The sequence below is a fragment of the Paraburkholderia sp. A3BS-1L genome (assembly GCF_051125215.1).
Classification (GTDB): domain Bacteria; phylum Pseudomonadota; class Gammaproteobacteria; order Burkholderiales; family Burkholderiaceae; genus Paraburkholderia.
This window is the reverse complement of sequence record NZ_CP120444.1, coordinates 631,290-688,693: the sequence shown is the minus strand read 5'-3', so window position 1 is coordinate 688,693 and position 57,404 is coordinate 631,290. Positions and strand designations below refer to the sequence as shown.

At 61.6% G+C, this 57,404-nt stretch carries 52 protein-coding genes (1 of these 52 only partly in view); 30 read left to right on the top strand and 22 right to left on the bottom strand.

The genetic code is table 11. The annotated features are described in order from the left end of the window. Window positions 1-270, top strand: partial view of an amino acid ABC transporter ATP-binding protein gene (locus tag P5W99_RS28255; RefSeq protein ID WP_421027161.1) — the 3' portion only. It extends 459 nt beyond the left edge of the window; the window shows 270 of its 729 coding nt (coding positions 460-729); its start codon lies off the left edge, out of view; its stop codon occupies window positions 268-270. A 101-nt stretch (window positions 271-371) separates the two neighbouring features. Continuing rightward, window positions 372-746 (top strand): PLP-dependent transferase, encoded by a 375-nt coding sequence (locus P5W99_RS28250; RefSeq protein WP_434665461.1) that lies wholly within the window; start codon window positions 372-374, stop codon window positions 744-746. A 26-nt stretch (window positions 747-772) separates the two neighbouring features. Here the strand turns inward: P5W99_RS28250 and P5W99_RS28245 are convergent, their stop codons facing one another. Continuing rightward, window positions 773-1,798: a GlxA family transcriptional regulator gene (locus P5W99_RS28245; protein ID WP_421027160.1), complete on the bottom strand. Its 1,026-nt coding sequence runs from the start codon at window positions 1,796-1,798 to the stop codon at window positions 773-775. Between the two features lie 446 nt (window positions 1,799-2,244). Between P5W99_RS28245 and P5W99_RS28240 the strand changes: the two genes are divergently transcribed. The 13 genes from P5W99_RS28240 to P5W99_RS28180 all read left to right on the top strand — a co-directional run bounded on the left by P5W99_RS28240 (window position 2,245) and on the right by P5W99_RS28180 (window position 18,460). Beyond that, window positions 2,245-3,519 carry a serine hydroxymethyltransferase gene (locus P5W99_RS28240; RefSeq protein WP_421027159.1) on the top strand — a complete coding sequence of 425 codons (1,275 nt, stop codon included), beginning with the start codon at window positions 2,245-2,247 and terminating at the stop codon, window positions 3,517-3,519. A gap of 83 nt (window positions 3,520-3,602) precedes the next feature. Beyond that, complete coding sequence (locus P5W99_RS28235) at window positions 3,603-4,574, top strand: dipeptidase (protein ID WP_035534843.1); 972 nt, start codon at window positions 3,603-3,605, stop codon at window positions 4,572-4,574. Between the two features lie 134 nt (window positions 4,575-4,708). Further along, on the top strand, window positions 4,709-5,242 hold the full coding sequence (locus tag P5W99_RS28230; protein ID WP_421027158.1) for a DUF5943 domain-containing protein: 534 nt from the start codon (window positions 4,709-4,711) through the stop codon (window positions 5,240-5,242). A gap of 52 nt (window positions 5,243-5,294) precedes the next feature. Then, window positions 5,295-7,358, top strand: a complete 2,064-nt coding sequence (locus P5W99_RS28225) for an FAD-dependent oxidoreductase (RefSeq protein WP_421027157.1) — start codon at window positions 5,295-5,297, stop codon at window positions 7,356-7,358. A 3-nt stretch (window positions 7,359-7,361) separates the two neighbouring features. After that, window positions 7,362-9,296 carry a (Fe-S)-binding protein gene (locus P5W99_RS28220; RefSeq protein ID WP_421027156.1) on the top strand — a complete coding sequence of 645 codons (1,935 nt, stop codon included), beginning with the start codon at window positions 7,362-7,364 and terminating at the stop codon, window positions 9,294-9,296. Between the two features lie 4 nt (window positions 9,297-9,300). Further along, entirely contained in the window at window positions 9,301-10,482 is a 1,182-nt protein-coding gene (locus P5W99_RS28215) for an electron transfer flavoprotein subunit alpha/FixB family protein (protein ID WP_421027155.1), read from the top strand. After that, on the top strand, window positions 10,479-11,264 hold the full coding sequence (locus tag P5W99_RS28210; protein ID WP_421027154.1) for an electron transfer flavoprotein subunit beta/FixA family protein: 786 nt from the start codon (window positions 10,479-10,481) through the stop codon (window positions 11,262-11,264). The genes P5W99_RS28215 and P5W99_RS28210 overlap by 4 nt, the downstream gene beginning before the upstream one ends. A 62-nt stretch (window positions 11,265-11,326) precedes the next feature. Continuing rightward, window positions 11,327-12,565: an aromatic ring-hydroxylating oxygenase subunit alpha gene (locus P5W99_RS28205; RefSeq protein WP_421027153.1), complete on the top strand. Its 1,239-nt coding sequence runs from the start codon at window positions 11,327-11,329 to the stop codon at window positions 12,563-12,565. 29 nt (window positions 12,566-12,594) lie between these two features. Next, the gene (locus P5W99_RS28200) at window positions 12,595-13,731 is read left to right on the top strand and encodes a 2Fe-2S iron-sulfur cluster-binding protein (protein ID WP_421027152.1); all 1,137 of its coding nucleotides are present in this window, start codon (window positions 12,595-12,597) and stop codon (window positions 13,729-13,731) included. 142 nt (window positions 13,732-13,873) lie between these two features. Further along, window positions 13,874-14,737, top strand: coding sequence for a glycine betaine ABC transporter substrate-binding protein (locus P5W99_RS28195; RefSeq protein ID WP_421027151.1), 864 nt, complete (start codon window positions 13,874-13,876; stop codon window positions 14,735-14,737). A gap of 550 nt (window positions 14,738-15,287) precedes the next feature. Then, window positions 15,288-16,457: a quaternary amine ABC transporter ATP-binding protein gene (locus P5W99_RS28190; protein WP_421027150.1), complete on the top strand. Its 1,170-nt coding sequence runs from the start codon at window positions 15,288-15,290 to the stop codon at window positions 16,455-16,457. Then, complete coding sequence (gene choW, locus P5W99_RS28185; protein ID WP_421027149.1) at window positions 16,450-17,346, top strand: choline ABC transporter permease subunit; 897 nt, start codon at window positions 16,450-16,452, stop codon at window positions 17,344-17,346. The genes P5W99_RS28190 and choW overlap by 8 nt, the downstream gene beginning before the upstream one ends. A 112-nt stretch (window positions 17,347-17,458) precedes the next feature. Beyond that, entirely contained in the window at window positions 17,459-18,460 is a 1,002-nt protein-coding gene (locus P5W99_RS28180; protein ID WP_421027148.1) for a GlxA family transcriptional regulator, read from the top strand. Window positions 18,461-18,515: 55 nt separating this feature from the next. Here the strand turns inward: P5W99_RS28180 and P5W99_RS28175 are convergent, their stop codons facing one another. Together P5W99_RS28175 and P5W99_RS28170 are read right to left on the bottom strand one after the other, a co-directional pair. Continuing rightward, window positions 18,516-18,698 (bottom strand): hypothetical protein, encoded by a 183-nt coding sequence (locus P5W99_RS28175; RefSeq protein WP_421027147.1) that lies wholly within the window; start codon window positions 18,696-18,698, stop codon window positions 18,516-18,518. 118 nt (window positions 18,699-18,816) lie between these two features. Next, a complete protein-coding gene (locus P5W99_RS28170) occupies window positions 18,817-19,932 on the bottom strand; it encodes a GlxA family transcriptional regulator (protein WP_421027146.1) in 1,116 nt (371 codons plus the stop codon). A gap of 320 nt (window positions 19,933-20,252) precedes the next feature. On the opposite strand from P5W99_RS28170, the gene P5W99_RS28165 reads away from it, so the two are divergent. Then, window positions 20,253-20,516 carry a hypothetical protein gene (locus P5W99_RS28165; RefSeq protein ID WP_421027145.1) on the top strand — a complete coding sequence of 88 codons (264 nt, stop codon included), beginning with the start codon at window positions 20,253-20,255 and terminating at the stop codon, window positions 20,514-20,516. Between the two features lie 356 nt (window positions 20,517-20,872). Next, on the top strand, window positions 20,873-21,643 hold the full coding sequence (locus P5W99_RS28160; RefSeq protein WP_421027144.1) for a DUF3047 domain-containing protein: 771 nt from the start codon (window positions 20,873-20,875) through the stop codon (window positions 21,641-21,643). Between the two features lie 54 nt (window positions 21,644-21,697). Here the strand turns inward: P5W99_RS28160 and P5W99_RS28155 are convergent, their stop codons facing one another. The 6 genes from P5W99_RS28155 to fusA all read right to left on the bottom strand — a co-directional run bounded on the left by P5W99_RS28155 (window position 21,698) and on the right by fusA (window position 29,676). After that, window positions 21,698-21,877, bottom strand: a complete 180-nt coding sequence (locus tag P5W99_RS28155) for a hypothetical protein (protein WP_434664526.1) — start codon at window positions 21,875-21,877, stop codon at window positions 21,698-21,700. A 29-nt stretch (window positions 21,878-21,906) separates the two neighbouring features. After that, window positions 21,907-23,604, bottom strand: coding sequence for an FAD-dependent oxidoreductase (locus P5W99_RS28150; RefSeq protein WP_421027142.1), 1,698 nt, complete (start codon window positions 23,602-23,604; stop codon window positions 21,907-21,909). Window positions 23,605-23,709: 105 nt separating this feature from the next. Then, complete coding sequence (locus P5W99_RS28145) at window positions 23,710-25,101, bottom strand: MFS transporter (protein WP_421027141.1); 1,392 nt, start codon at window positions 25,099-25,101, stop codon at window positions 23,710-23,712. Window positions 25,102-25,326: 225 nt separating this feature from the next. After that, entirely contained in the window at window positions 25,327-26,145 is an 819-nt protein-coding gene (locus tag P5W99_RS28140) for a LuxR C-terminal-related transcriptional regulator (RefSeq protein WP_421027140.1), read from the bottom strand. A gap of 383 nt (window positions 26,146-26,528) precedes the next feature. Then, the gene (gene purU, locus P5W99_RS28135; protein ID WP_421027139.1) at window positions 26,529-27,407 is read right to left on the bottom strand and encodes a formyltetrahydrofolate deformylase; all 879 of its coding nucleotides are present in this window, start codon (window positions 27,405-27,407) and stop codon (window positions 26,529-26,531) included. 220 nt (window positions 27,408-27,627) lie between these two features. Continuing rightward, window positions 27,628-29,676 carry an elongation factor G gene (fusA, locus tag P5W99_RS28130; protein ID WP_421027138.1) on the bottom strand — a complete coding sequence of 683 codons (2,049 nt, stop codon included), beginning with the start codon at window positions 29,674-29,676 and terminating at the stop codon, window positions 27,628-27,630. Between the two features lie 409 nt (window positions 29,677-30,085). Between fusA and P5W99_RS28125 the strand changes: the two genes are divergently transcribed. From P5W99_RS28125 to P5W99_RS28115, 3 genes are all read left to right on the top strand, one after another. Continuing rightward, window positions 30,086-30,295, top strand: a complete 210-nt coding sequence (locus P5W99_RS28125; RefSeq protein ID WP_421027137.1) for a DUF3562 domain-containing protein — start codon at window positions 30,086-30,088, stop codon at window positions 30,293-30,295. 412 nt (window positions 30,296-30,707) lie between these two features. After that, window positions 30,708-31,172 (top strand): hypothetical protein, encoded by a 465-nt coding sequence (locus P5W99_RS28120; RefSeq protein ID WP_421027136.1) that lies wholly within the window; start codon window positions 30,708-30,710, stop codon window positions 31,170-31,172. Window positions 31,173-31,521: 349 nt separating this feature from the next. Beyond that, window positions 31,522-31,812 (top strand): hypothetical protein, encoded by a 291-nt coding sequence (locus P5W99_RS28115; RefSeq protein WP_421027135.1) that lies wholly within the window; start codon window positions 31,522-31,524, stop codon window positions 31,810-31,812. Between the two features lie 188 nt (window positions 31,813-32,000). Here P5W99_RS28115 and P5W99_RS28110 read toward each other — a convergent pair whose 3' ends face one another. The 3 genes from P5W99_RS28110 to P5W99_RS28100 form a co-directional block, all read right to left on the bottom strand. After that, window positions 32,001-32,192, bottom strand: a complete 192-nt coding sequence (locus tag P5W99_RS28110) for a hypothetical protein (RefSeq protein ID WP_421027134.1) — start codon at window positions 32,190-32,192, stop codon at window positions 32,001-32,003. A gap of 126 nt (window positions 32,193-32,318) precedes the next feature. Next, window positions 32,319-34,157, bottom strand: a complete 1,839-nt coding sequence (locus P5W99_RS28105; protein WP_434664523.1) for an EAL domain-containing protein — start codon at window positions 34,155-34,157, stop codon at window positions 32,319-32,321. Window positions 34,158-34,426: 269 nt separating this feature from the next. Next, a complete protein-coding gene (locus P5W99_RS28100; protein WP_421027132.1) occupies window positions 34,427-35,332 on the bottom strand; it encodes a LysR family transcriptional regulator in 906 nt (301 codons plus the stop codon). 106 nt (window positions 35,333-35,438) lie between these two features. Between P5W99_RS28100 and P5W99_RS28095 the strand changes: the two genes are divergently transcribed. Genes P5W99_RS28095 through aroE form a run of 5 tightly spaced genes read left to right on the top strand, consistent with a single transcriptional unit; the run spans window position 35,439 to window position 39,293 of the window. Then, window positions 35,439-36,389 carry a ketopantoate reductase family protein gene (locus P5W99_RS28095; protein ID WP_421027131.1) on the top strand — a complete coding sequence of 317 codons (951 nt, stop codon included), beginning with the start codon at window positions 35,439-35,441 and terminating at the stop codon, window positions 36,387-36,389. Next, complete coding sequence (locus P5W99_RS28090) at window positions 36,386-36,778, top strand: VOC family protein (RefSeq protein ID WP_421027130.1); 393 nt, start codon at window positions 36,386-36,388, stop codon at window positions 36,776-36,778. Before P5W99_RS28095 ends, P5W99_RS28090 begins: the two co-directional genes overlap by 4 nt. Window positions 36,779-36,780: 2 nt before the next feature. After that, window positions 36,781-37,239 carry a MaoC family dehydratase gene (locus P5W99_RS28085; protein ID WP_434664522.1) on the top strand — a complete coding sequence of 153 codons (459 nt, stop codon included), beginning with the start codon at window positions 36,781-36,783 and terminating at the stop codon, window positions 37,237-37,239. After that, window positions 37,239-38,450, top strand: coding sequence for a CaiB/BaiF CoA transferase family protein (locus P5W99_RS28080; protein WP_434664520.1), 1,212 nt, complete (start codon window positions 37,239-37,241; stop codon window positions 38,448-38,450). Before P5W99_RS28085 ends, P5W99_RS28080 begins: the two co-directional genes overlap by 1 nt. Before the next feature lie 6 nt (window positions 38,451-38,456). Then, window positions 38,457-39,293 (top strand): shikimate dehydrogenase, encoded by an 837-nt coding sequence (gene aroE / locus P5W99_RS28075; protein ID WP_421027127.1) that lies wholly within the window; start codon window positions 38,457-38,459, stop codon window positions 39,291-39,293. Window positions 39,294-39,730: 437 nt separating this feature from the next. On the opposite strand, the gene P5W99_RS28070 is transcribed toward aroE, so the two are convergent. Next, window positions 39,731-40,060 carry a hypothetical protein gene (locus tag P5W99_RS28070; RefSeq protein WP_421027126.1) on the bottom strand — a complete coding sequence of 110 codons (330 nt, stop codon included), beginning with the start codon at window positions 40,058-40,060 and terminating at the stop codon, window positions 39,731-39,733. Window positions 40,061-40,811: 751 nt separating this feature from the next. On the opposite strand from P5W99_RS28070, the gene P5W99_RS28065 reads away from it, so the two are divergent. Then, window positions 40,812-41,126: a helicase gene (locus P5W99_RS28065; protein ID WP_421027125.1), complete on the top strand. Its 315-nt coding sequence runs from the start codon at window positions 40,812-40,814 to the stop codon at window positions 41,124-41,126. 128 nt (window positions 41,127-41,254) lie between these two features. On the opposite strand, the gene P5W99_RS28060 is transcribed toward P5W99_RS28065, so the two are convergent. The 6 genes from P5W99_RS28060 to rpsU form a co-directional block, all read right to left on the bottom strand. Continuing rightward, on the bottom strand, window positions 41,255-41,899 hold the full coding sequence (locus P5W99_RS28060) for a hypothetical protein (protein ID WP_421027124.1): 645 nt from the start codon (window positions 41,897-41,899) through the stop codon (window positions 41,255-41,257). A 307-nt stretch (window positions 41,900-42,206) separates the two neighbouring features. Further along, window positions 42,207-42,569 (bottom strand): translation initiation factor Sui1, encoded by a 363-nt coding sequence (locus tag P5W99_RS28055; protein WP_421027997.1) that lies wholly within the window; start codon window positions 42,567-42,569, stop codon window positions 42,207-42,209. A gap of 239 nt (window positions 42,570-42,808) precedes the next feature. Beyond that, window positions 42,809-44,488, bottom strand: coding sequence for an ABC-F family ATP-binding cassette domain-containing protein (locus tag P5W99_RS28050; RefSeq protein WP_434664516.1), 1,680 nt, complete (start codon window positions 44,486-44,488; stop codon window positions 42,809-42,811). Window positions 44,489-44,765: 277 nt separating this feature from the next. Next, window positions 44,766-44,990, bottom strand: a complete 225-nt coding sequence (locus P5W99_RS28045) for a hypothetical protein (protein WP_421027122.1) — start codon at window positions 44,988-44,990, stop codon at window positions 44,766-44,768. 274 nt (window positions 44,991-45,264) lie between these two features. After that, on the bottom strand, window positions 45,265-45,468 hold the full coding sequence (locus P5W99_RS28040) for a cold-shock protein (protein WP_421027121.1): 204 nt from the start codon (window positions 45,466-45,468) through the stop codon (window positions 45,265-45,267). Between the two features lie 384 nt (window positions 45,469-45,852). Continuing rightward, entirely contained in the window at window positions 45,853-46,065 is a 213-nt protein-coding gene (gene rpsU / locus P5W99_RS28035; protein WP_322061210.1) for a 30S ribosomal protein S21, read from the bottom strand. 728 nt (window positions 46,066-46,793) lie between these two features. On the opposite strand from rpsU, the gene P5W99_RS28030 reads away from it, so the two are divergent. After that, the gene (locus P5W99_RS28030; RefSeq protein WP_421027120.1) at window positions 46,794-48,140 is read left to right on the top strand and encodes a nucleobase:cation symporter-2 family protein; all 1,347 of its coding nucleotides are present in this window, start codon (window positions 46,794-46,796) and stop codon (window positions 48,138-48,140) included. Window positions 48,141-48,469: 329 nt separating this feature from the next. Here P5W99_RS28030 and P5W99_RS28025 read toward each other — a convergent pair whose 3' ends face one another. Continuing rightward, window positions 48,470-49,267: an alpha/beta fold hydrolase gene (locus P5W99_RS28025; RefSeq protein ID WP_421027119.1), complete on the bottom strand. Its 798-nt coding sequence runs from the start codon at window positions 49,265-49,267 to the stop codon at window positions 48,470-48,472. Between the two features lie 15 nt (window positions 49,268-49,282). Further along, window positions 49,283-50,491: an MFS transporter gene (locus P5W99_RS28020; protein ID WP_421027118.1), complete on the bottom strand. Its 1,209-nt coding sequence runs from the start codon at window positions 50,489-50,491 to the stop codon at window positions 49,283-49,285. Between the two features lie 104 nt (window positions 50,492-50,595). Between P5W99_RS28020 and P5W99_RS28015 the strand changes: the two genes are divergently transcribed. Further along, window positions 50,596-51,084 (top strand): MarR family winged helix-turn-helix transcriptional regulator, encoded by a 489-nt coding sequence (locus tag P5W99_RS28015; protein WP_421027117.1) that lies wholly within the window; start codon window positions 50,596-50,598, stop codon window positions 51,082-51,084. Between the two features lie 1,094 nt (window positions 51,085-52,178). On the opposite strand, the gene P5W99_RS28010 is transcribed toward P5W99_RS28015, so the two are convergent. Then, window positions 52,179-52,763: an HNH endonuclease gene (locus tag P5W99_RS28010; protein ID WP_421027116.1), complete on the bottom strand. Its 585-nt coding sequence runs from the start codon at window positions 52,761-52,763 to the stop codon at window positions 52,179-52,181. 291 nt (window positions 52,764-53,054) lie between these two features. Here P5W99_RS28010 and P5W99_RS28005 point away from each other — a divergent pair, with 291 nt between their 5' ends. Both P5W99_RS28005 and P5W99_RS28000 read left to right on the top strand, forming a co-directional pair. Continuing rightward, on the top strand, window positions 53,055-54,971 hold the full coding sequence (locus P5W99_RS28005; protein ID WP_434664511.1) for a serine hydrolase domain-containing protein: 1,917 nt from the start codon (window positions 53,055-53,057) through the stop codon (window positions 54,969-54,971). A gap of 175 nt (window positions 54,972-55,146) precedes the next feature. Further along, on the top strand, window positions 55,147-57,111 hold the full coding sequence (locus P5W99_RS28000) for a serine hydrolase domain-containing protein (RefSeq protein ID WP_434664509.1): 1,965 nt from the start codon (window positions 55,147-55,149) through the stop codon (window positions 57,109-57,111). Window positions 57,112-57,404: the final 293 nt, after the last annotated feature.

The following is a 57,404-nucleotide window of genomic DNA, read 5'->3' as shown; positions in this document are numbered from 1 at the left end:
GATCCGATCGCGATGCTGTTTGACGAACCCACGTCCGCCCTGGACCCCGAGATGATCAACGAGGTGCTCGACGTGATGATCGAACTCGCCCAGGAAGGCATGACGATGATGTGTGTCACGCACGAAATGGGTTTCGCGAGGAAAGTGGCGCACCGGGTCCTGTTCATGGACAAGGGCATCATTGTCGAGGACGCCCGCAACGAAGTCTTCTTCGACAATCCGCAATCCGATCGCGCAAAGGAGTTCCTGCTGCGCGTGCTGCCCCACTGAGCGTATTCGCGTAGTCGCCCGTTACTGAAAAACAGTCGGTTGCCGAAGGGCATCCGATAGGGACTAGTCATGCATTCTGAAACCTTTTTGCTTCACGGAATCTGGATGTCGCCACCTGGCTCACCTCGCGTCGCGAGGTCGAACGCGTACTCCACCCAGCACTGCCGGGTACCCCGGGCCACGCGTTCTGGACACGTGATTTCAAGGGAGCCTCCGGCCTTTTCAGCGTTGCGCTGAAACCCGGGTTTACCCGCGAAGGATTCCGCTCGTTCGTCGAACACCTCGAACTCTTCGGACTGGGCTTTTCGTGGGGCGGATTCGAGAGCCTCGTGATGCCGTTCGATCCCCGTCAGGAGCGACCGGGTAGCAACTGGCCATACGACGGATTTGCGTTCCGTCTCCATATCGGCCTTGAAGCAAAAGAGGACTTGATCGCGGACCTTGATAAGGCATTCCGCTTTCTGAGCGTGCCGTGACGCCAATCACACGAAAAACAAGGCAATCAGTGAGCCGATAGCGACGGGGCAGCAGCAATAACAGCCGGCGTATCTACCCCCGAAAGCGGCGCAATGCGTTTGCGTCGCTCACCGGTAGGCGCATTCCCAAACGCATCCCGGTAGCTCTTGCTGAAATGGCAAGCCGACTGAAACCCGCAAGCCATCGTGATCTGCATGATCGACATGTCGGTCTGCAGCAAAAGCTCACGCGCACGCCGCAACCGCAGGGTCAGATAGTAATGCGTCGGTGTCATCCCCAGATGCTCATGGAATAACCGCTGCAACTGCCGTTGCGACATATTCGCGAGCCTTGCGAGTTCTTCGCGCGACAGCGGTTCCTCGATATTGTTTTCCATCAGCGCGATGACCTCGAACAGCGACTTGTTCGCCGACCCAAGCCGCGCCACCAGCGGCATGCGCTGCTGCGCACTGGTATCGCGCACATGCTCGACCACGAACTGTTCGGCTATCTGCGTGACGCGCGCAGTACCCACCCGCTCCGTGATCAGGTTCAGCATCATGTCGAGCGGAGCCACGCCACCCGTGCAGGTCACCCGGTCGCGGTCGATCACGAATAGCTCTTTGAGAAAGCGCGTGGACGGAAACTCCTCCTTGAGCGCCGACATGTTCTCCCAGTGGATCGCGCATGCATACCCGGCCAGCAGCCCTGCCTTGGCGAGTGCATAGGTGCCCGTGCACAGGCTGCCGAGCGCCACGCCCATGCGCGCGAAGCGGCGCAGCGTGGAGAGATGATCGGCGGTGGTGACGCGCTGCACGTCCACGCCGCCGCAAACGAACACGATGTCGGGCTGGCCCACGCATTCGGCGGGGCCGCTGTCGATGGAGAGTCCGTTGCTTGCCGTGACCTGGCCGCCCTGCGGGCTGATGATCGACCACCGGTAGAGCGGCTGGCCGCTCAGGTAGTTCGCCATGCGAAGAACTTCGATGGCGTTCGTGAACGCAATCATCGTGAAATTGGGCAGCGGCATGAACGCAAAGTGCGCCAACGTCGCCGAACGGGCGGGGACCATGAGAGGACGATTCCTTTAATTCTGAAGCCTGGGCCGGAAGCCCGCGCCAGGCTAGCTCATTTTCGAATCTGGCGTGCCAAGTGTGCCATGCGGCTAAACCCTAATTCAAACCCGACAAAAATACGCGCGGTCAGATTTAAAGGGTGTTCCGGAGGAATTTGGCGTGCGGCGGCCCGGTGCATTCAATTCACCGCGAATAACGTCTGATGATTGTTGGAATCGGAAACCTTCCACCCGTGGTTAGCGAATGTTCCCGGTACTTGTGAAAAACGGACGCCGATGGCGGAAAAGGAAAAGAACGCGTCTGAATTCATACATCGGCCGCAAATACGAACGACAAGAATAGAGCCGTCAACCGCCACCGTCCCGACGGGCACGAAACCCAGGCGGGGCGGGGCCTTCCGGTACGGGCCGGGCCATTCATCTCACATCGTCACGGATGCTCTATGTCGAACACTCAAGCTTTCTTTTCGCAGCCGCTCGCCGAGCGCGACTCCGCGGTGCGTAAAAGCATTTTGAAAGAAATCGAGCGGCAGCAGTCGCAGGTCGAAATGATTGCGTCGGAAAACATCGTGTCGCGCGCGGTGCTGGAAGCGCAGGGCTCGGTGCTCACCAACAAGTACGCGGAAGGTTATCCCGGCAAGCGCTATTACGGCGGTTGCGAATTCATGGACGAGATCGAGTCGCTGGCGATCGAGCGCATCAAGCAGCTCTTTAATGCCGGTTTCGCCAATGTCCAGCCGCACTCGGGCGCGCAGGCCAATGGCGCGGTCATGCTCGCGCTGGCCAAGCCGGGCGAGACGGTGCTCGGCATGTCGCTCGACGCGGGCGGCCACCTCACGCACGGCGCCAAGCCCGCGCTGTCGGGCAAGTGGTTCAACGCGGTGCAGTACGGCGTGAACCGCGAAACCATGCGTATCGACTACGACCAGGTCGAAGAGCTCGCGCATCAGCATAAGCCGGGTCTGATCATCGCGGGCTTTTCCGCCTACCCGCGCCAGCTGGACTTCGCGCGCTTCCGCGCGATCGCCGATAGCGTGGGCGCGAAGCTGATGGTCGACATGGCGCATATTGCGGGCGTGATCGCCGCCGGCCGCCATGCGAACCCGGTCGAGCATGCGCATGTGGTCACGTCGACCACGCACAAGACCCTGCGCGGTCCGCGCGGCGGCTTCGTGCTCACCAACGACGAGGAAATCGCCAAGAAGATCAACTCGGCCGTGTTCCCCGGCCTGCAGGGCGGCCCGCTCATGCACGTGATCGCCGGCAAGGCGGTGGCGTTCGGCGAGGCGCTCGATCCGAGCTTCAAGACCTACATCGACAGCGTGCTCGCGAATGCGCAGGCGCTCGGCGAAGTGCTGAAGGCGGGCGGCGTCGATCTGGTCACGGGCGGGACCGACAACCACCTGCTGCTGGTGGACCTGCGTCCCAAGGGCCTCAAGGGCAACCAGGTGGAGCAGGCGCTCGAGCGCGCCGGCATCACCTGCAACAAGAACGGCATTCCGTTCGACTCGGAAAAGCCCACGGTCACCTCGGGCATTCGCTTGGGCACGCCGGCCGGTACGACGCGCGGCTTCGGCGTGGCGGAGTTCCGCGAGATCGGCCGCCTGATTCTCGAAGTGTTCGATTCGTTGCGCGCGCATCCGGAAGGCGACGCCGCCACCGAGCAGCGCGTGCGCCGCGAGATTTTCGCGCTGTGCGAACGCTTCCCGATCTATTGATTGCATAGGGGCCCGGCGCGCCGGGCCCGTTCCCCGAACACGGTCGACCCCACCGACGTCAGACAATACTGGAGTAGAGACACATGAGCACGCTGCATCAGGACAGCATCATCATCGACGGCCTGAACATTTCGAAGTTCGCGCGGCCGGTGTTCGAAGACATGCACAAGGGCGGCATCACGGCTGCGAACTGCACCGTGTCGGTGTGGGAGAACTTCACCAAGACGGTCGACAACATCGGCGTGATGAAAAAGCAGATTCGCGACAACAGCGAACTGCTCACGCTGGTGCGCACGACCGAAGACATTTTCCGCGCGAAGAAGGAAGGCAAGACCGGGGTCATCCTCGGCTTCCAGAATGCGCACGCGTTCGAAGACAACCTCGGCTACATCGAAGCCTTCGCCGATATGGGCGTGCGCGTCGTGCAGCTTTGCTACAACACGCAGAACCTCGTGGGCACCGGCTGCTACGAGCGTGACGGCGGCCTCTCCGATTTCGGCCGCGAAGTCATCACCGAGATGAACCGCGTCGGCATCATGGTCGACCTCTCGCATGTCGGCGGCAACACGTCGTCGGAAGCGATCGCGTTTTCGAAGAAGCCGGTGTGCTACTCGCACATCCTGCCGCTGGGCCTGAAGGACCATCCGCGCAACAAGAGCGATGCGCAGATCAAGGAGATCGCCGATGCGGGCGGTTTCGTCGGCGTGACGATGTTCGCGCCGTTCCTGAAGCGCGGCATCGAATCGACGATCGAAGACTATATCGAAGCGATCGATTATGTCGTGAACATCGCGGGCGAAGATACGGTCGGCATCGGCACGGATTTCACGCAGGATTACGCGAAAGAGTTCTTCGACATGCTCACGCACGACAAGGGTCGTTATCGCCAGCTCACCAACTTCGGCAAGATCGTCAATCCGGAAGGCATCCGCACGATCGGCGAATTCCCGAACCTGACCGCCGCGATGGAACGCGCCGGCTGGAAGGAATCGCGCATCCGCAAGATCATGGGCGAGAACTGGGTGCGCGTGTACAAGGACGTGTGGGGCGCGTAAGCCGCACGACGGTCTAGCCAGCACACCAAACACGAAACAACGGGACGTGCCCGGCGCATGACGCGCGGGGCACGCGGGCGATGCCGCGCCTGCGCAACGACGCAATCGGCTTTTTTCCTCACGGAGTCACTACGATGCAACCGCAACTGCCGATCAACGTCGATCCCGATACGGGCGTCTGGACCACCGACGCGCTGCCGATGCTGTACGTTCCGCGTCATTTCTTCACGAACAATCACGTCGCCGTCGAGGAAGCGCTCGGCGTCGAGGCCTATGCGGAAATTCTCTACAAGGCCGGCTACAAGTCCGCTTATCACTGGTGCGACAAGGAAGCGAAGCTGCACGGCCTGACCGGCATGGCGGTATTCGAGCATTACCTGAAGCGCCTCTCGCAGCGCGGCTGGGGTCTGTTCTCGATCATCGAGGCCGATCCGTCGAGCGCGCGCGCCAGGATCGAGCTGCGCCATTCGTCGTTCGTGCTCCAGCAGCCGGGCAAGGAAGGCAAGCTTTGCTACATGTTCGCGGGCTGGTTCGCCGGCGCGATGGACTGGGTCAACGACACGACGCCGGAAGGCAAGGGCGCACCGCGCTCGCAATCGAAGGAAGTGCAGTGCGCGGCCGAAAACCACGATCACTGCGTCTTTGAAGTGTCGCCGATCGCCCACTAAAAAGAACTACACCAAGTAACACGAGACATACGAACGCCAGAGGTCGCCTGCGATGCGCTATCCCAACCTGTTCAAACCCCTCCAGCTTAATCAGCTGACGCTGCGTAACCGCATTGTCAGCACGGCACACGCCGAGGTCTATGCCGAGCCGGGCGGCCTGCCGGGCGAGCGCTACATCCGCTATTACGAGGAGAAGGCCAAGGGCGGCGTCGGCCTCGCGATCTGCGGCGGGTCGAGCCCGGTGTCGATGGATAGCCCGCAAGGCTGGTGGAAGTCGGTCAATCTCACGACCGACAAGGTCATCGATCCGCTGGCGCGCCTTGCCGAAGCAATGCATCGCCATGGCGCGAAGATCATGATCCAGGCGACGCACATGGGCCGCCGCAATGCCTACCACGGCGAGCACTGGCCCCACCTCGTGACGCCGTCGGGCGTGCGCGAGCCGGTGCACCGCGGCAACGCCAAGATCATCGAAGTCGAGGACATCAAGCGCATCATCAAGGACTTCGCGGCCGCCGCGGTCCGCGTGAAGAGCGCGGGCATGGACGGCATCGAAATTTCGGCCGCGCACCAGCAACTGGTCGACCAGTTCTGGAGCCCGCGCACGAACTTCCGCACCGACGAATGGGGCGGCAGCTTCGAGAACCGCCTGCGCTTCGGCGTCGAAGTGCTGAAGGCGGTGCGCGAAGCCGTGGGCCGCGACTTCTGCGTCGGCCTGCGCATGTGCGGCGATGAGTTCCACGAGAACGGCATCGACCACGAGCACGCGAAGGAAATCGCCCAGGCGATGGAAGCGACCGGCCTGATCGACTACATCAGCGTGGTGGGTTCGGGCGCGGACACGCACAACACCCTCGTGAACTGCATGCCGCCGATGGCGTTGCCGCCGGAGCCGTTCGTGCATCTGGCCGGCGGCATCAAGTCGGTGGTGAAACTGCCGGTGATGCACGCGCAGAGCATCCGCGACGCGGGCCAGGCCGAGCGCCTGCTCGCGAACGGCATGATCGACCTGGTCGGCATGACGCGTGCACAGATTGCCGATCCGCACATGGTGATCAAGATCCGCGACGGTCGCGAGGACGAAATCAAGCAGTGCGTCGGCGCGAACTACTGCATCGACCGCCAGTACAACGGCCTCGACGTGCTGTGCGTGCAGAACGCCGCGACCTCGCGCGAAGAGACGATGCCGCACGTGATCGAAAAGTCGCGTGGCCCGAAGCGCAAGGTAGTGGTGGTGGGCGCGGGCCCCGCAGGCCTGGAAGCAGCGCGCGTTGCGCGCTCGCGCGGCCATGACGTCGTGCTGTTCGAGAAGAACACCGAAGTCGGCGGCCAGATCATGATCGCGGCAAAGGCGCCGCAGCGCGAGCAGATGTCCGGCATCGTGCGCTGGTTCGACATGGAAACCAAGCGCCTCGGCGTGGATCGCCGGCTGGGCGTCGCGGCCGACGAAAAGATGATCATGGCCGAGAAGCCGGACATCGTTGTGCTCGCAACTGGCGGTCACAGCTACACCGAAGAGGTGCCGGGCTGGGGCGTGGCGGAAGGCCTCGCGGTCAGCTCGTGGGACATCCTCACGGGCAAGGTCGAGCCCAAGCAGAACGTGCTGATCTATGACGGCATCAGTACGCACGCGGGCTCGGGCGTGGCCGATTTCGTCGCGAGCCGCGGCTCGAAGGTCGAGATCGTGACGCCGGACGTCAAGGTGGCCGACGACGTGGGCGGCACGACGTTCCCGATCTTCTATCGCCGGTTGTACGCGCAGGGCGCGGTGCTGACGCCGAATTACTGGCTCGACCGCGTCTACGAAGAGGACGGCAAGAAGATTGCGGTGCTGCGCAACGAGTACACGGAAGAGCTCGAGGAGCGCGCAGTCGATCAGGTGGTGATCGAGAACGGCACGCGGCCGAACGACGAACTCTACTGGAAGCTCAAGAACGAATCGGTGAACCGCGGCCAGGTCGATGTGAACAAGCTGTTCGCGTCGGAAGCGCAGCCGTGCCTTACCGAAGAACTCGGCAACGGCCGCTTCCTGCTGTTCCGCGTTGGCGACTGCATCTCGATGCACAACATCCACGGCGCAATTTATGACGCGCTGCGGCTCGTGAAGGACTTCTGACCCATGAACCCGACCTGGCTCATTACCGCGCTGCTGTGGCTGTCGATGGCGGGGCTCGCGTTCGCCGTCGCGAAGCGGGCCGCTTACTGGCGCGTCGGGCGTGCAGCGGCGCCCGGTTCGTTCGGCGCCTTCGGTTTCACCAAGCTGTTCAGCATTCCGAAGCGCTATTTCGTTGATCTGCACCACGTGGTCGCGCGCGACCCGTACATTGCGAAGACGCACGTGGCGACCGCCGGCGGCGCGATTGGCGCGCTCGCGCTCGTGTTCATCAACTACGGTCTGGCGATCTACTCGCCGTGGCTCGACAAGCTGATCTTCCTCGCGGCGCTCGCGATGCTGGTTGGCGTGGTGTTCGTGTGGCGTCGCCGTCACGCGAAGAACGTGCCCGCGCGTCTGTCGAAGGGCCCGTGGAATACGCTGCCCTGGGTGCTTGGTTCGTTCGCGCTCGGCCTCGTGCTGTTCATGGTCGTGCCGACCGGCGCGATGTCGGGTGGTTTCGCGGTGCTGTGCGCGCTGCTGATCGGCGTGGGCGCATTCGCGATGACCTTCGGTGCAGCCAGGGGCGGCCCGATGAAGCATGCCATCGCAGGCCTGCTGCATCTCGCGTTTCACCCGCGCCAGGAGCGCTTTGCCGCCACGCGTGAAGGCTGGACCGGCAACGGTACCGACACGCCGCCCACGGCGCTCAAGCTGCCCGATATCGAGCAGCAGGAATATGGCGTCGCCAAGCCGGTGGAATTCCGCTGGAACCAGCTGCTGAGCTTCGACGCCTGCGTGCAGTGCGGCAAGTGCGAAGCTGCGTGCCCCGCGTTCGCCTCGGGTCAGCCGCTCAATCCGAAGAAGCTGATTCAGGATCTCGTGGTGGGCATGGCAGGCGGCACTGACGCGGCCTATGCGGGCAGCCCCACGCCTGGCATTGCGGTGGGCCAGCATGGCGGCGCGCCCAACGGTCCGATCGTCTCGGGCCTGATCGAAGCGCAAACGCTGTGGTCGTGCACCACCTGCCGCGCCTGCGTGCAGGAGTGCCCGATGCTGATCGAGCACGTGGATGCCATCGTCGACATGCGCCGCAACCAGACGCTCGTGCACGGCACGGTGCCGGGCAAGGGCCCCGAGGTGCTCGCGAACCTGCGCGAGACCGGCACGATGGGCGGCTACGACAAGGCTGCGCGCTACGACTGGTCGGTCGATCTGAATGCGCCCATCGCACAGCCGGGCAAGCCCGTGGATGTGCTGCTGGTGGCGGGTGAAGGCGCGTTCGACATGCGCTATCAACGCACGCTGCGTGCGCTCGTGAAGGTGCTCAACAAGGCGGGCGTGAGCTACGCGGTGCTGGGCGGCCAGGAAACGGACACGGGCGACGTGGCGCGCCGTCTCGGCGACGAGGCAACCTTCCAGCGCATGGCGAAGCAAATGATGGGCACGCTCGCGACGCTGAACTTCAAGCGCATCGTGAGCGCGGATCCGCACGTGATGCATAGCCTGCGCAACGAATACCGCGCGCTCGGCACGCGTTACGAGGTGCTGCATCACACGACCTTCCTCGCCGAACTTGCCGCGAGCGGCAAGATTGCGCCGAAGGCCGTCGAGGCGTTGCGCGAGAAGCGCACCACGTATCACGATCCCTGCTATCTGGGCCGCTATAACGGCGAGACCGAAGCGCCGCGCAAGCTGCTCAAGAAAATCGGCATCCAGGTGGTGGAGATGGAGCGCAACGGCATGCGCGGACGCTGCTGCGGCGGTGGCGGCGGTGCGCCGCTGACCGATATCCCCGGCAAGCAGCGCATCCCCGATATCCGCATCGCCGACGCGAAGGCCGTGGGCGCGGAGGTTGTCGCGGTGGCGTGCCCGAACTGCACGGCGATGCTCGAAGGCGTCGTGGGTCCGCGCCCCGAGGTGCTCGACGTGGCCGAACTCGTTGCTGCTTCGCTGGAGTGAACCGATGAACGCGATCAAACGAATCGATCCGCGCCGCCCCTTCATCATTACGGCGGCAGGACTCAGGCGCATCACGCTCGGCGAGAGCGGCAGCGCGGATGCCAGCGCGGAGCACTGGAGCAGCCACGCGCATGGCGCAGCGGCAGCCAAGCCTCGCCGTCAAGTTAGCGATCCGAATCAAGTCATGCTGGTGGTGGCTCACGCCGAGCGCGGCGCGCTCGACGACCATACGTGCCAGACCATCGCGGCGGCGGCGTTGCTGGCCGATGCGAAAACCGAAGTGGCGCTGCTCGTGTTCGGCGAATTGAAGGATGATGCGGCGGCGCTCGGCGTGGACAAGCTGATCGAATTGCCGGGCTTCGAGCGCCGCGTGTTCGCACCCGAAAGCGAATTGCGCGCGTTGCAGGCCTGCGCCGCGGCGCTCGCGCCCAAGCACGTATTCGTGCCCGACAACGCGACCGGCGACGGCGATCTGGGCCGCCGCTATGCGGCCTGCGCCAGCGCGAGCGTGGCGGCGCACGTGGTCGAGATCGACGCGAAACATGTGGGCGCCTACGAACAGGCGAAACGCGCGTTCGCAACGCGCGCACTGCCCGATGTGATTCTGCTCGAGCCCAACGCGGTGGATGCGAAGCTGCCCTTCGTGGGGGCGGGCGAGCGTCTCGCAGGCGACTTCATCCGTCCCGCTGGCGATATCGAGCAGCCTTATCGCGATCTGGGTCTGGAGGAAATCGACGCGGCCCAGGTGGCGCTCGAAGAGGCCGACTTCATCGTCTCGGCGGGCAATGGCGTGACCGACATTGCGTCGTTCGAGCGACTCGCGGGCGTGTTCGGCGCGGCCATCGGCGCGAGCCGCGTGGCCGTGGACAACGGCCATTTCACGCGCGACAAGCAGGTGGGCGCGACCGGCAAGACGGTCGAGGCGAGCGTGTATATCGCGTTCGGTATTTCCGGGGCCGTGCAGCATTTGCAGGGCATCAAGGATTGCCGTCACGTGATTGCCGTGAACATGGACGGCAGCGCGCCGATAGCGAAGCGCGCGAACCTGACCGTGGTGGGCGATGCGCAGCAGACCATCGCGGCACTGATCCAGCAGGTGCAGAGCGCGCGTGCAACGCGCGGGCAAGCGCCGGCTGCCGGTGAACCACGTCAACCGAAAGCTCAAACCGCGGGAGTAGCGGCATGAACGCTCAACAACAGATTGCACGCATCGCGGTGCTGGTCTCGGCGGGCCGCCATCCCGTGAGCGGCGCGCCGCGCTACAGCCGCAACGACGCGCAGGCGCTGGAAATCGGCCGCAAGCTCGCCGATCAGCACCGTGCGCAACTCGACGTGATTCACGCGGGTGACGCCAATGAGCCTGCGCTGGTCGAGTATCTCGCGCTGGGCGCGCGCGAAGTCGAGGTGCTGGCATGCGCGCCCGGCGACGACGCGGCGCGCTCGCTCGCCGAACGCGTGCGCGGCTACGACCTCGTGCTGACCGGCACGCGCGCCGAGGGCGCGCACGACAGTGGCATGCTGCCGTACAGCGTGGCGGCGGCGCTGCGCTGCCCGCTCGTGGGCAGCGCTGTGGACGTCGACGTAAAAGGGGGCCGGGCGACGGTGCGCCAGTTCTTGCCCAAGGGCCTGCGCCGCCGCGTGGAAACGGCGCTGCCGGCGGTGATCGCCGTGCATCCGCTGGCGAGCGGCCAGCCTCAGTACGCCTATGCGCGGCTGCGTTCGGGCACGATCCGTCCCCAGCGCGCGGCGCGTTTTGCGAGCGATGATTCGGCCGCCTGGAAGGTCGGTCCCATCGAGCGCAAGCCGGTCAAGTTCGCCGCCCCCGAGAAGCGCTCAGGGCATTCCCGGATGCTCGCGGCGGTCACGACCGAGAGCCGTGGCGGGAGCGTCGTAATTGAGGGGAGTTCGGTCGAAAAAGCACAAGTGATACTCGCGTATTTGCGCGAGCATCAACTCATCGATTACTGATATTTGCTGAGCTGTCGGCAAGAAACAGGCAAGAACCAGGGATGAAAAATCCGGAGCAAACGATGAACGTATCGGCAGACATTCGCGCACTGGTGGAACGCCGCCAGGCAGGCTACAGCCTTGAAGCACCCTTCTATCGCAGCGAGGACATTTTCGCGCTCGACATGGAGGCGATTTTCCGTCAACACTGGATTCAGGTAGCCACGGAGCCGGAGCTTCCGGAACCGGGCGACTACGTCACGGTCGAGCTGGCCGGCGAGTCGATCCTGATCGTACGCGACGACGACATGCAAGTGCGCGCGTTCCACAACGTGTGCCGCCATCGCGGCGCGCGCCTGTGCAACGAGCATAAGGGGACGGTGGGCAACATCGTCTGCCCGTATCACAGCTGGACCTACAACCTGACCGGCGAGCTGATGTTCGCCGAGCACATGGGCGAGCAGTTCGACCGTTGCAAGCACAGCCTCAAGACGGTCCACGTGGAAAACCTGGCAGGCCTGATCTTCATCTGCCTGGCCGAGAACCCGCCCGACTTCTCGATGATCCGCGCCGCCATGGAGCCGTATCTGCTGCCGCACGATCTGCCCAACTGCAAGGTTGCCGCGCAAGTCGACATCGTCGAAAAGGGTAACTGGAAGCTCGTGATGGAGAACAATCGCGAGTGCTATCACTGCGTCGCGAACCATCCTGAACTCACGATTTCGCTCTACGAATACGGCTTCGGCTATCAGCGCTCGGAAGCCAACGCTGAAGGCATGGACGCCTTCGCGCGCACCTGCGAGGAGCGCGCGAAGCAGTGGGAAGAGATGAACCTGCCTTCCGTCGAGATCGAAAAGCTCTCGGACGTCACGGGCTTTCGCACGCAGCGCCTGCCGCTCGACCGCAGCGGCGAATCGCAGACGCTCGACGCCAAGGTGGCTTCGAAGAAGCTGCTGGGTGAGTTCCGCACGGCCGATCTCGGCGGCCTCTCGTTCTGGACCCAGCCGAACTCGTGGCATCACTTCATGAGCGACCACATCGTGTCGTTCTCGGTGATTCCGCTGTCGGCCGGGGAAACGCTCGTGCGCACGCGCTGGCTCGTGCATCAGGATGCCGTGGAAGGCGTCGATTACGACGTGGCGAATCTCACGGCAGTGTGGAACGCGACCAATGACCAGGACCGCACGCTGGTGGAGTATTCGCAGCGCGGCGCGGGAAGCAGCGCCTATGAGCCGGGCCCGTACTCGCCGTACACCGAGGGCCTTGTCGAAAAATTCACGGCCTGGTATGTGGGCCGTCTTGCCGAAAAAATCGGCGCTTAAGCCGGTGCGCGAGTAGAGCGGAGTTTGACATGATGCGAGATGCGGCCCAATTCGATCCCACCGACAGCCGGGTGACGCGCCCTGCCTTCTGGGGCGCGCTGCCGGAGCGCTGGACGAGCGATGCGGAGGAAACGCTGGTGTGCTGCCATGTGCGGCAGGAAACACACGACGTAAAGAGCTTTTTCTTTCGATCGCCGCAAGGGCGCACGTTTTCGTTCGAGCCGGGACAGTTCGTGACGCTCGAACTGGACATCGACGGCGAAGCGGTGAATCGCTGTTACACGATTTCGTCGTCGCCGGCGCGGCCGCACACAATCTCCATCACCGTCAAGCGCGTGCCGGGCGGCAAGGTGTCGAACTGGCTGCACGACAACCTGCTGCCGGGCGCGTCGATTCGCGTGCTCGGGCCGGGCGGCGAATTCACCTGCGCGCGCCATCCGGCCAACAAGTATCTGTTTCTTTCAGCCGGCTCGGGCATCACGCCGCTGATGTCGATGAGCCGCGCGCACCACGATCTCGCCGAGGATCGCGACATCGTGTTCGTGCATAGCGCCCGTACGCCCGACGACATCATCTTCGCGCGCGAGCTCGAACTGATTGCCGCGAGCCATGCGAACTTCCGCACCTCGTTCGTTTGCGAGCGGCTGGGCGCGCGCACTTCATGGCCCGGCGTGACGGGTTTTCTCACGCTGCCGCTGCTGAAGCTGATTGCGCCGGACTTCATGGAGCGCGAAATCTTCACGTGCGGTCCTGCGCCGTATATGAAGGCCGTGCGCGATCTGCTCGACGAAGCAGGGTTCCCGCACAAGCAGTATCACGAAGAGAGCTTCTCGTTCGAGACACTGAATGCGGACGAGCCCGAGGCCCTTGCGCAATCGCCCGCACAAGCGGGTACGGAAGCGGCCACCTTCAAGGTCACGTTCGCGAAGAGCAATCGCGAGATCCAGTGCGGCACGGACCAGCACGTGCTGGAAGCCGCGCGCCAGGCCGGCGTGCGCCTGCCGTCATCGTGCGCGCAGGGCATGTGCGGCACCTGCAAGGTCAAGCTCGTCTCGGGCCAGGTGCAGATGAATCATAAGGGCGGCATTCGCCAGCGCGAAATCGATCAGGGCATGGCGTTGATGTGCTGCTCGAAGCCGCTGTCCGATCTCGTCATCGATAAATAACGCAAGGCAAAAATCGCGCGCATGCTGCCCGCGCATGTCGCGCCAAAATAAGATCGTGTCGTAAAACGACGATAACAACATATTGTGGCGGGGGAATCTGGAAGCGCACAGGGCAAGCCTGCCCAAACTTGAGGAGAAGACCGTGAAGCTGCTGCAAAAACTGTTGTGGACCGGCATGGTGTCGGCGATGGTGGTGTTGAGCGGTTCGGCCTTGGCCGACGAAAAGCCGACCTTGAAGATCGGCTATGTGGAAGGTTGGGACGACAGCGTGGCCACGTCGAACGTGGCGGCACGCATCATCGAAAAGCGCTTCGGCTACCAGGTGCAGCTCGTGCCGGTGGCGGCGGGCATCATGTGGCAGGGCGTGGCGCGCGGCGATCTCGATGCGACGCTTTCCGCGTGGCTGCCGGTCACGCAGGGTGCTTACTGGGCGCAGTTCAAGGACAAGGTGGTCGATCTCGGGACGAACTTCACGGGTGCGAAGATCGGTCTTGTGGTGCCTGATTACGTGAGTGCGAAGAGCATCGTTGATCTCAATGCGCAGAAGAGCGCGTTCGGCGGGCGCATTGTCGGGATCGACGCGGGCGCGGGCGTGATGAGAAAGACCGACACCGCCGTGAAGGAGTATGGGCTCGATTACACGCTCATGCCGAGTTCCGGCAGTGCCATGACGGCCGAGCTTGCGCGCGACGTCAATGCGAAGAAGCCGGTGATCGTGACCGGCTGGACGCCGCACTGGATGTTCGCCAAGTACAAGCTGCGCTTCCTCGAGGATCCCAAGAATGTCTTCGGCGCGGCCGAGCACGTGGATAGCGTAGCCAACCCGGAACTCGAGAAGAAGGCGCCGCCCGTGGTGTCGTTTCTCAAGAAGTTTCAGTGGAAGCCGGGTGAGATCGATAGCGTGATGCTCGCCATTCAGAACGGAGCCAAGCCCGAGGCTGCCGCTGATACCTGGATTGCCGCGCACGGCGAGCGCGTCAATGACTGGGTGCAATCTGCCCAGTAAGCGCTTCGCTTATTGCGGGTTTATCGTCGCGTTTCCTTGTATTCGCGGCGGTCTGCCAGCGGTGCTTATGCGTGGGGCGGCACCTGCTTTTCTTTGCAGCGGCAAAGAAAAGCAGGCAATAGAAAGCCCCTCCAACCGCTCATGCCAGCCACCATTCACCCCGCGCCACACCAGGTAGTGGCTCCGGGCGCCTGTTATCACCCGGCTTCAGCCGGAGTGAAAAAGGGCTCATTCCTCCAGCGGCGCTGCGCGTGCCGTGGGGCATAACTCCAAACCGACGGGGCGCTCGCTCGCGCCTTCGTTTTTTCATGGCACTCGTCAGCTTTTCCGCGCGGATTCGCGCGCGGTGTTCGTCGCCTTTTTTGAGCCAACTTTTCTTTGAATGCCAACACGCGTTTACCCGCGAAAAAGCACCAAAAAAGTCTCAATTCGTGGCGTGTCGCTTTTACATAAGCTCCTGTCGCAAATAGCCATCCCGGCGGGGTTTTTTCTGGCAAACATGTAGTTACACGAAGCGGGCCGGCGCCTGCATGACTAGGAGATGGAGTCGATGGAATCCCCAAAGATCGTAGTCGATGGACTATGCAAGGTTTTCGGGCCTAATCCGAAAGTGGCGCGCGAGCTGCTTTCGAGCGGCGCCACCAAGGACGAGATGTTCGCGAAAACCGGCTATGTGCTGGGCGTGAACAATGCCTCGTTCTCGGTGAACGAAGGCGAGATTTTCGTGCTAATGGGCCTTTCGGGCTCCGGAAAATCCACGCTGATTCGTCTCATCAATCGTCTGGTCGAGCCCACCGCGGGCAGGGTCGTGATCGATGGCCGCGATATCGCCGCGGTGAAGAAAAGCGAGCTGATCGCGCTGCGCCGCACCGACATGAGCATGGTGTTCCAGTCGTTCGCGCTCATGCCGCAGCGCACGGTGCTCGCGAACGCCTCCTTCGGCCTCGAAGTCGCGGGCGTCGGGCGCAAGGAGCGCGAGCAACGCGCGCTCACGGTGCTCGAACAGGTGGGCCTCGCGCAGTTCGCCCACAAGCTGCCCGCCGAGCTTTCCGGCGGCATGCAGCAGCGCGTGGGTCTCGCGCGCGCACTGGCCGTCAACCCCTCGCTCATGATCATGGACGAAGCGTTTTCGGCGCTCGACCCGCTCAAGCGCAAGGAAATGCAGAACGTGCTGCTGCAACTGCAAAAGGAGCAGCGCCGCACGATCATGTTCGTCTCGCACGATCTGGAAGAGGCGCTGCGCATCGGCAGCCGCATTGCCATCATGGAAGGCGGCCGCATCGTGCAGATCGGCACGCCGCAGGAGATCATCAGCAATCCTGCCGATGACTATGTGCGCGCGTTCTTCGACGGCGTGGACACGAGCCGCTACCTCACCGCCGGCGATCTGATGCAGCGCGAAGCCGTGCCGCTCATCCGCACGCTCGACAAGAAGAGCGTGGCCGCGTCGCTCAACGGCAGCAATGAATATGCGTTCGTGCTCGACGCGCAGCGCCGCATCAGCGGCTTCGTCACGCGCGATGCGATCGGCGTGGACAAGCCGTCGGTGCGCAAGGTCGAGAGCATCGCGCTCGGCGCGCCGCTCGATCAGGTGGTTTCGCGCGTGTGCGCAACGAATACAGCATTGCCGGTGGTCGACGATGAAGGCCGCTATTGCGGTTCCATCGATCAGGCCGCTGTCCTCAAGGTCATTACGCGCAACAGGGGTGCCCATGTCTGAGCTCATTCCTCTCGGCCAATGGGTCGATCAGTCGGTTCATTATCTGCTCGACCACGATGCCAACACCTTCGACGCCATCGGTAAGGCGATCGAAAGCTTCGCGAAGCTCATCGAGCATGGCCTTCAGGTCGTGCCCATGTGGGCGATGATGGCGTTCTTCATCGCGCTCGGGTTGTGGCGCGTGGGCTGGCGCTTCGCGATCTTTGCGGCGGCTTCGCTGCTGCTCATCTACGCGACCGGCTTCTGGGATCAGATGATCGTCACCCTGGGGCTCACGCTTTCGTCCACGCTCATTAGCCTCGTGCTGGGCATTCCGCTCGGCATCTGGACCGCGAAGAACAAGCTCGTGCAGACCATCGTGCGGCCGATTCTCGACCTGATGCAGACCATGCCGGCCTTCGTCTACCTGATTCCGGCGGCGATGCTGTTCGGTCTTGGTCGCGTGCCAGGCATTCTCTCGACCGTGATCTTCGCGATGCCGCCCGCCGTGCGTCTCACGAGCCTCGGTATCAAGCACGTGAACCGCGAGATCGTGGAAGCGGGCCACGCCTTCGGCTGCACGCCGTGGCAGCTGCTCTACAAGGTGCAGTTTCCCAATGCGCTGCCCTCGATCATGCAAGGCGTGAACCAGACCATCATGATGGCGCTTTCGATGGTGATCATTGCCTCGATGGTGGGCGCGGGCGGCCTCGGCAACGACGTGCTCGCGAGCATCCAGCGACTCGATATCGGGCTGGGCTTCGAGAGCGGGCTTGCGGTGGTGCTGCTGGCGATCATTCTGGACCGCATCACGGAGAGCTTTGGCCGCGCGCCGGGTGCCGCAAAGGCGCCGCTGTTCTCGGGCATGAAGCAGCTCTTTCGTCCGCGCGCCATAGTCGCGCAGGCTTGAATGGCGAAACGTCTGTTTTAAGCGTGTTGTCCTGATCAGATTAACCGGCTCGCGCGTGCGGGCCGGTTCTTCATTCTCAGCCCGTGCAGGCTTGTCTCCATAGGGGCGCAATGTGACATCCGGCACCGCCGAAGCTGTTGAAGCCACCGAACTCACCAAGCCGCTGGCTTCATTGCAACATTTTGGTTTCCTGACCTTGCCGAATTTTTCGATGATCGCGTTTTCCAACGCTGTCGAAGTTCTGCGCATGGCCAACTATGTGGGCCGCGGCGATCTTTATCGCTGGTCGGTCTATACGCTCGACGGCGCGCCCGCCCGCGCGAGCAACGGCATTTCGGTGCGCCCGGCCCAGGCGCCGGACCCCGACGACCTGCCCGACGTGATGATCGTCTGCGGCGGCATTCACATTCAGGATGCGGTGGACGACAACGTGCGCGACGCGCTGCGCGGCTTCGCGGAGCGGGGCATCCCGCTTGGCGGAATCTGCACGGGGGCTTACGCGCTCATGGCGAGCGGGCTGCTAGACGACTACCGCTGCGTGGTGCACTGGGAGAATCTTTCGTCGCTGCACGAGCGGTTTCCACACGTGCAATTCGCCGACGAGCTATTCGTGGTCGACCGCGACCGGCTGACCTGCACCGGCGGCACGGCGCCGCTCGACCTGATGCTCGATCTCGTGGGCGCGCGCTTTGGCCAGCAGCTTGCCGCCAAGGTCTCGGAGCAATTCATTCTGGAACGCATTCGCGGCGCGACTGATTTGCAGCCGATTCCCGTGGATGCGCGCGTGGGTTTTTCGCGTGCGGAACTGGTCGAGGTCGTGCGGCTGATGGAAGCGAATATTCGCGAGCCGCTCTCGCTGGAAGAGCTCGCGCGGCTCGTGCGGCTTTCGCAACGGCATTTGCAGCGCATGTTCAAGGCGTATCTGAACGTATCGCCCACGCACTATTACCTCACGCTGCGCCTGAAGCGCGCGCGCGAGCTGCTGCGCACGACCGATGCTTCGATCTCGCGCGTGACGGCGATTTGCGGGTTCAATTCGCCGTGCCATTTCAGCAAGGCATATCGCGTGCAGTTCGGTCATGCGCCGAGCCACGAGCGGCGCGGCGGCGAGTGAGGGGGCGGGCGGCCGTATGCCGGTCGACTTCCAGCCGACTTCCAGGCCCGCGGACTCACTGTTGCTGCATGTTTTTCGGACCGGGCACGGCCAACTGCGGCGAAGCAAACATATCCACCAGTTGCTCGCACAACCAGCGGTGCGCGGGCACTGTTTTGTTGCGCTGATGCCAGTAGAGACTAATCACCCGGTCGGGGGCATCGAACGGCGCACGCACGCTGACGACGTTGCCGGCCATCTCCGCGCGATCGCATAGAAATCGGGGATATTTCCTGCCTGCTCGGGCAGGGCGAGCGCATCGAGTTGGTGATGAAGGGCGGCGAGATTCAGTTCGACGAGTAGGTGGTAAGACGCGGTCAGTGCAGCGCGGCAGAAACCGGCGCACTCGCCTCAGCTGTCGCCCCGGGCAGACCAGTTCGAAAGAACGCGTCGAGGTCTGGCATCTGCGCGGGCTCCTGGCCGCTGCGCTGCTCGCGGTACATGATCGGCGGCACGCCGAACTGCTTGCGGAATTCGCGCCCGAGGTGCGAGGCGTCCGCAAAGCCGCAGCTCGAAGCGATATCGGCCACGGTGCGGTCCGAGCTCGTGAGCAGCCACGCGGCGGTGCGCAGGCGCAGCACGTTGGCGAACGCGCGCGGGCTCTTGCCCGTCTCGGCCTTGAAGAGCCGTTCGAGCTGGCGTGGCGAAAGATTGAGTTTGCAGGCCAATTCTTCGAGCGGGATGTTGCGCCCGACTTGCTGCTCCATCAGCAGGATCGCGCGCTTGACCTTCGGATGCGTCGCGGGCTCGAGGCCCGGCGGATGCGGTTGGGGCGCGTTGCCCTTTTGCATCTCGCCCACCAGCAGAATGCGCAGCGCCTTCTGCACGGTCGCGTGGTCGAAATGGCGCAGCAGGATCGCGGCGGCCACGTCGATCGACGCCCGCCCGCCCGAGCAGGTAATGCGGCGGCGGTCGATCACGAAGAGCCGGTCGGCAACCAGTGCGTCGGCGTTCACGTTGGGGAAGCGCTCGATGAAGTCCCAGTAGTGGAACCAGCTTACGCAGATGCGATGCTGCTCCAGCACGCCCGCGCGCATCATCGCGAACACGCCGGTGCAGATGCCCACCACCGTGGTGCCGTTGGCCGCTGCGCTGCGGATATGGCGCAGCGTTTCCTCGCTCGCCTGCGGGCCGGAATGCAGCAGACCGCCCACGACGACGAGATAGTCCACGGGCTCGGCCTCTTCGAAGGTTTCCCATGGCGTGACCTGGATGCCGCAACTCGCGCGCACCGGCGCGAGCGTCTCGCCGATCACGCGCCACGAGCAGCGCACCGGCTTGCTCGAATCGCCGTCATCGGCCGAGAGGCGCAGCATGTCCACGAAACCCGAAAAAGCCGTGAGCGTGAAATTGGGCAGCAGCACGATGCCGAAGCGGATGCGCTCCTTGGGTTGGGCGTCGGGCGAGAGAGCGATCGGAAGCGGGTCGGACATGGCGGCGGGCGGCTCGGGAAAACGCATGCGAATGAACGTCTGCGGCCCGGGAATGCCAAAACGCATCAAACCCGTGGCGCTGCAGTCCGCTCAAGCGTCGCTTATCCGGCGCGCCGGCACTTGTGATTATGCGTCAGGGATCTGCGTCAAAGCGAAATTCAGCGGCCATGGCGCGATCCGTGGCGGGGGTGTTCCGCGGCCACGGCGCATTTGTTCTATCGGCGCCTGGCCGGCTTGGCGACACTCGGCGAAGCCGATTCAACCCAACTCCACCCGATTCCACCGGGTTTCACCCGATTCCACCGCCAGGGCTCTCCACCGTGCCGCACCAGCCGCGCGCCAAAACCGTCGATCTCAACCAGCGTGCCAGCCATGGCGACGCCGCCGCTGCGCTCGCCCTGCTCGAGCAAAGCATGGCGCGCGGACACCAGCGCATCGGCTTGCTGCGCTATTTGCACGCGCGGTGCCTCGGGGCCACGCTGGAGGGCCGGCATCACGACTATGCGCAGCGCGTGACGGCGCGGCTCAGCGAAACGGCGCTGGCCTGCCTCGCGCAGGAGGCGCAGCGCCGCCATCGGGGTTAAAGCGCCAACGTTCGCCTGTCGTTGGTGAACCCGCATGGCCCATCGACCGGAGCTATCTGGAACTTCCCGTCGTCAGTGAAGGGGCAAAGCGGCGTTGCGTGAAAATTTAGTTCGGATTAGAAAATAAATTGAGGGGGTAGAGTTCGTATGGCGCCGTTCCATATGGCGGTTTGCCGATGGAGCGCCGCTTGGCCCTGTTCGCCCATCCATGGTGAAAAGTAAATGCGCAATATGTCGGCCGCTAGCGTTCGGTTCGCGGCGCCCTTCGGATAACCGCCGGGGCGGTGGCTCGGCTGAAATGCCGTCGGCTGAGCCGACTACAATGGATGCTGTCAAAAAGACGAATACGACCAGCCATGCCTCTTACCTCGATTCATCAAGCGCGGAAACGAACAGCCCGGCCAGTCTGGCTCGCCGTGTGCGTCGCGCTCCTGCTGTTGCCGGCAGCCCTCGTTGCCCAGGACGAAAAGCCGGGTATTGCCTTTTCCACGATCGAGCCCGGCGAACCATTGCCCGCAGGCTGGAAGAACCTGCCGGTCGCGCACGGCAAGCGCTTGACGCAATACACGCTCGTTCACGACGGCAACACCACCGTCCTGCAGGCGGACGCGAACCGCTCGGCTTCGGCGCTGATGCACGAAGGTAATATCGACCTCGTTCGCACACCCGTCGTGGCGTGGCGCTGGAAAGCAAAAGAGCCGATCGAGGGCGCCGACAACCGCGTCGGATCGAAAGAAGACGCGCCGGTGCGACTGGTTTTCACATTTGACGGCGACAAAAGCAAGCTATCGTTTTTCGACCGCGCCAAGATGGACCTGGCAAAGCGCATGGGTGGCGAAGAACTGCCCTATGCCACGCTGATGTATATCTGGTCGACCACCGCTAAGCCAGGCACCATCATTGCCAATCCTCACACGAACCGCGTACAAATGATCGTGGTCTCTGGGTTGTCCGGCGACGCGGGTCACTGGCAAAGCCTGCGCCGCAATATCGTGCAAGACTACGAGCGGGTCTTTCACGAATCGCCAGGACGAGTCACCGGCTACGGGCTGTTGACCGATACCGACAATACCGGTACTACGACGCGCGCCTGGTACGGAGACGTCGAGCTCCTGCCCGCGCATTGATAACGCAGAACTAACCGGGTCCATCGGCAAGCACTATGGGCTTGCCGTTGATCCTTATTCGGGCATACCCGCGCTAGCATTCTCAATCAGGCTTAGCGCGATGGTCGGATCGTCAATCGTATCGATCGCAAGCATCGCAAAGCGAGCGAGAAACAGGGGAGCGTTGGCCTCGCCCAATTGGGTCATGGTTTTGCACAGTTGGGTATAGACGTTGTCGAGGTTGCTATCGGTCATGGCGTACTCCTGGATAGGATGGGTCATGGTCATTTTTGAAGGGCCCGGTGGATCGCGGCGCCGACGTCAGCGGCGGCCGTCGAGTGCCAGCGCCCCAGCACATGACCGTCTGGGCGAACGAGGTACACCGTGCCCGGTCTCGCGCCATACATGGCGAACAATCGGCCCGTATGGTCCCAGTTGTGATCGCTCTTCGTCCCGGAATGCAAATGAGCCGTTACCGGGATCAGTTTGAAGGGCAGCTTCTCATGCTTGAGTGTTGCTTCGAGGTCGGTGAAATCGGCGGGCACTGCGCCGTCTTCGCTGAAGTGCAAGACGGTGAAGCAGGGCGCAATCAAGTCGGTCAGGTGAGCTTCTCTGGCCTCGCCGCGCTCGACAATCGTCAACGGACACTCGGTAAGCACGGCTCCTGGCATGGGCCCCGCCTCAAATGCGCTTGAATCTGCTTCCGGCGTATTGAGCGAAGATGCCGTGTAGCTGATAGCCGAGGTCTGCCGCGGGTTGATCAATGAACGCAGCCGTTCGTGCTTTGCCGCCAGACCCAGCACGGCCTTTCGCATCAAGTCGAACGCAAACGACGGTGGCGCCATGAACTCGGTGCTTTTGGTGCCGTGTCTGAGATTTTCGTGCGCCGCAAAAACTCGCTCGTCGGAATAGCTGTCGAGCAGTCCCTCTGCAGCGACGCCACGGACGACAAATGCAAGCTTCCACGCCAGATTGTCTGCGTCATCAATGCCTGAATTTGCGCCACGCACACCGAAGATCGGCACCAGATGGGCAGCGTCGCCCGCAAACAGCACGCGGTCATGACGATAGCGCTCCAATGTCAGAGCGTTAGCCTTATAGATGGTGATCCAGATAGGCGACCAGGCGCCGCGCTCACCCATCATGTCCAACAGGCTTTGCACTCGCGGCATGACGTTTTCTGGCTTCACTGCCTGCTCGGCGTCCTCGCCGTCACGCAGCTGGTAGTCGATGCGCCAAACATTGTCAGGCTGCTTGTGAACCAACACAGTCGAGCCTGGATTGGACGACGGATCAAAGTACGCAAGCCGCTCGGTCGGTCGATCACTCTCAAGTTCAATATCGACAATGACGTAGCGTCCCTCGTAACTTGTTCCTTTGAGCTGCAGACCGAGTTCCTCGCGAATCGTGCTGCGGCCGCCGTCGCACGCGACCACCCAGTCCGTATTGAGGGAATAGTCGGCTTCCGGCGTCGCGAGGCGCAGCGTTGCGCCGTCCGGACGAGATTCAATGGCGCTTACGCGGGTCTGCCATCGAATATCGATCAGGTCGGACCGTCGCTGCGCAGCGTCCAGAAGAAACTGTTCGATATGGTATTGCGCGAGGTTCACCATGGGCGGCAGCTTCTGGTTTTCGTCCTGCGGCATCTTGAAGTGCAGCACTTCGGTGTCGCGGTAGAAGCTGCGACCACCGGTCCACGGCAGCCCGGTTTTCAAGAACCCGTCTACCGCGCCGAGACGATCCATAATTTCGAGGCTGCGGCGGGAGATACAGATGGCGCGACTACCGTAGCAAACGGAGTCGTCGGCTTCGATCAAAACCGAGGGGACGCCGTGATTGGCAAGGCCGAGTGCCACGGTCAGTCCGACCGGGCCGCCGCCCACAATCGTCACTGCATGTCGCTTTATCTCGAGACCGTTGTCGAGTGCCGGTGCGGTAGCAGCGAACTTTTTTGCACTGAAAGGGTAGGTCTTAAACTCCATCGTTTGCTCCATAACGTGTTCCTGGAATTGCCGCGCGAGAGCCATAAGCGTCCGGTTTCATCGGAGCATCTCGCGGTCTGGCGCATCGCGCAAAGTCGGCACGCGTTAACGCGCGTTATTTGATAATTCCGCATGCTGCGGGCGCTTAGCCTGGATCGGCAGCACCGCGACAATGAGCGCGCCGATCACAAGCAAAGCCGCCGCATAGAGCAAGCCGGCCGAGAAGTTGTGTGTCAGATCTTTCATCCAGCCGACAATCAAGGGATTCAAAGCCGAGCCAATGTTGCCGGTCGCATTGATCACCGCAATGCCAACGGCGCGGGCACGGAAGCTCAGCGCGTGATCCGGGGTCGTCCAGAAGATCGACATGGCGGTATAGGATCCTGCGGACGCCAGGCAGATGCCCAGCAGCTGGACCACAGGCAGCGTCGAGTAGGCCGTGCACAGCCAGCCTGCAGCGGAGCAGAGCATCGGCAGCATCAAGTGCCATTTGCGTTCCTGCTTCCGATCCGAGCGCCTTCCCCACCAGATCATGGCGACGATAGTGCAGATTTGCGGGATCGCAGCCAGAAGGCCCACGGTGCGATTGCTCGCGCCTGCGCTGAAACTCTTCACGATCAGCGGAGTCCACACGGCAACCATGGCAAGCGTGTTGACCAGGCAGAAGTACGCCAACGCGAACTTGATGACGGTCGGCGACAAGAGTTCGCCAAGAAGGCTTTTCTCTGCCACAGATTCGCCATGAGGCGCGGGATCGGTTTTGTGCTCGGCCGCGAGGATATGTGAGAGCGTGCGTTTCTCTTCCGGGTTGAGCCACGCTGCCTTTTCAGGGACGTCGCGAAGGTAGGCGAAGACGACCAGACCCAAAATTGCGGAAGGCAAGCCTTCAAGAAAAAACAGCCATTGCCAGCCTTTGAGGCCAAGTGTTCCATCCAGGGCCAGGATGTACCCTGAGAGCGCAGACCCGAGTGCGGCTGTCACTGGCATGGCGATCATGAACATGGCGTTCGCTCTCGCACGATAAGCGCCCGGAAACCAGTAGGTCATATACAGCAAGATGCCGGGCAGAAAGCCCGCCTCCGTGACGCCGACCAGGATGCGTAAAAGATAGAGCGTGCCTGGACTCGATGCAAACATGGTTGCGGTGGATGCGAAGCCCCACGCGATCATGATGGTCCCGATCCATTTGCGTGCGCCGATGCGCGTCAGAACGATATTGCTCGGGATGCCAAACGCAATGTAAGCGATATAAAACAATGTCGTCGCCAGACCGAATTGGACTCCCGAAAGACCAAGGTCTTTCATCATCGTGAGCCCGGCAAAGCCGATATTGATCCGATCCAGAAACGAGAAGAAGAACAGAATGAAGAGAAACCAGAGCAGATGTCGCGATACCTTCGCAATGACATGCTGCTCGGAGCGCGAAGCGCGCGGTCCAGCGTTATGCTCCGGTCCACCAGGAACCAGGCTGCGGTCAGCCAGCGGGGTGGTTTCCATATGAGTCGTCTCCAGATCCAGGTCTATGTCGAGCGCTACGGCACTCAATGCAATCGCGTCGGCTCGGCAGGGATGCGAGGTATGGCGATGACTGGAGTATGCGAGGGCGACGAACTGGCGCTGTCCCCAAAACGGGTACAAGTTGGCAAGGGAAGCGGACTAGAGAAAACCCCTGGTTCGAATCGACCGGGCGGGCGTCCGACGTGGGGCGACGGACCGCGCGGGTCAGCTTTTATCCGGAGCCAGGCACAAGGCGAACAATTGCCGCTGGCTCGAAATGCCAAGGCGGCGGTACGCGCGCTTCTGATAGGTCGCGACGCTTGAAGCCTTCACCCCCATTACATCGCCGATTTCCTGCGCGGTGCGGCCTTCCAGAACTCCGCAAAGCACATCGACCTCTCGCTTCGATAAATCGGGGCATATCCTGCGGATGCGCGCGAGCATGAGTTGCGGAATCCCGGACTGAATCGGCCCGCACAGCGAGTAATGGTGCTTTGCGGATTGGGTGATGAGCGGAGAAAATGCTTCGATCAGCGCGATCTCGTTTGGATGAAAATGTCCGCGCCGGCGGTCGCGGTAGAGATTGACGGAAAGCCAGATGTCCTGTGCCGGCTGCAGTAGCAGGGAGACACGGCCTGACACGTCAGGTTGGTGGTAACACGCGGCTCGATATCCCTCATGCGTGATGTCTTCGACGGCTTGCTGGTGGAGCAGCACTGCCGAGTCGGGTTTCTCCGGCCGGGCCGCCGAAATGACCGCCTGGTTACCGTCCAGCGCGTAAAAGGTCCTGGCATAGACATCCGCGACATTGCGGAGGAATCGGCCGCCGCGGTGGTCTGCCACCGACACCGTTCGCGGGCGATTGTTGAATTCGTACGCAAACACCGTGCATTGCGAGATGCCTGCGGCGTCGCCTAGTAACTTCAAAACTTCTGCGGCGAATGCGTTGGCATCATCAGACCCAATGGCGGAAACCAGGCTCGTTGCCCGCGAAAGATCGAGGTTCCCTGAGAGACTGGGACGTTCGAGCCGCCATAAACGCATGATGATTTGGAGAAGTTGTTAATCAAGGAAGGCGACTTTGAGCGCCGCCTGGGCGATTTGTTTTCGTTCTGGTTCGCGCCAATGCGTGAATACCATGAGCGGACCGCACAACGCTATGCAAGCATCATACTCCGAGCCCTGGCTCCAGCAGAAGATCAGTTGACTCGACCCGCGAGCTCGCAGTTTCAATGACCCTTGTATCCGCGCGGTCAAAATGTCGAGCACGATCTGTGCGGCCGATCTGGGTCGGCAACGCCCGATCGCATCCGGCTTAATCCTCCAGAGTCATCGCCGATTTTTCGTCTGGCCATGCCGCCATGGAGACGGCGGGCGTGGCCAGTTGTCCAGATGGTGGTGTTAGCGGAACCCGGGTACCCAGGGATTCAGAGCACCACCGTGCGGCCGTCGTTGATGAACACGCGGCGCTCCAGGAATGCCTTCACCGCGCGCCCGAGCGTCACGCACTCGACGTCGCGGCCCACGGCGAGCAGTTGCTCCGGTTTGCAGCTGTGATCCACGCGCTGTACCTCCTGCTCGATGATCGGGCCTTCGTCGAGATCGTCGGTGACGAAGTGGGCCGTCGCGCCAATCAGTTTCACGCCGCGCACATGCGCTTGATGATAGGGGCGCGCACCCTTGAAGCCGGGCAGGAATGAATGGTGGATGTTGATCGCGCGGCCCGCGAGGCGCTTGCTCGTTTCGTCAGACAAAATCTGCATGTAGCGCGCGAGCACGAGCAGTTCGGAGCCCGTCGATTCGAACAGGTCGAGGATCGCGGCTTCCTGCTGCTGGCGCGTTTCCGGCGTGACCGGCAGATGCCGGAACGGCAGCCCGTGCTGGCGCGCGAGCGGCTCGAAATCGGCATGGTTCGAGGCGATGGCCGCAATGTCCATCTGCAGTTCGCCCATGCGCCAGCGGAACAGCAGGTCGGCGAGACAGTGTTCGAGCTTCGACACCAGGATCAGCACCTTGGGCCGGACCTGCAGGTCGTGGATCGCCCACGTCATTTCATGTTGGCGCGCGGTGGCCTCGAATTCGCTGCGCAGGCTCGCGAGGTCGAGCTCGCCGTTGGTCCCCCGAATCACTTCGTGAAAGACGCAGCGCAGGAAAAAGCGCGAGCTGATGTCGTCGTCGAAGACGGTCAGTTCGTCGATGTAGCAATGGTGGCCGTCCAGAAAGCTGGCGACGGCGGCCACCTGTCCGGCGGCGCTCGGGCAGGACAGGGTCAGGACGTACTGATGCGGGCGAACGTCGGTGGACATGTGAGGGTCTCCAGGTATCGTAGCGATGCAAGGAGTAAGCCATTTTTTGGCCGCCAGCACATAGAACGCACCCGCTATGTTGCGGGTACGGAAACGCCAGGCGTCGTTAGCCGCCCGCACGCCGCGCTTCATGGCGCGCCGGCGCGTGCCGAAACGCGGCAGGCGCCGGGCGGCCGGCTGGACGCGCTCGACGCCGCAGCGGTTCGCTGCTTCCCGGCGTTTACTCGGCGCTTTCGCCGCGCGCCTTGTGCTGCGCTGCGAGCTTGTCCTGCTGCGCGGGCGGCACGGGGTCGTAGTGGCTTAGCTGGATGCTGTAGTTGCCGTGGCCGCCTGCGAGCGAGTTCAGGCGCGACTGGTAGTCGTTGAGTTCGGCGAGCGGCACCTTGCCTGCAATCACCATCGCATGGCCGCCCACCGTGCGCGTGCCGTGCACCTGGCCGCGCCGCGAGGACAGATCGCCGATGATGTCGCCCATGGCCGCTTCGGGCGTCATCACCTCGATGTCGACGATGGGTTCGAGCACGATGGGCTGCGCCTTGAGCACCGCATCGATAAAAGCCTTGCGCCCCGCCGTGACGAACGCCACTTCCTTCGAATCGACCGGGTGGCTCTTGCCGTCGTACACGGTCACGCGCACGTCCTGCATCGGGAAGCCCGCGAGCGGCCCGTTTTCGATCACCTGCTGAATGCCTTTCTCCACCGCGGGAATGAACTGCGAGGGAATCGCGCCGCCCTTGACCGCGTCGACGAATTCGAAGCCCGCGCCGCGCGGCAGCGGCTCCACGCGCAGCATGACCTCGCCGAACTGGCCCGCGCCGCCCGTCTGCTTCTTGTGGCGGCAATGGCCCTCAGCCTTGCCGCCGATGGTCTCGCGCCACGCGATGGTGGGCGGCCGCGTGATGACTTCGAGCTTGTGCTGTTCCGTGAGGCGCTCGAGCATGTAGCGCAGATGCAGTTCGCCCAGGCCGTGCACGACCGTCTCGTTGGTGCCCTCGGGATGCTCGATCAGCAAACAAGGGTCCTCGGCGGCGAGCTTTTGCAGGACCTCCCAGAGCCGCTGCTCGTGGCCGCGCCGCGCCGGCTCGATGGCAAGGCCGTAGATCGGATTGGGAAACTCGCACGGTGTGAGGTGGATATCGCCATCCTCGGGGGTGTCGTGCAGCACGTCGTCGAAGCTGATGTCGTCGGCCTTGGCCACCGCACAGATATTGCCGGGACCGGCGCGCTGGATCTCTGTGTGATCCTTGCCCTGCAGCATTAGCAGATGCGCGACCTTGAAGGGCTGGCGGCCGTTGCCGATATACAGTTGGCTGTCGCGCGTGACCGTGCCCTGATGAATGCGGAACACGGCCACTTTGCCGATATACGGGTCCACCACGATCTTGAACACATGCGCGAGCACGTGCTTGTCCGGGTCCGGCTCCGCTTGCATGGGCGTGCGCTTGCCCTCGCTCTCGCGATAGAACAGCGGCGGATTGCCTTCGGTGACGTTGGGCAGGAGACGCACGAACACGTCGAGCAATTGCGCAACGCCCGCGCCCGTTGCCGCCGAAGTGAAGCACACCGGCACCAGATGTCCTTCGCGCAGCGCCCGCTCGAAGGGCTCGTGCAATTGCTCGGGGCGGATGGCTTCGCCTTGCTCCAGATACAGCTCCATCAAGTCGGGGTCCAGTTCGATGACCTGGTCCACCAGCGCATTGTGCGCGGCTTCCACCGAATGAAAATCGGCCACGCCTGAGGGATTGAAAAAACAGTCGACTACCTCGCTGCCGTTTTGCGCGGGCAGATTGATGGGCAGGCACTGCTTGCCGAACAGTTCCTGAATTTGCGCGAGCAGGCCGGGCAGATCGACCTTTTCGCCGTCGATGCCGTTCACGACGATCATCCGGCACAGCTTGCGCTGCTGCGCCCAACTCATCATGCGGCTGGTGGTCATCTCGATGCCGGTGCGCGCGTCGATCACGATGGCCGCGGTTTCCACGGCTTCCAGCGCGCTGATGGACAGGCCCGCGAAGTCGGGGTAGCCCGGCGTGTCGAGCAGATAAATGCGCGTGTCCTGGTAGTCGAGATGCGCGAGCGCGGAATTGAGCGAATGATGGTATTTGCGCTCGAGCGGATCGAAATCGCACAGGGCGGTGCCGCGATTCACGCTGCCCGGTGCGTGGAGCGCGCCGCCTTGATGCAGCAGCGCTTCGGCGAGCGAGGTCTTGCCGCAGCCGGCGTGCCCAACGAGCGCGACTGTGCGGATGGCTTCGGGAGGGTAATCCATGGCCGCCATCGTCCAGTAGTGAATGTCCGGCAATTATTGGCGAAATTCGGGCGCTCTGCCAAATACAAGCGCGTACGGCTTGTGCGCGAGCGCGCGCAGCATGAGCGCCCAATGGGCGTCGTATCGAACGCCGGCGGCTTTCAACACGTCGTTTGACGCGTTAAAGCCGTGCAGGTTCGCTGCGCTGCAATATCCGGGGCTTGCCTTGTGGGATCCGTGCGCGGGGGGACAGGCTCGATGCCCATGCCTGCCGATCGTGCGCTGCGCTACGTGAACCACTGGAAGCTTCACTAGGGACGCCGCTGTTAGTGCGAGAACGGGCGGTGCCGACACCTGCGTCGACACATCCAGGTACTACGAACGCTGGAGACAGAGACACTAAAGCAAATCAAGCCTGAAGCAAGCGAACGTGCGCGAGTGGCCATTGCGGTCAGTGCTGACTCCCTCGCGACGTGGTTCGAGAGCGTTGCCTGGGACATTGCGAAAGACGAGTTCGTGCTGGAACTCATCGACGTTGCAGGCATTCCGTACGGACGCGCAGATTCTCGATTACGTGCCCTTGCTCGCGGCGAAGCGCGTGCGTGAAACCTTGCGAGCCGCGTCGAAAGCAAACCATTAAGCTTCTTGCCATCGTCCCGTCGGCTTTTTCGACCCCGGTCTTCTGGTTTTTGCACCGATATCCCGAGGTCGTCACAACATACACAGGCGCGGGGCATCGTCCACGTTTGCTGGCTCGTAGAGGAAGCCGAAGTTCTTCAGATGCGCATCGTTGTTTCGCACTACCTCGATTGTGCTATTGCTGCAGCGTGTCGCCGACGCCGAACGCCCTCACCGAGCTTCATCGCAAAGCGAAGACGTTACACGCGGACGGACGATTCCCGCCGTAGCGTGCCGCTGTCTCATGCTTGAACGACGTTTTGATGTAAGCGTTTAGCTCGAAGCTCAGATGCACGATCAAGTGATGCGTGGTTAAAAATTTTCGATATAAATCGTATATACTGTTTATATCGTTTTCACACTTGGAGGCCGGCATGACCACAGCAACTACTCGCAAGCCCACAAAGAAGGCATTTCACTTCCCGAAGTCAACTGTTCCTGGTGAGGAGCAAAGTGAAGCGCAAATGCCCATGGCGAACGTGAGCACGGGCAAAACCAAACGCTCCGAATCCCAGGCGAAAGATGCGGCATCGGTAAATCCGGAGGTGGCGGCGCCTGCACCCACAGCCGTCGGAAAGACCAAGGTCGCACGTGCGAAGAAGCAAAAGGTCATTCGTGACAGCTTCACGATGCCCAAGGCCGACTATGAGCGCATCGCCTTGCTCAAGCGGAAGTGCCTCGAAGCCGGTGTCGCGGTAAAGAAGAGTGAGCTTCTGCGCGCTGGTCTGCAGATGCTCGAATCCGCTTCGTCCAAGCGACTGGTGGCTGCGATTTCGGCACTCGAAACTGTCAAGACCGGTCGTCCGGCCAACAGCGAGCAAGACCGCGTGCCATCGTGACCCACACACGCGTTCAGTGAAGATGTCCGCGTGACAGGACGCTGGCGTAAGCGGTGTCCTGTGCGCAACGCCTCCCGAAGTTGCCGGCATTACGTGCAGTCGCGCCAAGGTGCCTGGGCAGGCGTGTCGGAACTCGAGCGACTTACCTGGCTGAGCGCCAAACTTGTGGCATTTCGCCGGACGCGATTCGCTGTAGCCAGCTTTTAACAGCCGTCTGTTAGTTCGCGCCTTGTCTTTATAGCCGGACATGGAAGGTTTCCTGTCTGTGTCATCGGAAAGCACCGTTTCATGTGCTACCTTGCGTGCTCAAAGCCAGAAGGACATTTCAGCCGATCACCAAAGGACGCTCATGGAATTCAGCAATGGCGCTGTACTTGAAGCTCTCCGACTTGCTTTGCATCGGCAAATACCGTGGCACAAGCGACCGGCAATTTTCACGTCGCTTCGCTCGCAAGGTCTGATCCAGATCGTTGACCAGAAACCTCCCCCCAGTACGAAGTATCTGCCGACCCTACAGATTGCTGTCCTGACCGAGAAAGGGCAGAAGGAAATCCAGCGCATCGAGGCGTCGAAGCACGTTTCTGGATGGCTGGACGACGACTACTTCGCAACGTTCCTTGCAGAGGTTGCATTCGCCTGACCACGCATCGTTGCGTTCTTGCCGTGTCGACGTTGAAAGAAGACAACGGTTCAATCCATTACCTAAAAGCCAGGTGCAAAGACGGTTCGAAAGCACCTCTCTGCCAGCGTCGAGCGCCTCCTGTCGGGCGTCAGACATTTCGGGAGCAACCGCCTTGCGGTCTTTCTGTTGAAGTTTGAGCAGTTCAATCAGGATGTCATAATCGCGCGCCTTGCCAGCCGAATCGGCGAGTGACCTGAAGAACTCGCGCTGTCGGGTATTTTCTCCCGCGCCTTCGCCTGCTCGATTGTCACCTGGATAATTGGCGGCGCAATGTCCGAAAATGCGGCCTCGGCGCACGCTTCGCGTAGCTCGCGTTCGTCCATTTCACCGCTGCCCATTCGCCCTCCGGGACCGTGTCCGACGACCAATATCGTGCCTCAGACTCCGCCATGGAAATGATCAGTTGGGCGTCAGGTTCCTTCAATTAACGTGAAAGGCGACGACCACCGATTTTACAACAGGGTTTATTGCGACACAGCCGCCGTCCGTCCTCGCAGCAGCGCGTGGCTCTCTTCGAATCCGATCACCATCAGGCCGGACGCCTCGCTCTTCGCGCGGCGTTTGGCGAGTGCCGCGACCGAGGCAATATCCTCGCTGGTATGAAGCAGTTGGCCAGTCTGCGACTCGACGTGCACGCAGCCGATCGCCATTGTCACGAAGGGAAAAAACGTCGGATTGCCGCGGCGGTCCTCGCCGTGGATGCCCCCTGCGAGCCGGTCGGCGGGCGCATAGAAGCGCTGCGTCCCTTCGTTGAAGACGTGGATCGCGCGTTGAGCGCGCTCGCGCCAGTCGTCGCTCTGGAACAAGATCAGGAAGTCATCGCCGCCGACGTGCCCCAGAAAGTCGCGCATCGGGTCGCAGACCTCCGTCAACACCTGCGCGGCGAACTTCAACACTTCATCGCCTTGCCAGTAGCCGTACTGGTCGTTGAAAGGCTTGAAATGATTCAGATCCACGTAGCACGCGTAAAAGCCCGAGTCGTTGCCAAGCAGGCGCCTGATGTGCGAGCTGATGGGAATGTTGCCCGGCAAGAAGGTGAGCGGATTCGCGTAGCGGGCCGCCTCAATGCGCACCTCCGTCACTGCGCGCACGAGGCTCTCGCCTGTGCCCAGCCCGACGTAGCGACCCTGATCGGTAATCACGAAGCCGTCCGCGAGATAGCGCTGGTCGTCGCTGGCGAGCAGCTTCGCCATGTTCTCGATCGTCATCGACTTTTCGATCACGACGGGCGATGTGTTCGCGAATAGCATGCACGGCCGCTTGCCGAAGAGCTCACGGTGATAGGGCAGCGCGTAGCGGTCCATGAACGCGCGCCGGTTGATCAGCGCGACAGGCTCGCCCTGTTCGACGATGACGACCGCGTGCAGGTTCGGCATCCGGTTGAACAGCCGGAGCACGTCGTTGTTTGTCGCCTCGCGTGGCAGCGCCGGCGCGCGCACGATCATTTTTGCGCACGCCATACCGCCCGAAAGCGATGCGTTGACCGCACGCGTCGCTTCGGGGAACACGGCGATGTGACCGGCGCGCAATGCTTCGCGGGCGTTGTCGGTGATGGCGCGCGGCGGCCTCGCATGCGGCTTGCCGAAGAAATAGCCCTGTCCGCAGCCGATGCCCATGTCGCGCACGACGATCAGATCCGATTCCTGTTCGATGCCCTCGGCCACGAGCCGCGCTCCGCTCGCCGCAGCGAAATGCTGCATTGCCTTGACGGCTTCGAACTTGAGCGGGTCGCTCGCGATGCCGTGGATAAAAAAGCGGTCAATCTTCACCACGTCCGGCTGCAGACGCACCCACAGATTCAAGCTCGCGTTCGCCGTGCCGTAGTCGTCGATGGCGAATTGCGCGCCCGCCGTACGCAAGACGGAGATCGCAGGCAGAAAGCTTGCGACATCGGGGATCGTGCTTTGCTCGGTCAGCTCGATCACGAGGCGCTCGGCCTCGACGCCCATTTTTCGTAACATCACGAACGTGCCATCGCGATCGGCGGCCAACTGGCGGATCGCTCCCGCACTGAAATTCAGGAATAGCTTGCCTTCGTACGCGAGTTGCGCGAACGCCTTGATGCAGGTGCGCGCGGCCGCGCATTCCAGCGCTATCGCGCTACCTTCGGCCTCCGCCTGAGCGAACAGGGCGTACGGCGTTTCGAGCGGTGTGCCGACCGGTCCGCGAATCAGGCCCTCATAGCCGAGAATGGCGCCGCCGTCTAAATCGACGATGGGCTGGAAGACGGCAGACAGGTCGCGATGTGCGATCAGGTCTTCGATGCGTGGCGCTATGGCGGGGAAAGGCGAGCGTTGGGACATGACAAACGACCGGAGCATTCGACTGTCGGCATATCGGCACTATTCATTATGAATTAAATGAATTTTTAGTGACAGCCGCCGTTTGTGTGCGATGGTGGCGCTTGCATGGTGTGCGAAGCGGGCTTCCTGCGCTGTGTCGCAGAACATGGGTTCCCTCGGCCGGAGGCGACCCATCTCGGATGCTCGTTCGGACATGCCGTCAACGGCGGGTTACAGAGGTCCAACGGTCGAATTTTCGTGAAATGGGGCGCGGTGCCTTAAGGTCATTCTCACAGTGAAACCCCGAACAGCTGAACGACCACACCACGCAGCCAGCGATTCCCGGCCTCGTGGTGATACCGCGCATGCCAGTGTTGCCGGACGGCAAAGCCATCCACGGGAATCGGGCATGAATGAACGGCGAGATCGTTGGCCTGAGCGAGCGTTTCGCCAATGTGACGTGGCAGCGTGGCGACCAGGTCGGTGGTCTGGACGATCGTTCCGAGCCCCAGGAAGCCCGGCAGTTGCAGCACGACGTCACGCTCGATGCGCTCGCGAGCCAGCGCCTGTTCGAGCAACTGAGCACCCGTGCCCGCTTCGATGGCGACATGCCCCTCAGAACGGTACTGCTTCAACCCGAGCCGCCCGCGAACGCGCGGATGGTGCCGGTTCGTCAGGCACACCCAGTCTTGTTGATAGAGCTGCTGCTGGTAGATACCGCCGCTGAGCCACGGCACATAGCCGATGGCGAGGTCGGCTTCGCCCGACTCCAGCGCCCGTTCCGTGTTGCCGTCGATTCGCGCCGCCTCGAGCCGGATGCCGGGCGCCTGCGCTCGCACATGTGCGAGCAGTCTCGGCAGCAGCGTGATATGGCTCGCGTCCGTCATGCAGATGCGAAAGCGCCGCTGCGCGGTTTCGGGATCGAACGCGATCTCCCACGCGACGAAGCGCCTGAGCGATTCGAGAATTTCGCGGCAAGGCCCGATCAGCGCGTCGGCCTGCGGCGTCGGCGCCATGCCACCGGGCGTGCGGATGAAAAGCGGGTCCTGCAAATACTCTCGCAGTCGCCCGAGCCAGATGCTGATGGTGGGCTGGCTCTGGCCCAGTTGCTCGGCCACGCGCGTGACGCTGCGCGCGTCGTACAGAAGGTCGAACAGCTGTAACAGTTTCAGATCGGGCAGGTCGGTCGGCATCATGGCGTAGCGGACATTATTGTCTGGCGCAATGACACCATTGTAGCCATTGCATTGTCCATATGAGCAGCAACGCCTATCGTGTGCCTGCACGTCAAGGAGAAACTCAGTGAAGATTGCGATTCTCGGCGCCGGCGCACTAGGCTGCGCGATCGGCGCCACTCTCACGGAAGGCGGCCACGAAACCTGGCTGCTGGACCGTTCGCCCGTTCATGTCGAAATAATGCGTCGCGACGGTCTGCGGGTCGACGACGATAGCGGCTCGCGACGCATCGCGGTGCGCGCCGCGACGCAGGCGAGCGAAGTCGGTGTGGCCGACGTGGTCATCGTACTGGTCAAGTCCTTCCACACCCACGCTGCGATGCGCGGCGCACTCGCACTGATCGGACCCGAAACGCTCGTGCTGTCGCTTCAAAACGGACTCGGGCACGAAGACGTCCTCGCCGATATCGTGGGCCGCGCACGCGTGCTCGCGGGCAAGACCTATGTCGGCGGCGTGTTGTGCGGTCCAGGGCATATCCAGTCGGGTGTCGCCGGCAAGGCGACCTATATCGGCGAACTCGATGGACAGATCACGCCGCGCGTGCGGGCGATCGCCGAGGCATTCAATGCTGCCGGGCTGATGACCACAGTCAGCGACAACATCATGGGCACGATGTGGGACAAGCTGCTCGTGAACGTTGCCACGGGCGCGATCACGGGCATCACGCGTCTGACCTACGGTCAGCTTTATGACGAACCGCTGTTGAAGGCGACGGCGCTCGCGGCCATCGGCGAGGCCATCGCGGCCGCGCAGGCGGCCGGCATCGCGCTGTCGATGACGAACCCCGAACAGGCCTGGACACTTGCGGCCGAAGGCCTCTCTCCCGCGTTCAAGACGTCGATGCTGCAAAGCCTCGAGAAAGGCTCCGTCACGGAGGTCGATTTCATCAACGGCTCGGTGGTGCGCTGGGGACAACGGCTCGGTGTGCCGACGCCCGTCAACGCGACGCTGGTGGCATGCATCAAGGGCATCGAACGCGCGATGGCCGACGAGCAGCGCAAGGAGGCAACGGCATGAGCGGCACGAAGGCTTATCTGGAGCATGTTGCGATCTGGGTGAAGGACATTCAGTGGCATATCCGCTTCTTCGAAGACGTGCTCGGCATGAGCATGCGCGAAGTCGACGGCACCGCCGACGCACCGCGCCAGTACTGGACGCTCGGCGGCCTGCAGTTCATTCATGCCCCGCAGCACGAAGGCCCCGAAGGGCGCCTTGCCCATCTGGGCGTCATGTGCGAAGACCTGGAAGCGGCGTTGGCTGCGGCCCAAGCCTATGGCGTAAGCGAAATGCCGCAAGGGCGCAACTGGCTGCGTCTGCCCGACGGGCTCGCCGTCGAACTGATTCAGTCCAAACCTGCGTCGTGTGTCGCGCAGGCGATGAGCATCAACCCGCGCGCGGAGGCGTGAGCATGACGATCATCGAGAAGTACTGGGACGACGCCCGCAAAGGCGACGAGTGCGTGAGCCCGAACTACACCGTGACGAAGGAGCGCATCTTCGCCTACGCCGACCTCACTGGCGACCATACGCCCGTGCATGTGGACGAAGCTTATGCCAAAGCGAGCCACTTCGGCTGCCTCGTTGCGCATGGACTGTTTGGACTTTCGATTGCCGACGGCCTCAAGACCCAGAGCGAATATCGTTTTCTGCCCGGCATGTCGCTTGGTTGGACCTGGGATTTCCTGTTGCCCATCCGGGTCAACGACGTCCTGCATGTGAAGTTTCGCGTCGGCGCCATGCGGCCCAGCAACAGCCGTCCGGGCTGGGGTATCGTCGTGCTGCCATCTGAATTGATCAATCAGGATGACCGGGTAGTTCAGCGCGGCGAGCATCGCCTGATGGTGCCGCGCCGGCTGGGAGCGCACTGATGCAGGCCCGTCCTCTCGAAGGCATTCGCGTTGTCGACTATAGCCACTTCCTCGCCGGTCCGTACGTGGGCCGCTGCCTCGCGGCGCTTGGCGCCGAAGTCATCAAGGTAGAGCGTCCCGGTAGCGGCGACGCCGGACGCCAGCACGCGACCGTGCTGGACGACCAGCAAAGCGGCTATTTCCTGCAACTGAACATGGGCAAGCGCGGCGTCAGCGTCAACATGAAAGACGCACGCGGCAAGGAGTTCATGCGCCGCCTGTGCGACTCGGCAGATGTGTTCGTCGAGAACTACCGTCCCGGCGCGCTGGACAAGCTCGGGCTGGGCTATGAGGCGTTATCCGCGCGCAATCCAGGTCTCGTCTACTGCTCGATTTCGGCATACGGCCACACGGGCCCCGACGCACATCGCGCCGGCTTTGGCCTGATCGCGGAAGCGAAGAGCGGCATCATGCAGATGGTGGGCACGCCCGGCGAGCCGCCGCCGCTGCTGCGCATTTCGCTCGGCGACATGTACACGGGCATTCACGCGGTGGCGGCGATCAACGCGGCGCTGCTCGGAAGGGTTAAGAGCGGACACGGCCAGCACATCGACATGGCGCTCTACGACACGCTCGTCTCGATGCACGAGTACGCGGTGCAGTGCTATACGCTGCAAGGCGTGCTGCCGGAGCAGGCAGGCCACGACATGCCGACCTCGACGCTCTATGGCGTATTTCGCGCCGCCGACGGCGACCTCGTGATTGCGGCGCAGGTGGATGACGCGTGGAAGCGCCTCGCCGCGCTGATCGAAACGCATGGCGGACCTGCGGGATTCGGGAGCGATACGCGCTTTTACGATGGCGTCGGCCGCAATACACATCGGCAGGCGATTCTCGCCGTCGTAGAGCCGTGGGTTGCCGCGCGCCCCGTCGCGCAGGTGCTCGAACTGCTGGATGGCATCGATGTGCCTTGTGCGAAGGTGCAGCGCATCGACGAGGTGCTCGACGATCCGCAAATCCAGGCGCGCGGCATGGTGGTCGAGCAGCATCATCCGCGTTATGGAAAGCTGCGTCTGCCCAACCTGCCCTTCCGCTTTTCTCATTGCGACACGACCATTCGTGACGTCGCGCCTGATCTCGGGCAGCACAACACGGAGGTCGCGCAATCGCTCGGCTTTTCTGCCGCCGAGATCGACGCGATGCAAAGCGAAGGCGTTCTCTACTCGAAGTGAGACACCATGACTGACCGGTATGCAGTGATCGGGAATCCGATCGGACACACGAAATCGCCGTTGATTCACGGTCTGTTTGCCGAAGCGACGCAACAGGCGATGTCCTACGTCGCGATAGAAGGACTGCTTGACCCTGAAGAGGGCTTTGCGAAGGTCGTGCGACAGTTCGCGGCGGAAGGGGGCAAGGGCATGAACGTCACGGCGCCCTTCAAGCTGAAGGCCTTCGCGCTCGCCGACGAGCGCAGCGAACGCGCGGCGTTGGCCGGTGCCGCCAATGCGCTGAAGTTCGAAAGCGGCCGGATCATTGCCGAGAATTTCGATGGCATTGGCTTGTTGCGCGATATCGAGGTCAATCTCGGCGTTCCGCTTGCCGGCAAACGCGTGTTGATGCTTGGTGCAGGCGGCGCGGCCCGCGGTGCGCTGCTGCCGTTTCTCGACGCAGGTCCCGCCGAACTGGTCATCGCCAACCGCGACGTTGCCAAGGGCGAGGCGCTGGCAGCCCAGGTCGGTGCGCGTGGTGCTGCGCTGCGTGCTCGCGGCTATGGCGATCTACCGGCGATGGGCCGATTCGATCTCGTGGTCAATGCGACCTCCGCGAGCCTGACGGGCGAACTGCCACCCGTCCCGCCGAGCGTATTCAGTCCCGATGGCACCGCCTATGAGCTGGCGTACGGCAAGCGGCTCACGCCGTTCCTGCGGCTCGCGCGCAACGCAGGCGTGCATGGCGTCGCCGACGGCGTGGGCATGCTGGTCGAGCAGGCCGCCGAAGCCTTTGCATGGTGGCGCGGCGTGCGTCCACAGACGGCCGCGGTCATCGACTGTCTCACTGTGCCGCTCGACTGATCGCGTAAAGGAGAACCCGATGAAAAACGTCCTGATGCTTCATGGCGTCAATCACAACACGTTCGGCAACTGCGGGCCGTCCATGCGGAGATCCGCAATTGAGCGGCGCGCCTGAATTGCAACCCGGCTACTGCCACAGAGATAAATGATACGGCGAATGACGGCTCTCGAATGCAGGAAAGACTGTCAAACGTCACTTATTCAATGTGCCTGACTGGCTGATGGTGGCCGGGTGCACTCGTTGACGTAGGCGCCGTAAAAGTTGCCTTTGACGATCTGGTCCGTGGAAGAATCATCGAACTGGTGCGATCGGCCAACTGCAGCCTTTGGGCCAAGACGAGGTTGCCAACGATCCATCGTCCGCAACGCCGCCGCATGCGGCCAATTCCACGTTGCATGGCTAACGTGCGCGTATCATCGCTGGACGTCCGGCTGCGCTAATGACACTGGCTGTACTGGCACGCACAAGCGGGGCCAGAAAAAAGAGCCTGTAGCGTCAGCTGTGCGCCGCAACTGACGAGCAATGCATCGATCTGGTCCAATGCGCTGAGAGGAAGATCCTGTGCAAGCAGTATGCGAGCCTCGTAGGTACGGTTTCGACATGCAGCCTTGTCTGAAATAGCGCGTTCCAACAAATCGACAAATCGCGTGATTTCGGCGAGCAGACCCTTTCGATCGATAGATCCGGTGCCCACGGCCATATTCCGAAGAGCGACGCCCAGCACGAGAAGATCGCTGATCTCTGAAGTCAGTCCGAAGCCGTCCATTGCAGCTCTCCCTGTGAATGATCACAGCTTCCGCGCTTGCTGCTTGAGTCACTGTACTGCATTCCGGACGATGGCGGGGCGACCGAAAGGCAAGCGTTTTGGCCAGCGATGATGCACGGGGCCTGGGGCGTCTGGGAATTGCCTGCTACGGTCGAAAGGCCGATAGACTCCTTTGGAGCCGACGCCGGAACGTCCCACCGACGACGCATGTGAACGGCGGTTTGTGGCCGTAGCCTCGCCACTTCACGGTGCTCCGACGGCATGCGTCGAACATCAACAGAATTGCGCGCTCGAGCCAGGCGGACCACAACGTGGCCGCAGCCTTGTTCGTCAATCCGGGCTTTCAATTGTTGGCAACAACGATATCGACTTTGAACGTCCGCAATTGGCAGGACAACACCCTATGACCGCGCGCGATATTCGTCTAGAGCGCGACCCTCATGCCTGGTGCGCAACCCGACTCATTGCAGATGGTCGGTCCGCGCTGCTGCGAACGCCTACGCTACGGAGGGGCTGTCTCGCGATGCTGTTACCGGCTGTACGCAAATGTTCCTTGACCATCGTCTGAACCGGTCATGCCAGAATTGATTAGCAATCCAAGCCGAGTTCTTTGGCAGCACATCTGCATCACAGCGTAACCCGTTGCATTGTCGTCACTTGACGGTGAACGATCGAAGCAGCAGCGTTGGGTTGCCTGGGACAGCCGTTTACCCCCGCTGTTAGAATAGCGGCCTTTTTCTGGGAGAGACAAATGTCCTGGTTTATCTATGAAGTGCCCGAATACAATGAAGACGGGGCGCGCATTGAACCCTTCAGCGACCTGCGTAGCCGCGTCATGAAAGTAAGTGGGCAGGCAATGGCTGACGAACTGGAAAGCGTCCGCGAGAACGCCGCAACGACGGCGGACACGCCCACGCGCCCGCTACGTGCTGCAGAAAATCCTCACGTATTCCCGATTCCCTATGCCGACTCCATGATCCTGGTCGGGTTCATCTTCGAACTGGAGCGTGAGTTCCGACAATTGGTGGTGTCACCTGTGGAAATGCCTTGGCTGAAAGGCGCATAGAGAACGAGACGAGCGAATCTGATCCTGGTGCCGAACGCGGAAGCTCAATGAAGCGCCGGCCCCTGCTGGCGCGCCCTCAACTTCGGATTCGGTAGTTTGCGCACGAGAACGGGGCCCGCAGGAGTGGCCTAATTTTTGATATTTTCCTCGCAATCGTTCCAGTAGCGCAGCGGATCCCCATGTTGTGGGTAACGTGAACTGAGCCATAGTGACAGCCTGCTCCAATCCGGATGATGGGTACCCGTTTTCGCGGACCAGATTGACGATCTCTCGAGAATCTGGCCGTTTCCTCGATCACGGACAACCAGGCTGCCCAGCCCACTTGAACTGTTCGCCTGCGACTCAACCAGATACCTGGGCAGAATCCGGAGTTCAGCGTCCTCGGCCCACCCAAAAAGGGCGCGGACAACACCAGTGGAATCGCGCAACTCTATGGGCCCACTTTGCGGACGAACGGCTGTCCATCCCTCAGGAAATTCGGCGACAACGTGGCTTTCCTCCTCCCGTACCCACCTCACGCGCCATGCGCGCACCATCGCCTCGCGCAAGGCGGATATCGATTCGTATCCAGCAGGCAATGCGATCGCTAGCGGGAGTGTGATGAGGTTGTCTTTCCAGAGTTTGGCTTCGTCGTCGACGCGCCTGATCTCGGTGAACGTCCCTGCGTCGAATGGGTTCTCGGGCCGACTCGACACGCTTGCGTTCGAGGCGGGAAGTCCCTCGAAGAGTCGTTCAGCATCAAGACGCGTGAGTTTCGTCTTTCCTTTCTTCATTTGCTCCTCTTCAGCATGATTGATGTCTCGCGAATACCCTGGCCCCGACAACCGAAGTCACGCGTGTTTGAACGGGCGGGTGATCTTGATCTGGCGCGATCCGCTAGTTCGTCGCGAGGTCGGAGCGTATGGCGCGGCTTGTGTCGTCATCCGTGCGCCCAGAGAGTGGTGGGGTCGATCCATGCTGGATTGGATGACTGTGACGGGCAGCGCTCACTTGCGAGACGACATTCGCGAATAGACGATATTGGCGTGTTACCGCCCGAGCGTGGTCGATTGCGCTTTTCGCCTGCGCCAACCGAAGGAATTAGCCCCCGGCGCGCTTCACCCGATGACCGGACTTTTTGAGCTCTTCGATAATACGGTCACAATGGTCACCCTGCACTTCAATCAGACCATTCTTGACCGTTCCACCCGAGCCGCAGGCGGCGCGCAATTGCTTGCCCAGCGAGGCCAGGGCAACGGGGTCGAGCGCCAACCCTCTCACGACCGTCACGCTCTTCCCGCCCCGCCCTTTGGTCTCGCGAACTACCCGCGCGACGCTGTCCCCTGCGGGTTGTGTCCTGGCAATCGTCTTGCATATACATTCCGCGACCGTGTGCCGGCACTCGGGACACATCCGCCCGCCATCTGTGGAGTAAACGAGGTCACCCTTCGAACTGCTCTTGATGATAGGCATACACAAAGACATAAAGGCCAGCAATCGCCGAGTTTAGCAGGTTGCGTTTGCCCCTCCTGACTGCGTTCCATTTCTTTTTGAATATCTGGTCCGACACTGAGCGGTCCCACAGCAAAGTCTGTGCGGAATAACTCGCATGCGATCGCATCGCGGCTCTCGCGGACTCTTCGCGACGATCGAAGCGCTATCGCCGCTGCTCGACAACCCCTGACGAAATCCTGCGCTGGATTTCAGGCGATAACCTTCTGCTCTGCGTCAGCCTGTTCGCGCATGCGACGGGCTTCGTCGCGCAGGAACTGCTGGTAATCGTCCAGATCGCCGTCGAAGGGTTCGACGCCGCCCTTGGTGACCAGCCAGAATTCGTCACAGACGGCGCGAAGCAGGGCCCGGTCGTGACTGACCAGCATCACCGTCCCTTCGAATTCGTTGAGCGCCATCGCTAGCGCTTCGCGTGTTGCCAGGTCGAGGTGGTTGGTAGGCTCGTCGAGCAGCAGCAGGTTGGGGCGCTGCCATACGATCATGCACAACACGAGCCGCGCCTTTTCGCCGCCGCTCATCGTGCTCACCGCCTGGTGGACCGTGTCGCCACTGAAGTTGAAGGTACCGAGGAAGGTGCGAAGCGATTGCTCGGTGCCGCTCTGGCCTGGAGCGCGCACGTGCGCCGGTGTGTCCCTGGCGAGGCGGATCATGTGTTCCATCGGCGTGTCGAGCGGGCGCAGCACGTCCAGCTCCTGCTGGGCGAAATAGCCGATGTTCAGGCCTTTGCCTTCGCTGATTTCGCCGGCAATCGGCTCCAGCGCGTGCGCTACCGTCTTCACGAGCGTGGACTTGCCTTGGCCGTTGGCACCGAGAATGCCGATGCGCTGCCCTGCCAATACGGAACGATTGATGCCGCGCACGATGACCGTAGGCGGCGTCCCCGACAGTGCGCCAGTCGGCGCGGGGTAACCGAAGCTCGCGTCCAGCATCGACAACAGCGGGTTCGGGACGTTGAGGGGTTCCTTGAATTCGAAGTTGAACTCCGCTTCCGCGAGCACCGGTGCGATCTTCTCCATGCGTTCGAGCGCTTTGACCCGGCTCTGCGCCTGTTTAGCCTTCGAGGCCTTGGCCTTGAAACGGTCGATGAACTTCTGCAGATGGGCGATCTTGTCCGCCTGCCTGGCCATCGCGGCCTGCTGCAACTCGAGCTGCTCGGCGCGCATGTCTTCGAACTTGCTGTAGTTGCCGCCATAGCGCACCAGCTTGGCGTTGTCGACGTGCACCGTCACCTGTGTCACCGCGTCGAGGAATTCGCGGTCATGGCTGATCACGACCAGGGTTCCTTGATAGCGCTTGAGCCAGGCTTCCAGCCAAACCAGCGCGTCCAGGTCAAGGTGATTGGTTGGCTCGTCGAGCAGCAACAGGTCGGACGGGCACATCAGTGCGCGCGCCAGTTGAAGTCGCATGCGCCAGCCGCCGGAGAAACTGTTGACCGGCTGATCAAGCTGCGCGGCCGTAAAGCCCAGTCCCAGGATCAGCGCCTGGGCACGTGCGGGGGCATCGTGTGCTCCGGCATCATGCAGGGCCATGTAGGCGTGCGCCATGCGCATGCCGTCGTCGCTGGCCTCGGCGGCGGCGACTTCGGCGTGGGCAGCCAGAAGGGCGGTGTCACCCTCGACCACGAAGTCAGTCGCGCCCTGCTCGGTTTCCGGCATCTCCTGCGCGACCTGGCCCATCCTCCATGCGGCTGGAATCGAGAACTCGCCGCTGTCTTCGTGCAGCGTGCCGTTGAGAAGGCCGAAGAAGGACGACTTGCCGGCGCCATTGCGGCCGACAAGACCAATCTTTTCGCCGGGGGTGAAGGTGACGGACGCGCGGTCGAGCACGACTTTAACGCCGCGGCGCAGCGTGACATTACGGACGGAAATCATGAGGAGCTACTTCGGAGAGGAATGGCATGATAGCCGACCGGACGTTAAGGGTCGTCTTTTTTGAGCCGCATGCGCTTTGCGGCGCCCATCGGTCACAAGGCAAGGGAGGCCCTGACGCACCACGCGGACCGGCTGCGGGGCCAGCGAATATCGTGGTGAATGACGGGTCCCAGCCGACTGTATTGACATTTTCACCAAACGAGAATGGTGGGCCTTAACTGTCACTTTGGCTAATGCGCTCGCTCTGGGGCCAATGACGCGTCAGGTGGGGGCCGCTCTATCCGCGCGTGTCGACCCAGTTGCGTGCCCAGCGTGTCGAGTGCTCCAGTGCCTGTTCTTCACTCGCGAAGTAGTCGAGCGAATAGAACTGATAGCAGCCTTCGAATTGCGCGCTATCGGCGCGTTCGAGCAGCAGATTGGATGAAAAACTACCGTCCGGCAAACGATGTGCGGACGGCTGAACGGCATAGCCGTTGTATTGTTGAAAGTGTTTGTTTTGCATTTTAATTTTATTGATATCCGAATGCGCGTGTGTCGTGAGAAACGTGCACAGGCGAGCCGATTCAAAGCCATTGCGAGCCGAGTCTGGAGCAGTCGGAAAGCGAAAAGGCGTAGGAGTCGAGGGAGAGAGTGAGGTGCAACGAGGCGTATGGCGTCTGGCAAGCTGCCGGATATACGGGCAGCTAAGGGCAATCGCGCCAACTTTGGGAGACAACGCTCCGCGAGGGTGTCGCTGCAACCCGGCGTCCGTCGTCGGTGGCCGGGTTCTTCAAACTTTACATCGGCTTGATGTTAGCCGCTTGCAGACCCTTCGGGCCTTGCTTCGTTTCGAAGCTCACCTTCTGGTTTTCAGCGAGCGTCTTGAAGCCGTCGGTCTTGATCTCGGAGAAATGAGCGAAGAGGTCGTCGCCACCCTTGTCCGGGGTGATGAAGCCAAAGCCTTTGCTGTCGTTGAACCACTTAACGGTACCGGTTTCCATGAATAATCCTTGAAGGAAAAATACGAAGATTCGCTCTCTTAATGAGAGCGCGTGAAGCGACAAGGAGGGAGAGGACCACGAATACCGCTGAGGAGCGAGCAATTGATGAACAGCAATCGAACTTCTTGACCTTCGGGCGATACACTAACCGCGCGGGTGTGCCAGCGTCAAGACTTAACTTGTAACTGTTGCTCCATGCAGCCGTTCGGGTGGTTGAACAATGCGGCCCCGATTGCCTGCACCCCTCATTAGGCATGGCGTACGGCTGGACTGCGCCAGCAGGCGTTCGCCACTCTGTACGGCCTCCTTGCCGATGTTCCGCGTGAGCAGCCTGGGCTATGCGATGGACGGCCGTTTTATCAGCGGCGGCCGCCGTCGCTTCGGTCAGTAGCGCTTTTTCGGTGGTAACGACCGTTTTATCTGCTTGCGCACACGCGCCACTGCGGCAGCCTTTTTGCGCTTTCGTTCTGCAGTAGGCTTTTCATAGGCTGTCCGGGCACGAAGTTCCGGAATCAGGCCTGTGCGCTCAATGGCGCGACGGAAGCGGCGCAACGCAACGTCCACGGGTTCGTCGGGTTTCAGAATTACAGTAGTCAACTCGTTCCTTTGTTGAGATCCGGCAGGACTGAGAACGGCGATCTGGCGCCATCTCCATTTACAAGGCAGCGATCGAGCGGATCGTGGTGAGCATCGGCGACCCTTTTGCTTACACCTCGCTGCGGCACAAGTGTAGCAACTGTCGTCCCTTTTCGTGCGGGTCAAACGGAAAGCGCCTGGATACCCGGTCGCGGGCCGCTATCGGCTCCGATCCCCGGGGTGCGCGTCCGTTGAAGCCGGATCGTTCGTCGCGCCCCGCAGTTCAGCAGGAGCGAGGCTGCGCGACCGAGCGCGCGCAGAGGTTGGGTTGAAAGCCAAGCAGTGATCGGCAGCACGCGACCCTCTCCGGCCGTTTGCCCGGCTTCGTGCTCAAAGACTGCGTTCAAACGCATAGGCGACGCTCCCGGCGCCTCTCTGTCATGCCGCGTAATGGTCAACCCTGGCACATTTTGGCGCGCAAAGTGAAACGACACTGAGGGGCTCAATTGACAATACCTCCCCCTTTCGCAGTCGACGGATGCGGCTAAGCGCGCTTGTTCCCGGGAGTCCGACGGTCAGCGCTTATTTCCAAAATTTAAGCAACCACATGATGCCCGCATCGCTTAGTGTAACCGTCGCTGTTTTGCGCTGTATGCCCGGGAGCCCGGAAACATCCCCGCATCCGGATTGGCCGAATGGGAAGATGCTGGCGCGGCAGCCGACAAGACTAAACTAATGGAGACACAGGAATGGAGAAGTTGCTGTATCAAGTGGAGGATCGCCCCCCGATCGTGACAGCTGTACTGCTGGCGCTCCAGCACCTGCTTGCGGCGTTAGGTGGCATTATTGCCGTGCCCCTCGTACTCGGTGGGGCGCTGAAACTCCCCACGGATCAGGTGATCGCGCTGGTGAATGCCGCCTTGCTGGGTTCCGGTATTGTCACGATCATCCAATGCAAAGGTGTTGGGCCGGCTGGTATTCGCTTGCCATGCGTGATGGGTACCAGTTTCACGTTCGTCGGCGCCGGCATCAGCGTCGGTCTCGAACACGGCGTGCCGGGAATTCTGGGTTCTTCCCTGGTGGGCTCGCTAGTCATGATTGCGGGCAGCTATTTCATGCCGGCAATTCGTAAGCTGTTTCCGCATACCGTGACCAGCGTCGTGGTAACGATGATCGGCCTCTCCCTGATACCAGTGTCCGTCGACTGGGCCGCCGGCGGCTTCGGCAGCGCTCACTATGGAGCACCAGGTAACCTTGCAATTGCAGGCTTTGTGCTGGTACTGGTCATTGCGTTCGTTCAGTGGGGCAAGGGCATCGTTTCGGCATCCGCGGTGGTACTTGGCATGCTTATCGGTTACCTAGTGTGCCTGCCGCTGGGGATGATCGACTTTGCGCAACTCCGCGCTGCGCCCATCATTGCGTTGCCGCAGCCCATGCACTTTGGCTTGAGCTTCCCGATCTCGGGCATCGTCGCTATGTCGCTGGCCTTTCTCGTCACAATCGTGGAAACCACAGGTACGTTCATGGCACTGGGGGCAGCAACGCAGACACCCATGCCGGGCAAGAAGTTAGCACGCGGCATCCTGTGCGATGGTGTTGGATCTGCCTTCGCTGCGCTGATGTCCAGTCCGCCCGTGTCAACTTTTGCGCAAAACGTCGGCGTAGTGTCGTTGACTGGGGTCGCCAGCCGGCATGTGGTAATGCTGACCGGCGTGATGCTGCTCCTGGCTGGCTTGTTCCCCATGCTCGGCGCTCTGGTGGTCACGATTCCGCAACCGGTATTGGGTGGCGCAGGGCTGATGATGTTCGCGATGATCGTCGCCGCTGGCATTCGGATGCTTGGCAAGACTGAGCAAACTAAACGCAACAGTCTGATTATCGCCGTATCGATTGGTTGTGGTCTCGCGGTGACCTTCAGGCCAGAACTGCTGTCCCAGTTCCCGGCATTCATGAAAGAGGTATTCGGATCCGGCATCACCGTTGGGGCATTGGTGGCCGTTCTGCTAAATCTGTGCCTGCCTGGTCGCGAACTCGAAACCTACGATGACGACGAGTTCGAGGTGAGCGAGCGGAAGTTTGTTCAGGAACCTGCGTGATTTGCGTAACGCATCCGCGCGAGGGAGCTTGAACGTACGGCTATGACGCTGTAGTTAACGAAACTGAGGGAACGTCTCTTTACTGATGCGGAGCCGTCGTCTGAGTGTCAAGGCGATTGCGCAATCGGATGACGCTTCATGGCCGCGATACCGGAAGTCCGCCGTCTGACTTAAGGATGCACACGAGTTCATCGAGGTAGGCCACGCTCAACGGTGAGGGCTTCGCGGCACATCAGGAGGCGCTCTTTAGAGATCGCGTTGGGTAGCAGATTTCGAGAAAAACTCCGTACCAGCTCAATCGAATCGCAGTCAACCACCTCTTTCTGGCTTCAGGCGCATAGGAATGCAATCGTCTTCTCGTTGAAAGCCAACGCAGAATCGACGCTGCTGATATGTGCCGCCCCAGGAATTTCGACGAAGCTTGCACCTGGAATTTGTGCGCTCATTTTCTTGCCTATCGATGGTGGCGAGATGCAATCGTCGCCGCCGGCAATAATGAGGACGGGCTTGGCGATGTTCACGAGCCGGCTGCTTGCGTCGTAGCCCACAATGCCTTGTGCGATACGCGCCAGCGATTCGCCATCGGACGTTGCTGCGATGGCGTGCCAAATCTGCCAAGTGGACATGGCCGCGTTGCTCGCTCTGAACGACGCGCTCACATTGAAGGGCCACGCGCCTTCGAAGCGCCGGACCGGCCCGTCTTCGCTGCGAAACGTGCTGGCCCATTGTTCGACAAGGGTGCGAAACGCGTCCGTCGCCGTCGAGGGGAAACTGTTGGCCAGCACGAGCCGCTCGACGCGTGCGCCCCAGGTGAGAGCTAGTTCGATGGCGATGAGGCCACCCAATGAAAGACCCACAATGGAGGCACGTTCGATGGCCAGATGATCGAGCAGTGCGATGACGTCGCACGCAAGATCTTCAATCCTGAGAGGAGCGTCGACTCGTGCCGACGCACCGTGACCCGCATGGTCCGGCACGATGACACGGAACCCCGCTTCAACAAGCGGTGGGATCTGCGGACTCCAGGCGCGGCCCGAGTTTCCGATGCCGTGCAATAGCACGACGGGGCGGCCTTGGCCGAATTCGACGTAATAGTTGCGGCGTTGTGCGTGGACGTAGTAAGCCATCTTGAGTCTCCTGCGTCAGGCGTGGGGAGAAGAAAGACGCGCATAGGAGCGCGGGGAAAAGCGTGTACCGAGCAGGCAAAGGAGGAGTGCACCCACCACCATGATTGCCCACGCACCGGAAAGATCTGCGAAGCGGTCTCGCAACGCGCCCGCGACCAGTGGCATGAGACTCGCGATGACATAGCCGCCGCCTTGTACGAAGGCCACGAGTTCTCCTGCACGCACCGGATCCTCGCTATGGTCAAGCGCAACGATCAACGACAGGGGGAAGAGTGCGCCGATACCCAGACCGAGCAGCACGCATGCGACAGGCGCAAGTGCGATCGGTGCTGCCAGTAGGCAGACCAGGCCGCCGATCAGCAGGGCGAGTGCGGCGAGCAGTGGCTTGCGGCGGTCAGGCATGCGCTCAATCGCGGCCGATACGCCGAGCCCGGCAATGACTTCGGCCACTGTGACACCTGCGAGCAGATATCCGGCATGAGCGCGGCTCCAGCCGAGTTGGATATAGAAGGGCGGCAGCCACGCGAGGACCAGCGTGTATGCGCCAGTGCCTACGCCGAAGAACAGCATCAGTTCCCACGCTCGCCACCTACGCCAGACCGCGCAACGTGCCATTCGGACTCGAGGCGCCTGGAAGAGGGGCGCATGGGCCGAATCCGTCCGGCGCGTAGACTTGAGCCAGAGAGCCCATGCTAAGGTCGCGGGTAGCGCCCAGAATGCTAGCGCGCTGGGCCAACCGAACACCTCCGCAAGCGGGGCGGCCAGCGCGGCCGCGGCAGCAGCTCCGCCCATGATCGCGGTGGTGTACATCCCCATCGTTGCACCTGCGCGTGAGCCGTAGACGCGCTTGATAAACGTCGGAATCAACGCTTGTACCAGCGCGATTCCTGTGCCGGCAAGGACCGCGGTGATCAGCATCGCTGTTCCGCCATACCAGAAAGCACGCGCCGCGCACGCCATGGCAATCAGGGCGATACCGAGGCCGACATATGTGCGCTCGCTCCCGCGTCTCTGGAGTGGCCCGCTGAGCAATGCGCCTACACCCATGACGGCTACCGGCAGCGCGGTGAGCATCCCGGCGCTCGCATGATCGAGGCCTGTGGCGGCCATGATGTTTTCCAGCAGAGGACCGACACCGGCCATCGTCGGCCGCAGGTTCAGCGCGAGCGCGATGATCGCGCTCGCGAGGACCCACGAGGCATTCGCTGCTTTTGGATGTGTCATATATCTCTACATAAAGTATCTTTACATCGAGTAAAATAACCTAGTTACAACGGGGACGCAAGCTGATATCTTGGCGTCAAGAAAATTGCTTTGGAGGTATAGAAATGGGGCGAGCCACGCGCGCGGCTGAACAGTGGCGAAGGGAGATGCCTGAAATTGACGCGAACGTCATGGCGACGGTCGGGCGTTTGCTGGAGGCGACCCATTTGATCGAACGCACACGGCTTGTGCCGCTCGCGGCGCAATTCGGCTTGCAGACAGGGGAATTCGACGTGATCGCGGCTTTGCGCCGCGCAGGTGCGCCGTACCAGCTCACTCCCACTGAACTCTACGAGTCGCTGATGCTGTCGTCCGGTGCGATGACGAGCCGGCTCGACCGGCTCGAGCGTTCGGGGCTCATCGAGCGGCGAGCGTCGGCGAAGGATCGACGTAGCGTAGACGTATGCCTGACACAGAAGGGGGCTGACCTGATTGCCGAAATCCTGCCGCACCACATTGCCAACGAGCAGGATGCGCTGAAATTGCTGAGCGCGCGAGAGCGCGAGCAGCTCGATCACCTGCTTGACAAGCTGATACGCGGGGTCGAGACGTGAGTATCGCCGTGCTACATGCGTCGCCCCGAAGTGACCGCGGATGCCTCGTGAATCCTTGTGCGGACTACAGTCGTGTCGGGCTTCGCCAGGACACCTTTCGAGGGTGACGATACCTCAAAGGGTATTACGAGAAGCGGATCAAACTTCGTCGCGTAGCTTTACGGGCGTGCTGCCGATGGGCCGTTGGCCGGATCGTCAACGCGCCGCAAAACGGGAGCGGTACTCGACGGGCGTTAGCCCCAGGGACTGACGGGTCTGCTTTTTTAACGCATGCGTGCTCAAAAGTGAACGGGACTGAACGTTCGTCTCCTCGATTCCAATCGCCGCTGTCGAGTTCTGCAAGCTTTGTCGCCAAGGTCGTCATCACTATGTTGATGTCAGTGATCGAGCAATCGATGATGTGCTGTGCTCCAGTGGCGCTGCCGTTATAGCGGGTCCTCAATTCGTTATGAGCTGCAGATCGGGACGAGTAACCGAAGCTCTTTACACCATCGGATTTCAAGGTAAGGATGTGTCGTTTTGAGGCCTTGTTTGCTATCTTCGTTTCACCGACTACCCCATTTTTTGACGCGAGCGCGATGTGTCGCCGCATAAAATTCTTTGGGAACTCAAGAAAGATCGTTCGGTTTGCTACATTTTTTACAGTCCACTTTTGGTCCGGCAATTGTCTGTTGTCGCTTCCCCGTTTTATTTCGTTGCACATTCCTCTCCCCCAAGCTGAACGCATTAGAGACGATTCTAGAAAGCGAATCGACGCTATGCAAAGTGAGCAATGGGCGATCCTGAATATTGTTAAGCGAATTGCATAAGCGCACTAAACTGAAGAGCGGTGTATGCGAGAAGAATAAAAAGTGGACGTTGCGCCATTCGCGCCGTGTCGCCGCCGACAAGTTGTCGGCGGTTGCTGACGCTCAGGTGTCGCCATTCTTGAGGCAGCTTGAGGTTGGCGGATTCAACCGGTAGATGCAATAGTTTGGTTAAACCGCTCGGCTGTTTTTCTTGCTCCTCCCCAGCTATCCTGCGGAACAAGACGCGGCTAGATAGTCAAAGCGTCTTTGCTATCGACGTTACCTCTCGTCGAAACACATGCTCGCTCAATACTCTGCCTCCAGGAGGCGAAGATAGCGGGGCGTTACGGGTTCATAGTTCGACGCGGACAGCCAGGCGCGCCCACCAGTAGCATTTGCGGCAGCGTAAGCCCACGCCGCGACGCGATTCGCTGTGATCCTGTCATTTGCCAGGCCCGCTAAAACGCCGATTTCGTTGAGTGCATCAGATTTTGTCATCGGTCTCTCCAGCCAGCGCTCGAGGTGGGGACTTGCCGCGAGCGTGTCGGATTTGCTGCGATTGCATGCCGGGTGCGCAAGCACAAAATTGTGCGCCTGGTCCCTCGGATAGAGTGAGAAGGGTACAAAATGGTCGACGTCCGCGTCGGTAATGCCGCTCCTGCAGTAGAAGCACCGGGCTCCATCAAGCTTGCGCAACTCCGTACCAATAATGGTTAGCGATTGTCGGGAGCATGAAAAGAGGAAGTCCTCCAGGTCATTGGCATTACCGAGGATGGCGTGTTTGCGCCGGTTCGCCTTGATGTGATCGATCCAGTGGGTGCGCGATAGCTGCTGTACCAGCGTGTAAAAGCGCCGGAAAGCCTTCGAACAACAACGATCATTTCGCCGCACGCCACAATTTCGGCGGCAATCGCAGTTCGATACACAAATTACTTGGCAAACAGCTACTCGATACGACCATCTTTCCTTGCGTTGGAAAGTTCCGCCGATGCTTATCCGGCCGGGGACACGAAATTGAGCGGTGCAAAACGGTAGGCAAGGCTTTGGTTTTGCGAGCGAGGAAGCCGTTGAGACGGATTGACTACGCTTGTGCCAGAATCTCCCTCATTTCGAGGGGACGGCCGGCATCCGTGTCGGCCGGCGATGGGCGCAGACTCATTCTGAAACGCAAACGGGGAAGACGTGAAGAATAGTGACAGCTGGAATCCGATCGGAAACATCGACGCAACGCTCGGCATCGCAGGCCGCCGGCAGTTCCTCAGCTATACGGGTGCGGGGATCCTCGCCGCGCTGCTGCCCGCATGCTCCGGCAGCAGCACCGGCAACGCATACAGCCACACCATTGCATGGGGCCGGCAGCAGTGTGAGGCCGCGCTTACGGGTAAAGTCGCCGCCCTCTCGGTCGCGCTGATGAAGGGCAACCGAATCGTCTGGCAACAGGCCTTCGGCAACGCGTCGGCCAGCACGCCGGCCACGAACCAGACACGTTTCAACATCGGCTCGGTCAGCAAAGTCTTCGCCGCGCTGGCCGCGATGATCCTGCAGGACCGGGGGCTGCTGGACCTCGATACGCCGATCGCGAAATATCTGCCGTCGTTCTCCATGCTCTCGCCGCACTACACGCGGATCACTACACGCCTTCTGCTGTCACATTCCTCGGGATTAGGCGGACAGAACAATTGGAATATATTCACGGGCGGCGTAGCGATGCCCGGGTACGTCGAAAACACCCTGACTGCACTCGCGAACGAACACCTCAAGTATTCGCCGGGGGAAATGGCGAACTACTGCAACGATGGCTTCACGCTCGTCGACCCTGTCGTTGCCGCGGTGAGCGGACAGAGCTATGTCGAGTTTGTGCAGCACAATATCCTGACCCCGCTGAGCATGTCCAACTCGTGCTTCCTGGCAAGCGCGCCGACCACCGGCACCTTTGCCATGCCCTATGGCATCAATGGCGCATGGTATCCGCAGGAATTCTCGAACGTGTACGCGAGCGGCGGGTTGTGCTCGACACCGGGGGACATGATGAACTTCGCCCAGATGCTGCTGGACGGCGGTGCGTTCCAGGGGCGGCAAATCGTGTCGCCTGCGGCTATCGCCGAGATGGGCCGCGACCAGACAACGAAGCTTCATGTCAATCCGACGCCGGTGTATTCATTTGGACTGGGTTGGGACTGGGTCAAGTCTTCCGCACTGGCCTATGCAGGCAATACGACGTGGATAAAGGACGGTGAGACGCCCGCATTCTCCAGCATGTTCATCGTGCTGCCGGATGCGCAACTGGCCGTGATGCTGACGGGGCATACGGGTTACAACCCATTTGCGCTGGCCTACGGGCTCGTGGAGCAGGCCATGCAGGAAGACGGTTCTATCCGTGCGTCGGCGCCTCTGCTCGGGGCGGTCGTCCCACCGGTTGCGACGGCACCGGACGTCACGACAGCCGCGGGCATGTATGGCAACCATTCGGCGCCGATCCACGTGCAGGTCGGCACGGACGGCAGTCTCGTCCTCAACCGGTATGCGGGGACCGGTACCGGCAACAGCATGTGGCAGCCACTGGACGACGGGGTGACGAAATACGAGTATCGCAGCGACGGCTGGTGGTGGAGCGACAACACCGGACACAGCTACAGCTTCAATATCCAGTCCGGAACGAATCTGAACGGCCAGCCATTCAGTTACCGCTATCTGGTTCAACGCACGAGCGGCAGCAGTACCCTGGGCGGCGACGTCATAGCCCAACAATTGACGGCGCAATCACTGCCGCTTTCGTCCGCATGGCAAGCGCGCCTGAATTCGACATGGGTGCCGACCAACCTGGCTTCCACCGACGAAATCACCGCGCTCCGCGGAGCCGCCACATGGCACACCACGATCGGCAGCCTTTCCGAATTCGAGGGATACATCCTGTTTGGGGGGAACGATCCGTGGGGGTACCAGTTGCTCACGCCGTTAGCGGACGATCGTGGCGGGGTGTCCGTCCGGGCGCCCAACGAGGCGGGCAGAGAATTGAATGAAATCAGCTTTTCCGTTGCCGCTGACGGTTCGGAGACCATGACCGTTGGCGGACTGCAATTCGTCAGGGTTCCAGTGTAATCAGGCCAGTAGAGGCGATAGCGGTCTGTCGCGCTCCAAAAACGCAGATGCAGGATGATGACATCGCCAAAACTGCATCCGCACAATTCTATTTGCTGGCCATCTTTAAAACGAATGCCGGTACGATTTGCGTGCCGCGTGGGCAAAATGTAAACGAAAAGACGGACCACACGCCATGAACAAGATTGCAGGGACTTCGGGGGAAACGCTCCAGCCGTTGGAAACGGCCGCCGGGGCGATACTGGAGAGCGCGGGCCGTCGCAGATTCCTCGGCTATACGGGAGCCGGCATGTTGGCCGTCGCGTTACCGGGCTGCGGCAGCGGCGCGGCCAATAGCTCCGCCAGCACGTACGCCAACACCCGGGCTTGGGCCGAGAGCGCCGTCCAACAGGCCATAAATCTGGGACAGACCGACGGCTCGGCGGTGTCGATGGCGCTGCTCAAAGGCAACCAGATCGTCTGGCAGAAAGCGTTTGGCTCGGCCACCAGCAATACGGCGGCGACCACGCTCACGCGCTTTAACATCGGTTCGGTCAGCAAGGTGGTGGCCGCGCTGGCGGCGATGATCCTGCAGGATCGCGGGCTGCTGAACCTCGATGCGCCGATCGTTCAATACCTGCCGTCATTCAAGATGCTCTCGCCGGCCTATACGCAGATCACGACGCGGCATCTGCTCTCGCATGCCTCGGGCCTGCCCGGGTTCGTCTGTGGTCACGATGCTTCTGCGTTCGTGCCGGTTCCCGGCGACGCGGAACTGACGATGCAGGCATTCGCGAACATGCACCTGAAGCATTTGCCGGGGCAGATGGCCAGCTACAACAATGACGGCTTCACGATGATCGAGCCTGTCGTGCAGGCGGTGAGCGGGCAGAGCTACCCGGACTTCGTCACGCAGAACATTCTCGCGCCGCTCGGCATGACGAATTCGGGCTTCCTGACGAGCGCGCAGACGTCGGCGGGGGCTGAGTTTGCGCATCCGTACATCAATGGCGTCCCGACCAGCCAGCTCGAGTATTACAACACCTACGCTTCGGGCGGCCTGAACACAACGCCGGGCGACATGATGAACCTCGCGCAGATGCTCATTGCGGGCGGTGTCTTTCAGGGGCAGCGCATCGTGTCCGCGGCCGGCGTCGCACAGATGGGCACCGACCAGACGACGACACTGCCGATCAACCTGTTGCCGGAAAGTCGCTGGGGACTGGGCTGGGACAACGTGCAGCTCCCCGCATTGTCCGCGGCAAGCGTCACCGCCTGGGAGAAGACCGGCGGTTCCATCTGCTTCTATACCGACTTCATCGTGGTGCCGAAGGCGCAACTGGCCGTTCTCGTCTGCGGCGGCAGAAATTTCCTGAACGACGCTTTCTATCCGGGCCACATTGCCCGAGGCATCGCGCTGCGTGCGCTGCAGGAGGAAGGAACGATTGCCGCGCTGCCGGCCAGCGCGACTGCCGCGCAGATCCCATCGCAGGCCCCGGCCCCGAATGTCGCGGCCATGAGCGGCATCTACGGCAACAATACCGGTCCCATCCAGGTTACCGTCAATCCTGCGGACGGCAGTCTCACGCTCGCAACGCTCGATTCGACCGTCACACCCTACACATGGCCACCCATCAATGAAGGCGTGACGAGCTATCAATATCGCAAAGACGGCTGGTGGTGGAGCAGCACCAGCGGTGTGCCGAGCTACCGCTTCGAGGTCGTACCGGGCGAGGATTCGAACGGCAATGCCACCACTTTTTGCTATCTGATGGCGCGCGCCGCTTCCGGTGACGTCAGCGTGCTGGCCCAGCAACTGCCGCGGGCGCCGGCACTCGACGCCGTGTGGCAGCAGCGCGTGGGAACGCAGTGGACGATCAATAACGAATCCACGGATTCCACGCTATGGAAGGTCGCTCCGAGTGTGATGGAGGCGCCCACCGTCATCGGCAGCCTTAACGAACTGCCAGGCTATGTACTCCTTACCGGTGGCGGACCGATCCTCCAAAACGGCCAGTTGCTCCTGCCTGTCCCGAACGACAGCGCACGTGCACGCATGGCCGTTAACATGTTCCGCGACCTGAACGAGGTCGCTTTTGGAACGGTGAACGGCACGCCGACCATGACGGTCGGCAGTCGAACGTTTACTCCAGCATCCTGAATACTTGCCCTGGCGATGAGTTTGCCGTCGCCGTCATGAGGGTGTTGTGGTTCAAATTGCATTCGTGGGCGAAAAATGGCATGTTCACCATTACTTCATCGTGCTGTTAAAGTGAGTTGAGGGAAAATTGCGGGGGGAGCGAAGGTCGGCATATTCGCCGTTGCTTCATCTGCGCATCGGTCACGCTGCGGAATGTTTCTTTTGGCGCTGCCATTGAAAGCTGCCGCCGCCCAGCAGCAACGCGAGACTCATCATACCCCCTGGTTAGTCGATGCGCTGCGATGCGATGCCTG

What these genes read in the sequence shown, in the direction of transcription:
- P5W99_RS28245 (WP_421027160.1), bottom strand. Translation starts at nt 1,798, where the DNA reads ATGGTCCCCGCCCGTTCGGCGACGTTGGCGCACTTTGCGTTCATGCCG.
- P5W99_RS28240 (WP_421027159.1), top strand. Translation starts at nt 2,245, where the DNA reads ATGTCGAACACTCAAGCTTTCTTTTCGCAGCCGCTCGCCGAGCGCGAC.
- P5W99_RS28235 (WP_035534843.1), top strand. Translation starts at nt 3,603, where the DNA reads ATGAGCACGCTGCATCAGGACAGCATCATCATCGACGGCCTGAACATT.
- P5W99_RS28230 (WP_421027158.1), top strand. Translation starts at nt 4,709, where the DNA reads ATGCAACCGCAACTGCCGATCAACGTCGATCCCGATACGGGCGTCTGG.
- P5W99_RS28225 (WP_421027157.1), top strand. Translation starts at nt 5,295, where the DNA reads ATGCGCTATCCCAACCTGTTCAAACCCCTCCAGCTTAATCAGCTGACG.
- P5W99_RS28220 (WP_421027156.1), top strand. Translation starts at nt 7,362, where the DNA reads ATGAACCCGACCTGGCTCATTACCGCGCTGCTGTGGCTGTCGATGGCG.
- P5W99_RS28215 (WP_421027155.1), top strand. Translation starts at nt 9,301, where the DNA reads ATGAACGCGATCAAACGAATCGATCCGCGCCGCCCCTTCATCATTACG.
- P5W99_RS28210 (WP_421027154.1), top strand. Translation starts at nt 10,479, where the DNA reads ATGAACGCTCAACAACAGATTGCACGCATCGCGGTGCTGGTCTCGGCG.
- P5W99_RS28205 (WP_421027153.1), top strand. Translation starts at nt 11,327, where the DNA reads ATGAACGTATCGGCAGACATTCGCGCACTGGTGGAACGCCGCCAGGCA.
- P5W99_RS28200 (WP_421027152.1), top strand. Translation starts at nt 12,595, where the DNA reads ATGATGCGAGATGCGGCCCAATTCGATCCCACCGACAGCCGGGTGACG.
- P5W99_RS28190 (WP_421027150.1), top strand. Translation starts at nt 15,288, where the DNA reads ATGGAATCCCCAAAGATCGTAGTCGATGGACTATGCAAGGTTTTCGGG.
- choW (WP_421027149.1), top strand. Translation starts at nt 16,450, where the DNA reads ATGTCTGAGCTCATTCCTCTCGGCCAATGGGTCGATCAGTCGGTTCAT.
- P5W99_RS28175 (WP_421027147.1), bottom strand. Translation starts at nt 18,698, where the DNA reads ATGGCCGGCAACGTCGTCAGCGTGCGTGCGCCGTTCGATGCCCCCGAC.
- P5W99_RS28170 (WP_421027146.1), bottom strand. Translation starts at nt 19,932, where the DNA reads ATGTCCGACCCGCTTCCGATCGCTCTCTCGCCCGACGCCCAACCCAAG.
- P5W99_RS28160 (WP_421027144.1), top strand. Translation starts at nt 20,873, where the DNA reads ATGCCTCTTACCTCGATTCATCAAGCGCGGAAACGAACAGCCCGGCCA.
- P5W99_RS28155 (WP_434664526.1), bottom strand. Translation starts at nt 21,877, where the DNA reads ATGACCGATAGCAACCTCGACAACGTCTATACCCAACTGTGCAAAACC.
- P5W99_RS28150 (WP_421027142.1), bottom strand. Translation starts at nt 23,604, where the DNA reads ATGGAGTTTAAGACCTACCCTTTCAGTGCAAAAAAGTTCGCTGCTACC.
- P5W99_RS28145 (WP_421027141.1), bottom strand. Translation starts at nt 25,101, where the DNA reads ATGGAAACCACCCCGCTGGCTGACCGCAGCCTGGTTCCTGGTGGACCG.
- P5W99_RS28140 (WP_421027140.1), bottom strand. Translation starts at nt 26,145, where the DNA reads ATGCGTTTATGGCGGCTCGAACGTCCCAGTCTCTCAGGGAACCTCGAT.
- purU (WP_421027139.1), bottom strand. Translation starts at nt 27,407, where the DNA reads ATGTCCACCGACGTTCGCCCGCATCAGTACGTCCTGACCCTGTCCTGC.
- fusA (WP_421027138.1), bottom strand. Translation starts at nt 29,676, where the DNA reads ATGGATTACCCTCCCGAAGCCATCCGCACAGTCGCGCTCGTTGGGCAC.
- P5W99_RS28120 (WP_421027136.1), top strand. Translation starts at nt 30,708, where the DNA reads ATGACCACAGCAACTACTCGCAAGCCCACAAAGAAGGCATTTCACTTC.
- P5W99_RS28115 (WP_421027135.1), top strand. Translation starts at nt 31,522, where the DNA reads ATGGAATTCAGCAATGGCGCTGTACTTGAAGCTCTCCGACTTGCTTTG.
- P5W99_RS28110 (WP_421027134.1), bottom strand. Translation starts at nt 32,192, where the DNA reads ATGGGCAGCGGTGAAATGGACGAACGCGAGCTACGCGAAGCGTGCGCC.
- P5W99_RS28105 (WP_434664523.1), bottom strand. Translation starts at nt 34,157, where the DNA reads ATGTCCCAACGCTCGCCTTTCCCCGCCATAGCGCCACGCATCGAAGAC.
- P5W99_RS28100 (WP_421027132.1), bottom strand. Translation starts at nt 35,332, where the DNA reads ATGATGCCGACCGACCTGCCCGATCTGAAACTGTTACAGCTGTTCGAC.
- P5W99_RS28090 (WP_421027130.1), top strand. Translation starts at nt 36,386, where the DNA reads ATGAGCGGCACGAAGGCTTATCTGGAGCATGTTGCGATCTGGGTGAAG.
- P5W99_RS28085 (WP_434664522.1), top strand. Translation starts at nt 36,781, where the DNA reads ATGACGATCATCGAGAAGTACTGGGACGACGCCCGCAAAGGCGACGAG.
- P5W99_RS28080 (WP_434664520.1), top strand. Translation starts at nt 37,239, where the DNA reads ATGCAGGCCCGTCCTCTCGAAGGCATTCGCGTTGTCGACTATAGCCAC.
- aroE (WP_421027127.1), top strand. Translation starts at nt 38,457, where the DNA reads ATGACTGACCGGTATGCAGTGATCGGGAATCCGATCGGACACACGAAA.
- P5W99_RS28070 (WP_421027126.1), bottom strand. Translation starts at nt 40,060, where the DNA reads ATGGACGGCTTCGGACTGACTTCAGAGATCAGCGATCTTCTCGTGCTG.
- P5W99_RS28065 (WP_421027125.1), top strand. Translation starts at nt 40,812, where the DNA reads ATGTCCTGGTTTATCTATGAAGTGCCCGAATACAATGAAGACGGGGCG.
- P5W99_RS28060 (WP_421027124.1), bottom strand. Translation starts at nt 41,899, where the DNA reads ATGAAGAAAGGAAAGACGAAACTCACGCGTCTTGATGCTGAACGACTC.
- P5W99_RS28050 (WP_434664516.1), bottom strand. Translation starts at nt 44,488, where the DNA reads ATGATTTCCGTCCGTAATGTCACGCTGCGCCGCGGCGTTAAAGTCGTG.
- P5W99_RS28045 (WP_421027122.1), bottom strand. Translation starts at nt 44,990, where the DNA reads ATGCAAAACAAACACTTTCAACAATACAACGGCTATGCCGTTCAGCCG.
- P5W99_RS28040 (WP_421027121.1), bottom strand. Translation starts at nt 45,468, where the DNA reads ATGGAAACCGGTACCGTTAAGTGGTTCAACGACAGCAAAGGCTTTGGC.
- P5W99_RS28030 (WP_421027120.1), top strand. Translation starts at nt 46,794, where the DNA reads ATGGAGAAGTTGCTGTATCAAGTGGAGGATCGCCCCCCGATCGTGACA.
- P5W99_RS28025 (WP_421027119.1), bottom strand. Translation starts at nt 49,267, where the DNA reads ATGGCTTACTACGTCCACGCACAACGCCGCAACTATTACGTCGAATTC.
- P5W99_RS28020 (WP_421027118.1), bottom strand. Translation starts at nt 50,491, where the DNA reads ATGACACATCCAAAAGCAGCGAATGCCTCGTGGGTCCTCGCGAGCGCG.
- P5W99_RS28015 (WP_421027117.1), top strand. Translation starts at nt 50,596, where the DNA reads ATGGGGCGAGCCACGCGCGCGGCTGAACAGTGGCGAAGGGAGATGCCT.
- P5W99_RS28000 (WP_434664509.1), top strand. Translation starts at nt 55,147, where the DNA reads ATGAACAAGATTGCAGGGACTTCGGGGGAAACGCTCCAGCCGTTGGAA.